This is a genomic window from Thermoanaerobaculia bacterium, from assembly GCA_035593605.1.
Classification (GTDB): Bacteria; Acidobacteriota; Thermoanaerobaculia; order UBA2201; family DAOSWS01; genus DAOSWS01.
In genome coordinates, this window is sequence record DAOSWS010000020.1 from 1 (window position 1) to 57,671 (window position 57,671).

The 57,671-nt window shown below is 53.4% G+C and carries 49 protein-coding genes (1 of these 49 running past the window's edge); 37 read left to right on the forward strand and 12 right to left on the reverse strand.

Annotated features, from left to right (window positions below):
- A partial coding sequence (uvrC, locus tag PLD04_10580; protein ID HXK68780.1) for an excinuclease ABC subunit UvrC occupies window positions 1-1,767 on the reverse strand: 1,767 nt, incomplete at its 3' end.
- Complete coding sequence (gene uvrB / locus PLD04_10585) at window positions 1,764-3,752, reverse strand: excinuclease ABC subunit UvrB (protein ID HXK68781.1); 1,989 nt, start codon at window positions 3,750-3,752, stop codon at window positions 1,764-1,766. The genes uvrC and uvrB, both read right to left, overlap by 4 nt.
- Window positions 3,753-3,928: 176 nt before the next feature.
- Between uvrB and PLD04_10590 the strand changes: the two genes are divergently transcribed.
- The 3 genes from PLD04_10590 to corA all read left to right on the forward strand — a co-directional run bounded on the left by PLD04_10590 (window position 3,929) and on the right by corA (window position 9,577).
- The gene (locus tag PLD04_10590; GenBank protein HXK68782.1) at window positions 3,929-7,489 is read left to right on the forward strand and encodes a proprotein convertase P-domain-containing protein; all 3,561 of its coding nucleotides are present in this window, start codon (window positions 3,929-3,931) and stop codon (window positions 7,487-7,489) included.
- Window positions 7,490-7,635: 146 nt separating this feature from the next.
- Window positions 7,636-8,526, forward strand: coding sequence for a GGDEF domain-containing protein (locus PLD04_10595; protein HXK68783.1), 891 nt, complete (start codon window positions 7,636-7,638; stop codon window positions 8,524-8,526).
- Complete coding sequence (gene corA, locus PLD04_10600; protein HXK68784.1) at window positions 8,510-9,577, forward strand: magnesium/cobalt transporter CorA; 1,068 nt, start codon at window positions 8,510-8,512, stop codon at window positions 9,575-9,577. The genes PLD04_10595 and corA overlap by 17 nt, the downstream gene beginning before the upstream one ends.
- A gap of 8 nt (window positions 9,578-9,585) precedes the next feature.
- On the opposite strand, the gene PLD04_10605 is transcribed toward corA, so the two are convergent.
- Window positions 9,586-10,629 (reverse strand): mechanosensitive ion channel family protein, encoded by a 1,044-nt coding sequence (locus tag PLD04_10605; protein ID HXK68785.1) that lies wholly within the window; start codon window positions 10,627-10,629, stop codon window positions 9,586-9,588.
- Window positions 10,630-10,733: 104 nt separating this feature from the next.
- On the opposite strand from PLD04_10605, the gene megL reads away from it, so the two are divergent.
- The 4 genes from megL to purD all read left to right on the forward strand — a co-directional run bounded on the left by megL (window position 10,734) and on the right by purD (window position 16,454).
- Window positions 10,734-11,927: a methionine gamma-lyase gene (gene megL / locus PLD04_10610; GenBank protein HXK68786.1), complete on the forward strand. Its 1,194-nt coding sequence runs from the start codon at window positions 10,734-10,736 to the stop codon at window positions 11,925-11,927.
- A 38-nt stretch (window positions 11,928-11,965) separates the two neighbouring features.
- Window positions 11,966-13,000, forward strand: a complete 1,035-nt coding sequence (locus PLD04_10615) for an AIR synthase family protein (protein ID HXK68787.1) — start codon at window positions 11,966-11,968, stop codon at window positions 12,998-13,000.
- 323 nt (window positions 13,001-13,323) lie between these two features.
- Entirely contained in the window at window positions 13,324-14,637 is a 1,314-nt protein-coding gene (gene ablA / locus PLD04_10620; protein ID HXK68788.1) for a lysine 2,3-aminomutase, read from the forward strand.
- Window positions 14,634-16,454, forward strand: a complete 1,821-nt coding sequence (gene purD, locus PLD04_10625) for a phosphoribosylamine--glycine ligase (GenBank protein ID HXK68789.1) — start codon at window positions 14,634-14,636, stop codon at window positions 16,452-16,454. The genes ablA and purD overlap by 4 nt, the downstream gene beginning before the upstream one ends.
- A gap of 118 nt (window positions 16,455-16,572) precedes the next feature.
- On the opposite strand, the gene PLD04_10630 is transcribed toward purD, so the two are convergent.
- The 7 genes from PLD04_10630 to PLD04_10660 all read right to left on the reverse strand — a co-directional run bounded on the left by PLD04_10630 (window position 16,573) and on the right by PLD04_10660 (window position 25,538).
- A complete protein-coding gene (locus PLD04_10630) occupies window positions 16,573-18,444 on the reverse strand; it encodes a hypothetical protein (GenBank protein HXK68790.1) in 1,872 nt (623 codons plus the stop codon).
- Complete coding sequence (locus PLD04_10635) at window positions 18,434-19,186, reverse strand: ABC transporter ATP-binding protein (protein ID HXK68791.1); 753 nt, start codon at window positions 19,184-19,186, stop codon at window positions 18,434-18,436. Before PLD04_10635 ends, PLD04_10630 begins: the two co-directional genes overlap by 11 nt.
- Window positions 19,179-19,553, reverse strand: a complete 375-nt coding sequence (locus PLD04_10640; GenBank protein HXK68792.1) for a GntR family transcriptional regulator — start codon at window positions 19,551-19,553, stop codon at window positions 19,179-19,181. Before PLD04_10640 ends, PLD04_10635 begins: the two co-directional genes overlap by 8 nt.
- A 110-nt stretch (window positions 19,554-19,663) precedes the next feature.
- The gene (locus PLD04_10645; GenBank protein HXK68793.1) at window positions 19,664-20,164 is read right to left on the reverse strand and encodes a ferritin; all 501 of its coding nucleotides are present in this window, start codon (window positions 20,162-20,164) and stop codon (window positions 19,664-19,666) included.
- A gap of 69 nt (window positions 20,165-20,233) precedes the next feature.
- Window positions 20,234-20,746 (reverse strand): thiol peroxidase, encoded by a 513-nt coding sequence (gene tpx / locus PLD04_10650; protein HXK68794.1) that lies wholly within the window; start codon window positions 20,744-20,746, stop codon window positions 20,234-20,236.
- A 92-nt stretch (window positions 20,747-20,838) separates the two neighbouring features.
- A complete protein-coding gene (locus PLD04_10655; protein ID HXK68795.1) occupies window positions 20,839-23,802 on the reverse strand; it encodes a hypothetical protein in 2,964 nt (987 codons plus the stop codon).
- An 83-nt stretch (window positions 23,803-23,885) separates the two neighbouring features.
- Window positions 23,886-25,538 carry a choice-of-anchor Q domain-containing protein gene (locus PLD04_10660; protein HXK68796.1) on the reverse strand — a complete coding sequence of 551 codons (1,653 nt, stop codon included), beginning with the start codon at window positions 25,536-25,538 and terminating at the stop codon, window positions 23,886-23,888.
- Window positions 25,539-25,622: 84 nt separating this feature from the next.
- On the opposite strand from PLD04_10660, the gene PLD04_10665 reads away from it, so the two are divergent.
- The 27 genes from PLD04_10665 to PLD04_10795 all read left to right on the forward strand — a co-directional run bounded on the left by PLD04_10665 (window position 25,623) and on the right by PLD04_10795 (window position 50,419).
- On the forward strand, window positions 25,623-26,360 hold the full coding sequence (locus PLD04_10665) for a type II CAAX endopeptidase family protein (protein ID HXK68797.1): 738 nt from the start codon (window positions 25,623-25,625) through the stop codon (window positions 26,358-26,360).
- 193 nt (window positions 26,361-26,553) lie between these two features.
- Window positions 26,554-27,267, forward strand: coding sequence for an SCO family protein (locus PLD04_10670; GenBank protein ID HXK68798.1), 714 nt, complete (start codon window positions 26,554-26,556; stop codon window positions 27,265-27,267).
- The gene (locus tag PLD04_10675) at window positions 27,260-28,879 is read left to right on the forward strand and encodes a cbb3-type cytochrome c oxidase subunit I (protein ID HXK68799.1); all 1,620 of its coding nucleotides are present in this window, start codon (window positions 27,260-27,262) and stop codon (window positions 28,877-28,879) included. The genes PLD04_10670 and PLD04_10675 overlap by 8 nt, the downstream gene beginning before the upstream one ends.
- Window positions 28,876-29,637: a cytochrome c oxidase subunit 3 gene (locus PLD04_10680; protein HXK68800.1), complete on the forward strand. Its 762-nt coding sequence runs from the start codon at window positions 28,876-28,878 to the stop codon at window positions 29,635-29,637. The genes PLD04_10675 and PLD04_10680 overlap by 4 nt, the downstream gene beginning before the upstream one ends.
- 14 nt (window positions 29,638-29,651) lie before the next feature.
- The gene (locus tag PLD04_10685) at window positions 29,652-29,948 is read left to right on the forward strand and encodes a cytochrome C oxidase subunit IV family protein (GenBank protein HXK68801.1); all 297 of its coding nucleotides are present in this window, start codon (window positions 29,652-29,654) and stop codon (window positions 29,946-29,948) included.
- On the forward strand, window positions 29,945-30,856 hold the full coding sequence (gene coxB / locus PLD04_10690; GenBank protein HXK68802.1) for a cytochrome c oxidase subunit II: 912 nt from the start codon (window positions 29,945-29,947) through the stop codon (window positions 30,854-30,856). Before PLD04_10685 ends, coxB begins: the two co-directional genes overlap by 4 nt.
- Complete coding sequence (locus PLD04_10695; GenBank protein ID HXK68803.1) at window positions 30,853-31,809, forward strand: protoheme IX farnesyltransferase; 957 nt, start codon at window positions 30,853-30,855, stop codon at window positions 31,807-31,809. Before coxB ends, PLD04_10695 begins: the two co-directional genes overlap by 4 nt.
- On the forward strand, window positions 31,793-32,257 hold the full coding sequence (locus PLD04_10700; protein ID HXK68804.1) for a peroxiredoxin: 465 nt from the start codon (window positions 31,793-31,795) through the stop codon (window positions 32,255-32,257). The genes PLD04_10695 and PLD04_10700 overlap by 17 nt, the downstream gene beginning before the upstream one ends.
- A 34-nt stretch (window positions 32,258-32,291) precedes the next feature.
- Window positions 32,292-33,557 (forward strand): c-type cytochrome, encoded by a 1,266-nt coding sequence (locus PLD04_10705; GenBank protein ID HXK68805.1) that lies wholly within the window; start codon window positions 32,292-32,294, stop codon window positions 33,555-33,557.
- Window positions 33,554-34,066, forward strand: coding sequence for a cytochrome c3 family protein (locus PLD04_10710; GenBank protein ID HXK68806.1), 513 nt, complete (start codon window positions 33,554-33,556; stop codon window positions 34,064-34,066). The genes PLD04_10705 and PLD04_10710 overlap by 4 nt, the downstream gene beginning before the upstream one ends.
- A gap of 31 nt (window positions 34,067-34,097) precedes the next feature.
- On the forward strand, window positions 34,098-36,845 hold the full coding sequence (locus tag PLD04_10715; protein ID HXK68807.1) for a 4Fe-4S dicluster domain-containing protein: 2,748 nt from the start codon (window positions 34,098-34,100) through the stop codon (window positions 36,843-36,845).
- Entirely contained in the window at window positions 36,835-38,139 is a 1,305-nt protein-coding gene (nrfD, locus tag PLD04_10720; protein HXK68808.1) for a polysulfide reductase NrfD, read from the forward strand. Before PLD04_10715 ends, nrfD begins: the two co-directional genes overlap by 11 nt.
- The gene (locus PLD04_10725; protein ID HXK68809.1) at window positions 38,129-38,566 is read left to right on the forward strand and encodes a DUF3341 domain-containing protein; all 438 of its coding nucleotides are present in this window, start codon (window positions 38,129-38,131) and stop codon (window positions 38,564-38,566) included. The genes nrfD and PLD04_10725 overlap by 11 nt, the downstream gene beginning before the upstream one ends.
- The gene (locus PLD04_10730; protein HXK68810.1) at window positions 38,563-39,561 is read left to right on the forward strand and encodes a hypothetical protein; all 999 of its coding nucleotides are present in this window, start codon (window positions 38,563-38,565) and stop codon (window positions 39,559-39,561) included. Before PLD04_10725 ends, PLD04_10730 begins: the two co-directional genes overlap by 4 nt.
- A gap of 207 nt (window positions 39,562-39,768) precedes the next feature.
- A complete protein-coding gene (locus tag PLD04_10735; GenBank protein HXK68811.1) occupies window positions 39,769-41,046 on the forward strand; it encodes a hypothetical protein in 1,278 nt (425 codons plus the stop codon).
- A 717-nt stretch (window positions 41,047-41,763) separates the two neighbouring features.
- Entirely contained in the window at window positions 41,764-41,898 is a 135-nt protein-coding gene (locus PLD04_10740; GenBank protein HXK68812.1) for a hypothetical protein, read from the forward strand.
- 122 nt (window positions 41,899-42,020) lie between these two features.
- Window positions 42,021-43,349 carry a sigma 54-interacting transcriptional regulator gene (locus PLD04_10745; protein ID HXK68813.1) on the forward strand — a complete coding sequence of 443 codons (1,329 nt, stop codon included), beginning with the start codon at window positions 42,021-42,023 and terminating at the stop codon, window positions 43,347-43,349.
- 116 nt (window positions 43,350-43,465) lie between these two features.
- On the forward strand, window positions 43,466-43,822 hold the full coding sequence (locus PLD04_10750; protein ID HXK68814.1) for a hypothetical protein: 357 nt from the start codon (window positions 43,466-43,468) through the stop codon (window positions 43,820-43,822).
- A gap of 4 nt (window positions 43,823-43,826) precedes the next feature.
- Entirely contained in the window at window positions 43,827-44,147 is a 321-nt protein-coding gene (locus PLD04_10755) for a DUF5320 domain-containing protein (protein ID HXK68815.1), read from the forward strand.
- Window positions 44,148-44,188: 41 nt separating this feature from the next.
- Window positions 44,189-44,392, forward strand: a complete 204-nt coding sequence (locus PLD04_10760; protein ID HXK68816.1) for a hypothetical protein — start codon at window positions 44,189-44,191, stop codon at window positions 44,390-44,392.
- Window positions 44,393-44,456: 64 nt separating this feature from the next.
- Window positions 44,457-44,819 carry a NifB/NifX family molybdenum-iron cluster-binding protein gene (locus tag PLD04_10765; GenBank protein HXK68817.1) on the forward strand — a complete coding sequence of 121 codons (363 nt, stop codon included), beginning with the start codon at window positions 44,457-44,459 and terminating at the stop codon, window positions 44,817-44,819.
- A 70-nt stretch (window positions 44,820-44,889) separates the two neighbouring features.
- Window positions 44,890-45,744, forward strand: a complete 855-nt coding sequence (locus PLD04_10770; protein HXK68818.1) for an ATP-binding protein — start codon at window positions 44,890-44,892, stop codon at window positions 45,742-45,744.
- A 2-nt stretch (window positions 45,745-45,746) separates the two neighbouring features.
- Window positions 45,747-46,724, forward strand: a complete 978-nt coding sequence (locus PLD04_10775) for a radical SAM protein (protein HXK68819.1) — start codon at window positions 45,747-45,749, stop codon at window positions 46,722-46,724.
- Window positions 46,721-47,605: an ATP-binding protein gene (locus tag PLD04_10780; GenBank protein ID HXK68820.1), complete on the forward strand. Its 885-nt coding sequence runs from the start codon at window positions 46,721-46,723 to the stop codon at window positions 47,603-47,605. The genes PLD04_10775 and PLD04_10780 overlap by 4 nt, the downstream gene beginning before the upstream one ends.
- The gene (locus PLD04_10785; protein HXK68821.1) at window positions 47,606-48,424 is read left to right on the forward strand and encodes an iron-sulfur cluster assembly scaffold protein; all 819 of its coding nucleotides are present in this window, start codon (window positions 47,606-47,608) and stop codon (window positions 48,422-48,424) included.
- On the forward strand, window positions 48,414-49,283 hold the full coding sequence (locus PLD04_10790; GenBank protein ID HXK68822.1) for an MBL fold metallo-hydrolase: 870 nt from the start codon (window positions 48,414-48,416) through the stop codon (window positions 49,281-49,283). The genes PLD04_10785 and PLD04_10790 overlap by 11 nt, the downstream gene beginning before the upstream one ends.
- 131 nt (window positions 49,284-49,414) lie before the next feature.
- Window positions 49,415-50,419 (forward strand): hypothetical protein, encoded by a 1,005-nt coding sequence (locus PLD04_10795; GenBank protein HXK68823.1) that lies wholly within the window; start codon window positions 49,415-49,417, stop codon window positions 50,417-50,419.
- Window positions 50,420-50,463: 44 nt separating this feature from the next.
- On the opposite strand, the gene pap is transcribed toward PLD04_10795, so the two are convergent.
- Window positions 50,464-51,948, reverse strand: a complete 1,485-nt coding sequence (gene pap / locus PLD04_10800; protein ID HXK68824.1) for a polyphosphate:AMP phosphotransferase — start codon at window positions 51,946-51,948, stop codon at window positions 50,464-50,466.
- 211 nt (window positions 51,949-52,159) lie between these two features.
- Here pap and PLD04_10805 point away from each other — a divergent pair, with 211 nt between their 5' ends.
- Entirely contained in the window at window positions 52,160-52,360 is a 201-nt protein-coding gene (locus PLD04_10805) for a cold-shock protein (protein HXK68825.1), read from the forward strand.
- A gap of 58 nt (window positions 52,361-52,418) precedes the next feature.
- Here the strand turns inward: PLD04_10805 and PLD04_10810 are convergent, their stop codons facing one another.
- Window positions 52,419-54,557, reverse strand: coding sequence for a prolyl oligopeptidase family serine peptidase (locus PLD04_10810; protein ID HXK68826.1), 2,139 nt, complete (start codon window positions 54,555-54,557; stop codon window positions 52,419-52,421).
- A gap of 162 nt (window positions 54,558-54,719) precedes the next feature.
- Between PLD04_10810 and PLD04_10815 the strand changes: the two genes are divergently transcribed.
- Together PLD04_10815 and PLD04_10820 are read left to right on the forward strand one after the other, a co-directional pair.
- A complete protein-coding gene (locus PLD04_10815) occupies window positions 54,720-56,591 on the forward strand; it encodes a PAS domain S-box protein (GenBank protein HXK68827.1) in 1,872 nt (623 codons plus the stop codon).
- A gap of 57 nt (window positions 56,592-56,648) precedes the next feature.
- Window positions 56,649-57,671: the beginning of a transglycosylase SLT domain-containing protein gene (locus PLD04_10820; GenBank protein HXK68828.1), read on the forward strand. Its footprint extends 1,155 nt past the window's final position; the window shows 1,023 of its 2,178 coding nt (coding positions 1-1,023); the start codon lies at window positions 56,649-56,651; its stop codon lies beyond the right edge, outside the window.

Here is a 57,671-nt window from a genome sequence, read left to right on the forward strand (position 1 = left end):
ATGCAGGGCTTCGTAGAGGGCCAGGCCGCGGGCGGGGCCCAGGAGGGCCTGGAGAGTCTCCACTGGAGCTTCCTTGACCTTTTTCACCGACCCGAGTTCTTTCACGAGACGCTTTGCTGTCTTTTCCCCAATTCCAGGAATCTCGGTCAGGGGGCTAGCGAGGGTGCGTTTCTTTCTCTTCTTTTTATGCCGGGTGATCGCAAAACGATGGACCTCGTCACGAATCCGCTGAAGAAGCTGAAGAGCAGGATCGGACCTGGAGAGTGTCAGCGAGGGTTTCAATCCGGGAAAGACAATCTCTTCTTCACGCTTGGCGAGTCCGACCAGGGGGATGGACAGGTTCAGGGAACGCAGAGCATCGGAAGCGGCACGGACCTGGGTCGGCCCTCCGTCAATAAGAATCAGATCGGGTAAAGACCCGCCCTCATCCGCAACCCGACGGTATCTTCTGGAAACCATCTCCCCCATTCCCGCCACATCGTCTTCCGGGTGAGAGCTTTCCAGGCGGAACGTGCGGTAGTTCTTCTTTACGAACTGTCCCCGGTCGAAGCAGATCATCGCACCATAACGATCACGGCCCCTGTAGTGGGAAATATCGAAGGCTTCGATTATCCGAAGGGCAGGACGCTTTAATAGGGTTTCCAACTCCTCGAGACCGGGAACGGGGGTCACGAATCCCTTAAACCGTCTCTGAAAAGCCAGCCTGGCATTCTCCTTCGCCATGGCCATTCGTTCCTTCCAGATGCCGGGGGGACGGGAAAGGACCCGCACTTTCGCGCGACGGACCAGGGACAGGTTGATTTCAAGGTCCCGGGAAGAAACCGGGGCCGAATCGAGAATCACACGGGATGCAACCCTCGGGTTGTAAACATAGAAACGGGGAACAACCTCGTCGTAGAAGTCCTCCCGCCAGGGTATGCCTTCCCAGAAGTATTCCCGCTTATCCACCAGGAGCCCTTTTCGAAAGACAAGCACCACCAGGGCCACGTTTGCACGATCCCGGTGGTGGGCTATGACGTCTACGTTTTCATCAGAGGCATCGGCAACTCTGCGTCTTTCCCCCATTCGCGTGATTACTTCAAAGAGATCCCGATACGCCGCGGCTTCCTCGAATTGTTGTTTCCGGGCCAAGCGTTCGATCTTCAAACGGATCTCCTTCCGCAGTTCTTTATCCCTTCCTGAGAGGAAGAGTACGGCTTCCCGCACCCGTTCTGCATAGAGAGTGGGGTGAGTCAAACCCGGAACACAGGGCCCGAGACAGGAACCCATATGGTAGTAGAGACAGGGCCGATCCAGGGGGCGATCCAGATCGAGATCGCAGGTTCGGATCTGAAAGTGTCTCGCAACGAACTTGACCAGGGAGCGGGCCGTCGCCGCCGAGGCAAAGGGACCGTAATAGGCGTCCTTAAGGTGGCCGATTCTCCGGGTAAACCGGATCCGGGGAAAGGGTTCTGATGTGGTCAGAACGATGTACGGGTAGGTCTTATCGTCCTTCAGCAGGATATTGTAGGGCGGCTGGAGACGTTTAATCAGTATATTTTCCAGAAAGAGCGCGGACCGTTCATCCTGGGTCACGATGTAATCGATCCGGTCCGACTGCCTGAGGAACGTCCGATGCCTTTCATCCCCGGGAGCCTGAAGGTGGTCAAGGACCCTCCGTTTCAGATTGACAGCCTTTCCGACATAAAGCGCCCTCTCCCCCTCCTTGAAAAGATAGACGCCGGGAGACTCCGGAACGGAAGCGAGCTCCTCTTTCCGAATGGTCACGAAAACACCTGCATGGCCTTCAGTTCCCTCAAACGGTCCCGAAGTTCTGCAGCCTTCTCAAACTCCCAGCGGGCGGCAGCTTCCTTCATCTCCTTTTCCAGCCTCTTGATCGCCTTGAGGAGCGATTCTCCGTCCTGGTATTCCCTGACCTCTCCGGTGGAGGGGGTATCGAAGTAATCCAGGTTGCTCATTCGAACCAGTTCCGAATTCACGTCCTTGATGATCGAAGCCGGCTCAATGTTGTGTTCCCGGTTATAGGCTTCCTGAATGGTCCGCCTGCGTTCGGTCTCCTCCATTGCCCTGCGCATGGAACGTGTGATCGTGTCAGCGTAGAGAATTACCTTTCCGCCCAGGTTCCTGGCCGCTCGACCCGCAATCTGAATCAGGGACGTCTCGCTCCGGAGAAATCCTTCCCGGTCCGCGTCTAAAATGGCTACCGTCGAAACTTCCGGCAGGTCCAGTCCCTCCCGGAGAAGGTTGATGCCGATCAGAATGTCAAACTCTCCCCGCCGAAAATCGGACAGGATGGCGATTCGTTCAAGGGTATCGATGTCGGAATGGAGATAACGGCATTTCAGTCCCATTTCCCGGTAGTGTTCGGTCAGGTCTTCCGCCATTCGCTTGGTCAGGGTCGTTACCATGATCCGTTCATTTCTGCCCACGCACTCCAGGATCACGTCATAGAGATCGTCCACCTGCCCCTTTGTCGGGCGGACCTCCATGATTGGATCGAGGAGACCCGTAGGACGGATGACCTGCTCAACAACCTGACCGCCAGCTCTTTCAAGCTCGTAAGGACCCGGTGTGGCAGACACATATATCGTATCTCCTACCCTTTTTATAAACTCTTCGAAGGTCAGCGGGCGGTTATCCAGGGCCGAGGGGAGGCGGAATCCGAAATCGACAAGGGTCTGCTTTCTGGATCGATCTCCGTTATACATGCCCCGGACCTGAGGGATGGTCTGGTGGGACTCGTCCACGACAAGGAGAAAATCGCTCGGAAGGTAGTCCAGGAGCGTCGGCGGAGGTTCACCGGGATTGCGACCGGTAAGATGGCGGGAGTAGTTTTCAATACCCGGGCAATGTCCCACCTGGGTCAGCATGTCGAGATCGTATCGAGTCCTCTCCTCGAGCCTCTGTTTTTCAACCAGTTTGTCCTGTGCCTCGAGATCCTTGAGCCGAATGGCCAGCTCGTCCCGAATCGACTTCACGGCTTTGTGAATCTGATCCTGGGGCGTGACATAGTGTGTCTTCGGAAAGATGGAGACCTTCTTTTCCCGCTGGATTGCAGTTCCACGCACTGGATCAATGCGTTGTATCGCTTCAATCGTGTCCCCGAAAAATTCGACCCGCAGAGCAGTCTCCTCGTAGGCAGGAAAGATCTCGAGCGTGTCTCCGCGAAGGCGAAAGGCTCCCCGGTAGAGGTCATAGGGTGTCCGCTCGTACTGCATGGAAACCAGGGAGGCCAGAACTTCCCCGAGAGGCTGCTCCCTGCCCTCTTCGAAGAAATAGAGCATACTGTAATAGACTTCCGGAGCCCCGATGCCGTAGATGCACGAAACAGAGGCAACGATAAGGACATCTCGCCTCTCAAAGAGGGATTGGGTGGCTTTCAGGCGGAGTCTGTCGATTTCATCGTTGATGGAGGCATCCTTCTCAATATAGGTGTCACTCTGGGGTACATAGGCCTCAGGCTGGTAGTAGTCGTAGTAGGAGACGAAATACTCCACGGCATTGTCGGGAAAGAAGGTCTTGAATTCCTGGTAGAGCTGGGCCGCCAGGGTCTTATTGTGGGAGAGCACCAGGGTCGGGCGATTGATCGCCTCAATGACCCTCGCCACGGTAAAGGTTTTTCCAGAACCGGTAACACCCAGGAGTACCTGTTCCCGCTGACCGGCGGATAGACCTCTGACCAGGGACTCAATGGCCCGGACCTGATCTCCCTGGGGCTGGAAGGGAGAGACGAGGCGAAATTGATCGGACATATCCCCTATTGTACCAATGAGAATCTGTTTTCATTCCCGATCCTGTATTCCGGTGCGGAAACAGCCGTGAGTGTCATCCACCTTTTTCCGGTCAGGTGAAGACTGGTTGGTTCAATGGAAAGATCATTGTACAATGGTCGGATTGTGCACGGAGTACATTCGATGGAGGAATTGGAATGAGATCTTGTCGCCTCTTCTGGATTTACCTTATTCTTGTTGTCGGCATGCCGATCATCTGCACGGCATCATCTGCGCCCCTCGTCATCGGGGAACATATTCGGGATACCATCCTTGAAACACCTCACCCCTATCCTGGATCGGAAAGCGGAAAGACCGTACCGGTCTGGGAAGACACCTATACCCATCCGGGGGCTGCGTACCTGGTGTTCGAATTCAGGACCTTTGATCTGGCTCCGGGGGATTACCTTGAAATATCCGATGGTAACGGTAAGATCTTCCAGATCCTCGAAGGAAAAGGCTTTCTTGATCAGGGAGGTGATTTCATCTCCAAGATGGTTCAGGGCAAACAGGCTGTTCTGACGCTCTATTCGAGCAACAAGGAACAAGAACATTATGGCTACAGGGTGGAACGGATCACGCGGGGATATAACGACCAGGAGCTTGACCGCATGTACGGCATGCAAAGCATTTGCGGAATCGATGACAAGAAGGATGCCATCTGCTATGAATCATCGGAACCGGATGTGTATGAAAAGGCCCGGGCAGTGGCGCGGATCGTCATGGATGGCAGTTCCCTGTGCACGGCATGGCTCGTTTCCTGTGAAGACCATATCATCACAAACAACCACTGCACGTGGGATGACTCCGATTTTGACACCCAGGGCGAGCTCAATCGTATGGAATTTCAATTCATGTACCAGGATCCCACCTGCGGCGGGTCGGGAGCGACGTGGGAATATTCCTTTATGGGCGGGACCTGGCTCGAAAATAACCATAATCTGGACTACACATTGATCCAGGCACCCGTCTCTGAAGATCCGGCCGCCACCTATGGCTGGCTCCATATCGACTATCGCCTGGCAGATATCGGAGAGCTGATGTACATCGTCGGCCATCCCAGCGGACGGCCGAAGGAAATCAGCCTCGAATCCACGGCTTCCCAGGATGATCCGGACGATCGTTGCCATGTAACCTCGCAGACGGAGCCCGTATGCGTAGGCGGGAGCGTTCCTGAAATTGGGTACTATTGTGATACAGAGGGTGGAAATTCCGGGTCGCCCGTTCTCTCCTATGGGAGCAACAAGATCATAGCCCTGCACCACTGTGGGACCTGCGCCAACCGTGGTGTGCGGATTCAGAATATCTGGGATACGAATCAGGCCGGTTCCCACCCTCTCCCCTCCTGTTCCATTAATGATGAAATTGGGAAAGTCGAATTGGATGCCGAATCGTATACCTGTAACGATACCATTGGGATCTCTGTCTATGACGGTTCCCTTGTGGGGGCGGGCACTCAGAATGTCACGATCTGGTCGGACACGGAATCGACGCCTGAAACCGTTTCCCTGATGGAAACCCCCGCCGACTCCGGCAATTTCTCGGGAACGATCCCCTCAGTTTCCCTCGTCCCGGTCAACGGGAATGGCGAACTATCTGTTTCGGATGGCGATACCGTTACCGTACAATACATTGACGCCAGTGATGGTCAGGGTGGCACCAATATCCCACGAGTTGACACGGCCGCCATCGATTGCCTGTCACCCATAATTTCCAACGTCCACTCCGACAATGTGACGGGAAACAGTGCCGACATCCTCTGGGACACGAATGAAAATGCCGATTCCGTCGTCCATTACGGTCTGACGCCTCCAACCTGGGCCACGGAAACCGATGCCGATTTTGTAACATCTCACACCCTTTTCCTGACCGGTCTTACGGAATGCTCTACATACTATTACCGGGTGGAATCCAGTGATTCAGCAGGAAACACGGCCTATGACGATAATGGAGGCAGCTACTTTACCTTCCAAACGGGCAAGAATGTCAATCCCACCATCCCTTCTACCGACGTGCCCAAGGCGATCAGCGACAATGTGACGGTGACTTCCAGGATCGACGTACCGGACACGAAGGAAATCCTTGATATCAATGTTTTGATCAATATCACCCACACCTACGACGGAGACCTGGATATTTTCCTCATTGCACCGGACAGTACGCGAGTCGAGCTTTCGACCGACAATGGGGTTGGTGGAGATAATTACATCGATACGATCTTCGACCAGGAAGCGGCGAATAGTATCACGACGGGTGCGGCACCCTTCACGGGCTCCTTCCGACCGGAGGGCGACCTGTCAAGGCTGTACACCATGATGGCGAACGGAACGTGGACGCTGGAAGTATCCGACGATGGAACCGGGGACTCCGGCACCCTTACGGGTTGGAGCCTGATCTTCACCTTCCCTGGATCGGCATGCGGACCCCATGCGGCGTACAGCACGCACGCTCTGGTGACGGACAGCTGTACAGGAACGGGTGGCTCGGTCGATGGGATCTGGGATGCTGGAGAACAGGTACAATTCAGCCTGACGGTGGAAAACAATGGCACCGTGGATCTGACGAACGTAACCGCCACGGTCACCTCGAACACGACGGGCATGACGATGATAGATGGGTCTGCATCGTTTGGAGCCATCGCCCGGGGTGCAACGGGACTCTCCCAGGGAGACCATGTGACGGTCCAGCTGCCGTCAGGAGCCCCCTGTGCGGACGTAGTGGACTTTTCCATCGAGATCACGTCGGATCTTGGGACTACGTGGACGGACACGTTCAGCCAGACGATCGGCGAGATTCTTTTCGGAGGTGGATCTCTCCTGAATGAAGACTTCGAGGGAAGCTGGGGCCCTGCAGGGGACAATCCTCCGGCGGGATGGACGATCGAAGATCACGGAAGTATTCCGGGGACGTGGAATAACAATGACTGGTACAACTACGCCAAGGGCGGGAGCTACGGTGCCGTGGTCCGGGTCTACTATTCTCCAGTAGAGGATCAGGACGAATGGCTCATTTCACCTGCCTTCGACATTCCCGCAGCGGCCACAAGCGTGGATCTCGAGTACGACCATTATTTCTATGTTTTCTCGGCTCCTGGAGAAGATGGGTACGTGGACTTCATTTCGGACCAGACGACCACCTGGACTGAGCTGGCCCACTATTCCGCCACAACGGGAACCTCGTCTGTTTATGCCCACGCATTAATCGACCTCATGGATTACGCGGGAGAGACAAACTGCCAGGTCCGGTTCCGTTACGTATCCAACAACGGCTGGTACTGGGAAGTGGATAACGTGGCGGTCAACTATACGGCTCCCGAAGGATGCAACATGAACGCATGCACGCCGGGGTCCACGGGACCGACGCCAATTCCGGACGGAAGCGGCGGGTCGACGGCTGTGATGGTATCCAAGACCGACCCCACGGGTTCGCAGCTGACGGTTTCCTGGGATGACATGTGCTCTCCGGCAGAGGCGGACCTGGTCATGGGACCGCTAAGTTCGATTGCTTCGTACACGGTTTCGGGATGGCAGTGTACGCTGGATAACCCCCATACCTGGGAAATTGGATCCACAACGAATGTGTGGTTCGTACTTGTGGGAACTGACGGTGCGGGAACGGAGAGTACGTGGGGAACAGCCACAGGCGGCCCCCGCAACGGCACAACCATATCAGGCGTCTGCAGTAACAGCGCCAGGGAGAATTCAGGGACCTGCCCATAAAATGTAACCGGATCCGGGTAGAATCGAAAGACTGGACAGACTTGATATCGGATTTCCGTACCTGAAGAATTCCGGGTGTATAATTATAGGGTGATTTTTCACCGAAACAGACAACCGGTTCTGCATTCAGAATCGAGAAGCGCTTCATGAATCTACTCCGCAACGACCTCCTGGATCGGGCGATTTCCCCTGTCGCTACGGGACTGCTATCACTACTACTCATCGGGATCATCGGTATCGTGGATTACGTCACCGGAGCCGAGCTCAGCTTTTCCATCTTTTACCTCATCCCCATCATGGTCGCTACCTGGTTCGGGGGCGCTTACGCCGGAATGATCATCGGCATTATCGGGTCGATTGTCTGGGGAACGGCCGACGTGGCATCGGGACATCAGTACAGCAACCCTCTTTTTGTATACTGGAACGCCGCAATCCGTCTTGGTTTCTTTCTTCTTATCGCCTTTCTGCTGGACAAGGTTCACAACCTTCTTATATCGGAGCGGGACCTCTCCCGCCAGGATCCCCTGACCGGCCTCTCCAACAGCAGGGAATTTTTTGAGATCGGTGAACGCGAACGTCAGCGATCGATGCGTAACTCATCCCCGATAAGCCTCATCTACCTCGACTGCGACCGGTTCAAGGAGGTGAATGATACCCGGGGGCACAGCGAGGGAGACCGCCTTCTGTACCTGCTGGCAGGAACGTTAAGTCTCTCCATTCGTGCGACGGACATTCTGGCCCGCATGGGGGGAGATGAATTCGTTATTTTACTGCCGGATTCCCGGGCCGAGATCGCGTCGGAAGTTGTGCAGAGAATCCGGGATAACGTGCGTGAGACCATGACCCGTCATGGCTGGGCCGTTACCCTGAGCATGGGGGTGGCGACGTTCCCATACCCCTGCTGTGCCCTGGATGAAATGCTGAATATGACCGATGCACTGCTCTACCGCTCGAAGCAGGAAGGCAGAGATCGTGCAACCTATGCTACGTTTGAGAAAGAAGATGGAAAGGAGTCCGATCGTGGGCAGACTGGCTAATGGACGCCGTACCCAGAAGATAGGGCTCGCCCCGGGTTCCCTGATCTTTCTGGGAGATCAGAAAAGTGATTCTGTAACGATTTCCGTTTTTGATTATTCTGCAGAAAAAATCAGTGAATATACTCCGACCGCAGTTCCCGATCTTAAAAGCCTTGTGGAACCGGGGACCACTTCCTGGATGAATGTGACCGGACTGCACGATGTGGAAACGATCCGAAACATCGGAGAGATCTTTCACCTCCATCCCCTGACCCAGGAAGATATTCTGAATACCGGCCAGAGGCCCAAGGTCGAAATCTTCGATAATTACATTTTTGTCGTTCTGCGCATGATCTCTTTCGATCCAGGGCGAAATGAGCTTGTATCCGAACAGGTCAGCATTATCCTGGGAAAGACCTTTGTGCTCACCTTCCAGGAACGTGATGGAGATGTTTTTAACTTCGTTCGATCCAGGATCCGGGCCGGGAAAACCCGGATTCGTTCCCTGGGGAATGATTATCTGGCATACGCCCTCATGGACGCCGTCGTCGACCATTATTTCGTCGTCCTGGAGCAGATCGGGGAAGTCATCGAGTCTCTGGAAGAGGACCTGATAGCCACGGTTACCGAAACGACTCTGCAGTCAATTCACCGTCTGAAGCGGGAAGCCATTCTCCTCCGCCGGTCAATCTGGCCCCTTCGGGAAGCAATTGGCCTTCTCGAACGGGAAGAGACGAATCTGATTTCCCTGGAGACCCATCTCTACCTGCGTGATCTCTACGATCACACGATCCAGGTCATGGAAACGGTGGAAACCTATCGAGACATCATCGCAGGCATGCTGGATCTTTATCTCTCCGGAATGAGCAACCGGATGAATGAGGTCATGAAGGTTCTGACGATCTTCGCCACGATCTTCATTCCTCTCACCTTTGTAGCAGGCGTTTACGGGATGAACTTCAAATTCATGCCGGAGCTGGAATGGGTACACGGCTATGCCGCAGTGTGGTGTGTCATGATCATGATCGCGGGCGGACTGATCTTCTACTTCAAACGTAAACGCTGGTTTTAAGGAAAACCTTATTCCGCGGAATCCTCTTTCTCCTGCTTGAGATAAACCGTGCGAATCGGAAAAGGAATGTTGATGTTTTCCTTTTCGTAACGGCGATGGAGACGCTTGATGAATTCATGACGGAGAATATACTGTGACTGAACGTCCTTTGTTCTGAGAATGACGTTGAAGAGAATGGCAGAATCTCCAAAGGAACTGTAGCGGACCCGTGGCTCAAAATCCGGAACCCCCCCTTCCACGGTTTGAAGAACATCCCGGGCCACATCCAGGGTAATCTCCTCCACTCTCGAAAGATCCGATGCGTAGCTTACTCCGACTCCCACGGGAACGGAAAAATCGTTTTCCGGAAGCTGAAAATTGGTGACGATCGCGGAGGCCATCGTGGAATTGGGGATAATAACGATATTATTCTGAATCGTTTGAATCGTCGTATTTCTCCATCCCACATCCATGATGAAACCCTCCTCGCCGGACCCGATTCGGATGAAGTCCCCGGGTTTGACCTGTCTCGTGGCCAGGATATGGAGACCGGCAAAGAGGTTGGCAAGGGTGTCCTGAAGCGCCAGGGCTACGGCCAGACCTCCCACACCCAGGGTGGTGAGGATGGGAGTAATGGAGATCCCCAGAAACTGCAGAATGATCAGGACTCCCATCGTACCGATCACAAGGTTGATGACGACCCGGATGAGAGTCGTCGAAGCAGGCATGTAACGGTCCAGATACTCGGTCATCATCGAACTGGCGATTCTCATCGCAACGATAATGGCGGAAACAAGGATAAGAACGGTCAGGACATCAGAGAGAAAGACACTGGTATGAAGAGGAAGCTGAAGACTCTTGAGGCCGACATGGGCACCCAGCAGTGTGGACCAGAGAAAAATCATCCATCGGAGAGATGCGACCAGGATGTCGTCGAGCCTGCTTTCCGACCTTCGAGCCAGGCGCTTCAAACGCGCCAGGACTACCTTCTCGGCGATAAAGCCCACGGCAGCGCCTCCCAGAACCCAGAAGGTCGGTTCCAGATATTTCAATGTAAAAAATGCATTCACCATGCCGTCAACCTATCACGCATTGCAAGGGCTTGCAAGCAGAACGAGAAGGGGTGCTATAATCGAAAGATTACAATAACGATAATCAGGAATACAGGGGGGAAACCATGTCACATTGTCTGAAAAACTGCCGTCTTCATACCAAAATCATTCACTGCGGGAGCCATCCGGATCCCCACACGGGATCGCTGAGTGTTCCTATTTACCAGACATCCACCTTTGTCTTTGAGAGTGCAGAGCAGGGCGGGCGTCGATTTGCGGGCGAAGAAGAGGGTTACATTTACACCCGCATGGGTAATCCCAATCACGTCGTGATCGAAGAGAAGCTGGCCATCATGGAGGGCGGGGAAGCTTCGGTCTGCTTTTCATCCGGCATGGGAGCCATTTCCGCCACCCTGCTGACGATGCTGAAGCAGGGAGACCATATTGTTGCTTCGAGAACCCTGTACGGCTGCACCTTTTCTCTCATGAGCCACGGCCTTCCCCGCTTCGGTATCAACACCACTTTTGTGAACGCCTCCAAACCCGAAGAAGTCAGAAAAGCCATTCGTCCGGAGACAAAGATCTTCTTTTTTGAATCACCAGCGAACCCGACTCTGGATGTTTATGACATCAAATCCCTTTCCGATCTGGCTCACGAATACGACCTGCAGGTCGTCTTCGACAATACCTTCTGCACGCCGTACCTCCAGCAGCCTCTGAAACTGGGAGCTGACGTCGTGGTTCATTCCGCAACAAAATACCTGAACGGCCATGGGGACGTGATTGCAGGGTTCGCTGTAGGAAGTAAAGAGCTCATGGCACGGGTCCGGGGCGAAGGCCTGAAGGACTACACGGGCGCGGTTCTCGGTCCTTTTGAATCGTACCTGATCATGCGGGGAATGAAGACCCTCCCCATCCGGATGGACCGTCACTGCGCCAACGCTCAGGTAATCGCCGAATATCTCCAGAGACATCCGAAAGTGGAGCGCATCGCATTCCCCGGCCTCCCCACCGACCCCGGGTACGATATTGCAAAGAAGCAGATGCTCAAACCCGGAGCCCTCATCACCTTTGATGTTAAGGGGGGATTTGAGGCAGCAAAACGGGTAATCAACAACGTCGAAATTTGCGCACTTGCCGTAAGCCTGGGAGATATTGAATCCCTGATTCAGCACCCGGCCTCCATGACTCACTCGGCGTATAACAAGGAGGAGCTGGCCGAAGCGGGGATTCGCGAGGGAATGGTTAGACTTTCTGTCGGACTGGAGGATCCGGAAGATATCTGCGCGGACCTTGACAAGGCCTTTTCGAAGATTTAACCTGACAAACTGAACCTGAAAATTCAAAGGAGCAAGCAATGGAGAATCTTCCCCCTCTGGGCAAGATACCGCCCGAGTTCTTTCATCGTGTCATCTATCCCCGCCTGGGTGCGAGGGATGCTGCCGTCCTGGTTAAACCCCAGCATGGCGTCGATTTCGGAGTCATCGATCTTGGCGAACAGGTCATGGTCCTCTCCACCGATCCCTTCTACATCGCGAAGGAGCTGGGGATTGAACGGGCCGCATGGTTTGCCGTCCATATTATTGCAAGCGATGTCGCCGTAAGCGGTATCCGCCCCCGTTTTCTCTCTGTCGATTTAAACCTTCCCCCGGAAATGACCGAACCCGAATTGGTTGCCATGTGGGAGACAGTTCACAGCGAATGCGAAAAGCTGGGAATCGCCGTCGTCACGGGTCACACCGCCCGGTATGCGGGCTGTAATTACCCCATGGTGGGAGGCGCCACGATCATCGGAGTCGATCGGAAGGAAAAACTGATCATTCCAATGCCGAAGGTCGGCGACGCGGTCATTGTCTCCAAGGGACCCGCGGTAGAAACGACCGGTCTCATGGCCGCCTACTTTCCAAAATACATTGAAGAAGCTCACGGAAAAGATATCCTTGAGCAGGCGCAAAAGGTCTATTACCAGATGAGTACCGTTCAGGACGCCCTGGTTGCAGCCGAGGCGGGCGGGGTAACCGCCATGCACGATGCAACGGAGTGCGGAGTATTCGGCGGACTCGTCGAAATGGCGGAGCGTGGACAGGTTGGGATGAAAATTGACCTGGACGCCATGATCCTGCAGGACGTGATCGCGAAGACCTGCGATGTCTTTTCGATCGATCCCTATATTGCCATCAGCGAAGGCACGCTTCTGGCCACAGCAAAGATGAATCAGGCCGATGGCGTGGTGAAAGCCCTGCAGGCGGAGGGCATCCCCGCCAGTATCGCGGGAGAGGTTGTACCTCAATCAGAGGGTATGACCTACCGAAAGGGAGGAGAAACGTTCCCCCTGGTCCACCCGAAGATCGACCCGTTCTGGGGAACCTTCGAGGAGTACCTTTCGAAGTAATAGTAAGGTCGGCCTGCCGACCGCTTCTTCAGAAGAATTCCGCATCCTCGTTTCAATCACTTCAAAACGAATAAAAGGAAGGTCAGCCTTCCCGTGCCCTCCCCTGTTCTTACAATTCGAGATTACACCAAAAGGAAGGGACACCGGGGAAATATTCCATTTTTATAATATATTTTATTTACACCTTATTATAATACATGATATTGTTTTTCCTTTCATATTTTTGCATATATGATTTCATGTGTTATAATATATTTCATGTCTACAGGAAACATGATATACAATAAATGCTGTACTCAACATTATCCTATAAGGTTATATAAATGAAAGTATATGATAATTACCAAAAAAAACTAGCTAATAAAATAGAACCCTACGTTCTGATTGACAAATGGAAAGATTGGAAATGGCAGATTAAACATTCCGTACGAGACCTGGACGTTTTCGAATCTCTTACCGGCATTCGCCACGATCCGGAAGAACTGGAACATATTCAGGAAACCCTTGCAAAGTTCCCGCTTTCCGTCACCCCCTATTACCTCTCCCTCATTGATACCGATAATTATCGAAATGACCCGATTTATCGTCAGTCATTTCCTGATGTAGCGGAACTGACCGTCATGCCCTACGACATGTCTGACCCTCTTCGCGAGGAATCTGACAGCCCCGTTCCCGGCATCACCCATCGTTATCCCGACCGCGTTCTCTTCATGATCAGCAATATCTGCTCCATGTATTGCCGACATTGCACACGGAAACGTAAAGTCGGAGACCGAGATTTTATCCCCTCCAGGGAGGAAATTATGGAGGGGATTCGATACATTGAGGAAACTCCGGCGATTCGGGATGTCCTCCTGTCGGGCGGTGATCCTCTGATGCTATCTAATGACGCTCTCGATTGGATCCTCACGATGTTACGCGCAATCCCTCACGTAGAGATCATCCGTATCGGAACACGAATGCCCGTCGTTCTCCCCTACCGGATTACCGACGCTCTTGTCACGATGTTGAAGCGCCACCAGCCCTTATGGATCAATACCCATTTCAACCATCCGAGGGAAATCACCGCCTCTTCGAAGGAAGCCCTGGCACGACTGGCGGACGCCGGGTTTCCACTCGGAAATCAGACTGTTCTCCTCGCGGGCATAAATGACTGCCATCGAATTATCAAGAGCCTGAACCATAAGCTCCTTCAGAACCGTGTCCGTCCCTACTATCTCTACCAGTGTGATCTTTCGGAAGGCCTCTCTCACCTGAGAACCCCCGTCGGGAAGGGCATAGAAATTCTTGAAAACCTGATCGGCCACACGTCCGGCCTCGCCGTTCCCACCTATGTGATCGATGCTCCCGGCGGCGGCGGAAAGATCCCACTTACCCCCAACTATATGATCTCCCTCTCCACCAACAAGGTTGTATTGCGCAACTATCTCGGTGTCATTACGACTTATAAGGAACCCGACTCCTACTCTGCCGTCTTCTGTGATCGACGGTGCGACCGGTGCGAACTCCTCCTGAATCTCGAAGAAGCACCGGAGGAGCGATCCATTGGAATTGCCAATCTCCTCTCCGATCACGATTCTACCATTGCCCTGGCTCCCGAAGAGGAGATCCGGGCAGATCAGAAGGAGGATGCATGAGTTCACCGTCCGTTCTCGTTGTCGGCAGCTGGGCCAAGGAAGAAATTACCCTGAGACACCTGAAGGAAGTCTCTTCTCTGACCACCCATGCTTTCCTTGACACGCCCAATCCCGGGATCCAGACCGTAGTGAATTCTCACGCCATGGGTGAGCTCGACGACGTTTCAACCATTACGTCCTTTGCCCGGGAATGCGGAGCCGACCTGGTCCTTCCCACAACCGCTGCCCCTCTGGCTGCGGGACTGGTGGACAACCTGGAAGAAGCCGGCATTTCGGTCTTTGGACCTCCCAGACAGGCCGCCCGGCTGGAATTCGATAAAGCATTCACGCGGGACTTTCTTAAACGATACGACATCGGGTATCAGCCCGCATATGCATGCTTCAACGACCGGGCCTCCGCGGAGACGTATGCGGAAACATTGAACTGGGACGTTGCAGTCAAGCCGATCGGCCTGACCGACGGGCTGGGGGTTCGCGTAGCCGGGGACCAGCTGAGGGGGCCTGACGAAATCAGAACCTATATCAAAGAGGTCCTCGCGGGTTGCGGAGATGATTGCCCCGCTGTAATCATCGAAGAACGGCTCGTCGGAGTGGAATTCACGCTCCAGTGTCTCGTCAACGGATCCACCGTCATTCCCACACCCCTGGTTCAGGATTTCAAGAAGCTCCTGCCGGGGGACCTGGGGCCGAACACGGCCAGTATGGGATCCTATTCCGGTCCCGGACATCTTCTGCCCTACATTACCCAAAATGACTACGACACGGCCCTCGGTCTGATCCGCCGGACCGTGGCGGAGTTCCTGAAAGAAACCGGTGTTCCCTGCCGTGGTTTCCTCTATGGACAGTTTATGCTTACTGGAAATGGGCCCGTATTGATCGAGTACAATTTCCGCCCGGGGGATCCTGAATGGATGGACATCATGACTCGACTGGAAGATCCCCTCTTTGACACGATTCTATCCCTGATGAACGGTGAGACGCCTTCTCCTTCCTTTTCTTCAAGCGCAACCGTCTGCAAGTATCTTGTCCCTCCGGGTTATCCCGAATCGTATGACCTGCCCCTCCAGGTCGATGTGGATCTTTCCACGCTGGAGAATCTGGGTGTTCAGGTTTACCACAGCGCCGGACTCGATCCGGAGACGGGCCTCCTTCACGTAGGATCAGAACGGGGCATTGCTGTAATTGCGGAAGGTTCCACCATTCCGGAAGCCAACGAACGTGTGGAATCCGCTATTGAAACGATTGAGGGGACCTTTGTTCACCGATCCGACATTGGAACCACTGAGCTTATTATGCGTAAGCGAAAAAATGCCGTATCGGCAAGGCTTTCAGGTCTCTCCGTGCGACCCGCCCGGGAAACTGACGTCGATCACTTCCGGGCGCTCAGCGCCGCATGCCCTCCTCTGGAGAACTATCCCTATCACGTCTACGCCATTTTGCTCAGAATTTCCCCCTCAACCTCTTTTCTCCTTGAATATAGCGGGGAACCGGCCGGGTTTGTCCTGGGCCTTCCCTTCTCGGACGAATCGGAGGCCTATTTTCTATGGCAAATCGGGATCCTCCCGGACCATCAGGGTGCTGGATTCGGAAAGATCTTTCTGACAAAGATCGAAGAGATTCTGGCCGTTCGCGGATTTCGTCGTATCGAGCTTACGATCGATCCACAAAATGTGGCCTCGAGGAGGCTCTTTGAATCCAGCGGGTATGTAAACGTGAGCGAAGCTGCGGGGAGACCGGCCGTGGTCAACCAGCAGACCGCGGTGAAGGATCTTTACGGTCCCGGGCGCCATTTCATGCGGTTTGGCAAAACCATATAAGCATGAAAACTATAAGAAAAAACGGCCGGGATGTCTCATCCCGGCCGCTTATTTTGTTCACATTCCTTAGGTTTCAGCCTATCCGTTAACCTGAATTATTAAAGAATTTCCTTTACGTTTAGATTTCATTCTTCTTGTGTTCCAGGATCGTTGTGATCTCACCTGTTGAGCGGTTGAACCTCAGGATTTGAATCACCTGATTTCCGTACACTTCTATCAGGACATCTCTATCGTTCGACGGGAATACGTAACTCCATCGGACATCGTCAAGTGTCTTGAGTGGATCGCTGATGTTCCCGCCAAGAAGATCGACCTTCCTCATGAGGAAACGCTTACCCTTCCCCACCGTCGCCGCCGTGTACAGGGTTTCTCCGTCCTCTCCGGGAATGACCCAGGCGGATCGCTCCGGGAAATCAAGCTTAAGGATCTCCGAACCGTTGTCCCAGGACTGCAATGTAAGCGTTCCATCTTTGATGGTCACGACTCCCCTGTTTGTCGGTCTCATCCGGTATTCTCTGTTAAATGCTACGCACTGAGTACTGTCGTCTACCGATCGTTCCCTGAGAAAGATCATCCTGTCTTCCACCTGGAACCAGTCACGACTTGGCATGAGGCCGAACTGCCACTTTCGTTTCGACTGGTAATGCTGACGGGCCTGGGTTCCGGACTCACAGGCGGAAATCCACTCCCCGCTTTTCCGTTTCCAGATCCTGTACCCATCTTCACCATATACGGAAAGGAAATACAGGGAGTCACCCAGTACGGTCATCTGTACATCATCGGTAATGACGTCCGATTTTGGGAGATCGATGGTTTCGATCGAATTTCGGTCGACATCGTGAACCTCAATGGATTTCCTGCTGAGAAGGGCCAGTCGATGGGCGGCTCCGGGTAACCATAGAATCTGCTCCACGGGAACCCGGCCGTCCAGGCGGTCCAGGGAGTACCGCACCTTCCCCTCCATGTCCCATACCGTGAGCACCATGCCCCATTCAGTTGCGCCTTCCCACTGGTAATACTGGCCCGCCATCAATGTTCCATCGGGAGAGACCTGGACTGCGTTGAGACTGATAAACCGTCCCAGCTGCGTGACTTTACCGGTTTTCAGGTCAAGAAGAGCTGGTAGAGGCCACGCGGTCCAGTTGACATCCATCTTTTTCGCCAGGCTTTTTAGCCAGGAGGGTCCAACCCTCATCCCCTCTACAAGAATCGTGGATTCATTTCCGGGCTGGATCCAGACGTTTTGAAGGTCATCCAGGGAACGCAGACTCGTGTAGTGCAGGAGAACAGCGTTGTCGAGAAGAGCGGTGCAGAACACCGAAGCCACAATGAGGCCGCCACCCAGAAGGGCGTTAAATACAGGTCGAGTGGGTCGGACCCTGGCAAAGAGGAGATACCAGGAAGCTTTCAGGAAGAGAATCAGGACCAGGCACAGGATTGCTGCCCACAACAGGGAAAAGTAGATGATGCTCATGGCCACGCGAAGCCACAGGCCCGTGACAAAGAGCAGAAAGAGAGAGACCGCGACCGAAAGAATCAGGAAGATGACTCCATGGACCGCCCGCTTCGTGGCAATACCTGCAATCACGCCAAGGACGAAGAGGATTGCGGTGACGAGCCAGAATGCTACGATCTCTGAGAAAACAATATCGGGTACCGACGTCATCGAGAAGATCATCAACGACAACAGGGCCGATGCCAGAATCAGGAAGAACCCGGTCAGGGACTTTCGGGCCAGGACCCTGAACTTTCCGACGGGAAAGGTCCACACCATCGTCCATGATTCGAGCTGGAAGAGGGTCATTCCGCAGGCAAGGGCGGTAAAAGGAAGGATCAGCCCGAAAGTCAGCATGAAGAGACCTTCCGAGATGTCGCCGGGCCCGAAGCCCCGATAGGAAAGGTTAAACAGCTTCACGATCACGGAAACAGCGGCAATCGCGAGAGGGACAAGAATCACCCACAGGTTATATCGGAAATCTTTACGAATCATGGCGTGCCTCCTCAAGGGTTAACAGAACCAGGTCTTCGAGAGCAAGGGCCCGGGTCTCGCTGCCGGAAGATGTAGAAAGTCCCTTCAGATCCTCGACGAATCCGCTCTTGAGGATCCTTCCGTTGTCCATGATTGCGGCATGAGTCAGAATTCCTTCCACCTCAGAGGGAAGATGAGTGGCGAATAGGATCGTGACTTCCCTCTCTGCCAGGTCTTCGACGATACTGCTGTAAAGATATTTGCGGGAAGGAATGTCCAGGCCCAGGGTTGGGTCGTCCAGCAGGAGGATCTCACTCCGCCGCCCGAGAGCTGTCAGGAGGGACACCATACCTCTCTGACCCTTGGAGAGACGTTCTACGGCCGTTCCCAGGGGAACCTTAAAGGTGTCCAGACGCTCTTTCACGTATGGAAGGTCCCAACCCGGATAGTTCCTCGCATAGAAGGCAAGGTGGTCTTTTACCTTCATCCAGGGATAGAGATAGGAAGACTCGGGAGCGAAGCCCATCCTCTTCTGAAGCTGTGCGCGGTCTTTCCAGGGATCCAGCCCGAGGATACGGATCGTTCCGGCACAGGCGGGGATCAGACCGTTGAGGAGCTTTACGAGCGTGCTCTTCCCGGCACCATTGGGCCCAAGGAGACCCGTGACCGTTCCCCGGTTCAGTACAAGATCAATTCCATTCAGGGCACGTTTTCCGGGGTAGTCGAAAACGGCACCTTCGACAGTGATAACAGGTTCAGTCATGGGATTCCTCCTTGATCATGCCGGCGAGCTTCTCTCTTGATACACCCAGGGCCTGCGCCTTAACGACGAGGGATCGGATCTCCCGTTTCAGGAGGCCGTAACGCTGTTCCTCGCGGGCCCGGGCTTCACCGGCGGAGACAAAGCAACCGCTTCCCTGACGGCTCTCGACAAAATGTTCACCTTCAAGGTCGCGGTACACCCGGGCTACGGTATTGGGGTTGACGTTGAGCTCCATGGCAAGAGCACGAATGGAGGGCAGCTGGGCTCCATCCTCCATCGCGCCCGAAACGATCAGGAACCGAAAATGGTCCTTGATCTGCTCATGAAGCGGAAGCGGGGATCGGGGGTCTAGGGTTATGTGTATCATTGTACTACTACACTAGTACACTTTTTCCGGTTTGTCAAGCCCCTTTGTCTCAAAAAAAACGCCCCTGAAATCAGGGGCGCTAATGATTAAACTATTTATTTACTTACTATTTATTTGCCGGCCTGGCCGCGGAAACCCATCTCACGGTTCAGCATGAAGAGACCCTGTTGTGAGTCGCCGATCATCTTGAGCTTCTGGACAATCTCGTCCGCGGAATTTTCTTCCTCGACCTGCTCGGTGATAAACCACTGTAAAAAGATATGGGTTGCGTGGTCTTTATCCTTCAAAGCCATGTTCGCGAGCTCGTTAATATGACCCGTGATGAATTGTTCGTGTTTGAATGCCTCCTGGAAGGCGTCCAGCGGGGATTTCCATTTCGGCTTCGGCTCCTCGATCGCCTTCAGGGTCACACGTCCGCGGCGTTCGTGGATGAAAGAATAAAATTTCATCGCGTGCATATATTCTTCCTGGCTCTGTACCTGCATCCATGAGGCAAAACCTGGCAGGTTACTGTCCTCGAAGTACGCCGCCATGGAGAGATAGAGATAAGAGGAAAAAAGTTCACGGTTGATCTGTTCGTTGAGCGCCTGTTCCATCTTCTTGCTAAGCATTACTACCTCCTTATTTTGTTGACTTTTATCTTGGATTCACCGGGTTTATTGTACCACGGAGAGTCATTTCTATAGATTTTTTAGCGCAGCGAGAACATCCTCGTAATTGGGTTCGCTTGTGACTTCTGGAACAACCTGACAATAGCGCAGGATTCCATCGGCATCGACAATGAAAATGGCACGGGCAAGGAGACGAAGGGCACCAATCAACACGCCGTAAGCCTGGCCAAAGGAAGCTGTCCTATAGTCAGAAAGGGTGCGGACCTGTTCGACGCCGGCTGCGCCGCACCAGCGCGCCTGGGCAAAGGGAAGATCCATGGACAGGGTCACGATCTTGACATTGTCGTCGAGATTGGCGGCTTCCTTGTTAAACCGCCTTACCTCCATGTCACAGACGGGGGTATCCAGGGATGGAACGGAAACAAGAACCAGAGTCTTGCCCTTCAGGGATCCAAGCGTCACAGGAGAGAGGTCGTTGGCTGAAGCTTCAAAATCAGGCGCGGGCTTCCCGATCTCCGGAAGGGTGCCTTCCAGCGGAAGAGGGTTACCTTTCATCGTCACTGTTCTCGTATTCTGAGCCATGGGTTACTCCTTTAGTTCAATTGTTGGGGTCCACTGTGTAACACGAAACGATCGGTGAATATTTCCTGAAGCTTAAAATCCATTTTCCGGGTTCATGGAAGCGTGCCCAGAATTCTCGGCTGATGAGGCCGCTTGCTGACCGGGCTCAAAAGAGTACGATTTTGAGGCGGTGGCCCCATAGATTCCACTACGGCTTCTTCAAATACCGCGTCTCCGGTAACTTGATCCACAACAGAGAGCCAGGCCCAGATCGAACCTCCTCTATCCGGGTCGGAAATGGAAATCCTGATGGTTGCCGATCCCAGATCGTTCTGGCTAAACAGGGTTAGAATGTGATCAACCTGGACGGAACTTTCTCCTTCGATCGTCCATTGATGTGAAAGCAAGGTTGTTCCGTCGGGTGATATTCCCTGAAGCGTGATATCCACGGGATCTTGTCCCGGGTTGATCAATCCAAGATTGCTCCTCGATTTTTCCGTCTCCTCCCCCATGATCAGGTACCCCGCGTTTTCACCCGAGATCGCAAGATCGGGGCGGAGAGAGACCAGTCCCTGTCCGTAGGTGCCAATTTCCTTCTCTGTATAGGTTCTTCCCGTGACCAGGACTTCCGGCCCGGTTTCCAGCACATAGGTTCCCGAGCCCTCTGCAATGTGCGAGATCTCATTCAGAGCATCGTTCACATGAATCATCGCACCGGGCTGGATAATAAGAGGCAGGTCTTCATACCCGGACTCTCCCTGCCGAGGCAAAAATTTCAGAATCGCCTCCTGTTCGTAGGAGGAAGTTGAAAGAATCCAGAGTTCGGTTCTCCACAGGGTCCCGGCTTCTCCCGGAGCCCGGGAAACACCGGGAAGTCCCCGTGTGGCCCCCAGTGCGCGCTGGACCGGCCGATAGACAGGATCTCCCGTTTTCTGATCCACAATCGAAATGTAAGAAAAAACAGCACCGGAAAGAATTTCAACCTCCGCTCGGGCCTCTTCGATGGGAGGAGTCCCGAACTGTTCCAGCACATGATCGATCTGAACAAAGGAATGCCCGGAAAGAGTCCATGATCGTGAAGATCCAATGGGATTTCCCGTTGTATCGTACATGGTGATCCTGACCGTCGAATCGGAGGATAACGGGTTCACAAACCCCAGGTTGGTTCTATGCGTATCCGATTCCGCCAACCCGATCAGGTATCCCCGTTCTCCCTCAAGAAGAGCATCTTCCTCCCTCTGTCCCGGGATTGCCTGTCCATAGGTACCTTCCTCGAGGAGGTTATAGGTCCGTGAGGATACCAGGATGGGCTGATTCGATGAAACACGGATGGCGCCGGCACTTTCAAGCAGCTGAAACCGGTCCTCAATCACATTGTCTATCTTCATCACAGCCCCGGGCTGAATGGAAATGGGAATGGGAGTCGGCTGAATGCCCTCCTGGGGCCAGTACTCCATCATGGCGTCCGCCGGAGTGCTCCCCTGGTTTCGAATCACAAGATCGGTGACCCACCTGGTTCCTGCAGCCCCGCTGATCCGCGCAGCGGCGGGAACGATCCAGTTCCAGGTCGTTCGCGTCTTTCCATCCGCAATGATGAAATCGTAATCCCCGGTACCATGGTTTCCATATGCGCCGATTCGAATCCAGATCGTATCACCCGCCGTCAGATCGATTCTGACCGATGCATTCTTTCCTTCACCGCCGTCATCATCACGGGTGAGGATCTGGTAAAGACCGTCTTCCACCTGGAGAACCGTGTCGGTAGTTCCCTCCGTGTAGATGTCGTACGTCCCGGATTCGGGTACCTGAAAGACGTAATAGTCAATATCCCCGGTACAATCGACGGCTGCATGCCATATTCCCGTTTGCCGGATCGGCAGTGCAAAGGGGTGGTCGTCATTGGCCGGATCGATTCCACAGTTACGCCGGCCGGTGCAACCCGAGAGAAACAGTCCATATTCGCCCGTGGATGGATACCCTTCGCCTCCGACTCGAACACCATAGGTCGTACCTCCTTCGAGCTGGATCTGGATACGGGCATTCCCCTGCTGGCCCCCGTTCTGATCGGATTGAAGGATCGTTCCACTGGAATCCAGGATTTCAAGACGCGTATCCGTGGAACCGGTCGTTTCGAAGGTGTACTCTCCCAGGATGGAGGGTTGAAACGTATAAACATCGACATCTCCATCACACTCCAATGCCGCCTCAGAGGTTCCGCATCCGGGCAGAGGACGGGCATCAGGCATCGTGTCCCCTTCCCAGTCTCCCACACACCCGGAAAAGAGGTCGTCCATGTAGTATTTCTTGACCCCCTTACCCAGCTCCTCCTTCAGGTTCATATGGAGCGGGCGCGTAAAATCTCCCCGATAGAAGAGCGTGATATCGAGGGTTTCGGGATCGTAGAAGACCGACCAGACCGTGTAGCCCCCCCATGCCGTTCCGTGAACCATTTCGACCAGCATCATTAATTCTTCTTCCGAATAGTCCTGCGAAGCAGAAAGAACATAGTCGATCAGGTTGTATCGGCCACACGGATAGCCCCCCAGCCAGGGCCGGGTATAGCAGAAATTCGTGATCATCTGGTAGTACCCCTGCCGGGGGGATACCACATCCCCTTCATGGACCGCCGAATTGCCCCAGCGATCGGTCCAGAGCATCTGTCCCTGCTCAAAGTAGTTCGGCCTGGAGGAGAGGTCGTAGGTATCCAGGAACGCAAGGACTTCCGGTACAGTGGCACAGGTTGTGAAGAGCTTTTCCCAGAAGTCCAGCTGCATCGTCAACTTTGCCGGGTCGGAGGGAATGTCGTGGAAGGGGGTGGCGGTCATCCCCAGGACCAGACCCTGGTCATTCATCCCTCCCTGGGGCCAGATGTGCTCCTCCGCTCCAAAGAGGACCACACCGTATTTTCCTTCTGTCGGCTGAATAAACTGGATCCAGCCGTAGGAGCTGGGAATCCAGTCCAGGTTCCTTCCCACAAAGGTCTTTCCGTCACTCCTCGTGTAGTTGAAGACGGAGCAGGGAAAGAGAAATCCGGCGGAAAGAAAAAAAAGCCCTAGCAGCGGCAGGAACCGTTTCATAATGTTGCCCTCCAATTGTGACGGACAGTCGGGTATGTCCACATCTATTATACAGGCCGGTGGAAATGAGGTTTCTTTCAGGCTTACGGGCCTCCAAAGGGACGGCTGTGGCGGCGGGAGGCGGTCCCGTATTCATAGGCTCCCATGTCGATCCCGGCACCGATCGGGCGCATATTGCCTTCCACGTCATCGTCGGGAGCGCCATTGAAGGTCCCGGCATCGATGGCAGGACTCTCGGGAAGAAGATGACCGTCGTACCGGTCGATATCTCCATCTGAGACCAGAGGATCGAGACAGAGATCATGCACTCCCATCGGGCACCACTCCGTCTCGTCCTTGACATTGAAGATCAGGTTGAAGTCGATCCTGCCTTCCGTGAAGCCGTCCGGGTCCCAGAGAAGGCCCGTTTGCTCTCCGGTCGGGTACGGGGTAAATTCGTCATATCCGGCAAAGATGTTGTTGATGACGGTAACCGTTTCGCTTCCGTCACAGTTTTCAAGTGCCTCATCACACTGCACTTCCAGCAGGACGTCACCCTGGCCTGCGATGGTATTGTTGACCACGGAGCTGGCATCGCCTGCCTGGAGACTCAGGGCCAGGGTATTCCCCCCCGCCCGGCACCATGTGAGAATTTCCTGGGAATAAGGCTTCCCGAAAAGATATCCGCAATTCCCCACGAGGACATTGTTTTCCACCAGGGACGCTCCCCCGATCTTGACCTGGTTCCCCAGATTTCCCACGGCCACAGTCCGGCGGACCTCGACGAAGGAGTTTTCCTCCCCTTCCCGGCCGACGTAGAGAAGATCCAGGCCATCGGAGGTGTTATAACCAAAGTAAGAGTCCTCAAAGATCCAGTGACCTCCCGTAGCTCCCGTTCCCACACCGTCTCCGTACCCCCCGGTTTCCTGCTCCCAGCAATGGTCATGTCCTTCTCCCGGGTAGGTCTCCGCGCATCCGTTCCACTCCACGGTGAAGTCCCGAAAGATCAGGGTCCCGCTGTTGGAATCGGAATCCCCATCCCAGAGATCACCGTCCCACCCGGCGAAGCCGTTCCCGGCAATCCTTACACGTTCGACGGTCCAGTCCCGGATCCTGCCGGCATGGATCCCCGTCGCGGCCAAACCGTGGATGTTCAGGTCCTTCAGAATGACATTGGAAGAATCGGAAGCATAGATGCCTTCAGGCGCCCAGTCTCCAAAGGGGTAGGCATCCCTCTCACAGGATACAGCTGGATCGGTGTGGAACTCTACACATCCGGAATGGTCGGTGATCTCGAGGCAGGAAAGGACCGCGTTGGAGGTCGATTCGAGGGAGAGGATGCTCCAGGGACGCTGGGTTCCCCACAATTCCGGAGGATTGGAGCATGATCCGGAGATGATCGTGGGATGGATGGGATCGGAACCGGAGGGGAGCGGCGGCAGACGGCATTCAAAGGCGCCGTCGGCATCGCACCAGCCGGTGTTAGGCGCTCCGTACCCCATCTCAAAGCTCCCGGAACCAATCAGGAGCGTATCTCCGGCCTGGAGGATCCAATCTCCTCCGCTGTCCAGGGCCCAGAAGGGGTGGGACCAGGCACAATCTCCGCTCGAACCCGTGCCCGGATAGGGTGCGTTGACGAGACCGGAGCACTCGGTTCCCGTTCCACCGTCGGTTCGTACGTAATAGGTCGTGCCTTCTGCCCAGGAAGCTGTAAAAATAATTCCACAAAGAGTGATAGTAAGGAGTTTTGTCCGCATCATTCCCTCCCTGTATAATTCACAAGCGTCATCCACTCATTTCCCGTATCATTACTATAATCCTTAAAATGAATTCCTGCATGAATGAACATTTCATTTTTCAGAACGTACGAACGGGAGATGAGCTCTTTTCAGCGGCTGGCAACCGGGATCCTGATCTTTCTTCTGGTCTATTCCCTGTCCCTCTTTGTCTTTCCTCACGTACTATCCCTTCCCCTTCCTTCCGGTGTGGTCCCTCAAATCTCCTTTTTATTCTTGTCTTTACTCCTGGTTGGAACGGTCGGAAAGGGCCGCTTCAGGGAATTCGGGTTTCAGGGCACGTCATTGCGGACGATGGGCAGGGCCCTGGGTATCGCCTTTGCCGTATCGGCACCCCTTACCTTCCTCAACCTGGTGATTATGTCGATCCTCATGGGACCTTCTGCCGGACCCGAAGGGGGACCCTCACCATCGGGAATCCTGGAACTGATTCTCACGGTCTGGATCCTGGCCAGTACCTGTGAAGAGATCTTTTACAGGGGGTTTCTTCAGAGTTTCCTGAATCCTCTCCGAAACTACGGAATCACGATTGCAGCATGGCGGATCCAGGCCCCCATCCTGTGCAGTGCAGCGCTCTTTGCACTGGGCCACCTGTGCCTCCTTGGATCCATGCCCGGACCTTTCGTCGGATTGATCGTCTTTTCATGCTTTGTCAATGGAATCCTTGCCGGACACTTCCGTGACCGGAGCGGAAGCCTTCTTCCCGCCATTGGAGTCCACATGATGTTCAACGTAACGGGAATGGCGATTCCATCGATTCTCATGCTTCTGATGTCCCCATAAATTTGACCCGGAAAGAAAATTCTTCGTTTTACTGTTTCTCTTTGAGGCCAGGAGATCCTTAGGACACCGATCCTCATGCTATAATGGGTGAACATTTTTCGGAGGTTCGATCTTGGTGTATCCACGATTTAAAGGTATTGTATTCACTTGTTTACTGATCCCTTTTATTTTGCTTGCCGAAAAGCCAAATGAAATGCCGGAAGTTGGAATTGTCGAAAAGCTGGGCGACACCATCCCCCTCGATGCAACCTTTTTCGACGAATCCGGTAACGAGGTCAAGCTCAAGGAAATTATCGACAAACCGACCATCCTTTCCCTGGTTTTTTACAACTGCCCGGGGATCTGCGGCCCTCTCCTGAACGGGGAGTCCGACGTCTTTGACAAGGTCACCCTGGAACCTGGAAAGGATTTCCAGCTGGTGACGATCAGCTTCGACCCCAAGGACACGCCCGACCTGGCGGAGAAGAAAAAGGCAAATTACCTGAAGACCTTTACCCGCCCCTTTCCGCCGGAGGGCTGGCGGTTTCTAACCGGTACGGAAGAGAATATTCACAGGGTCACCGATGCCGTCGGGTTCTACTATAAAAAGGATGGGGATAACTATCTCCATGCCGCCGCGCTGATTGCCCTCTCCCCGGACGGAAAAATTGTCCGCTATATTTACGGAATTTCTTTTCTTCCCTTCGACATGAAGATGGCCATAACGGAGGCATCCGAAGGCAGGGTCGGTCCCACGATCAGCCGTGTTCTTCTCTTCTGTTTTTCCTACGATCCCAAGGGAAAGACTTACGTGTTCAACGTTCTTAAAGTAACCGGAAGCCTCACAATGGTCTTTGGAGCCATGTTTGTCATATGGCTTATTGTAACGACCCGGCGTCACCGGAAGAAGGAGCAGCTCAATGGCTGAATCGGCTACCCTCGCGGCACAGCCCGCTAATTATCTCAACTGGAAAAAGGGGATTGCATCCTGGATCTTTTCCACCGACCACAAACGGATCGGGATGCTCTATCTCATGGCAATCGTTTCCTTTTTCTTTGTGGGTGTGACCCTCGGTTTCTTCATGCGGATCGAACAGATGACCATGGGAAAGACGCTGATGTCCGCCCAGACCTATAACGCTCTCTTCACCCTCCACGGGGTGATCATGATTTTTCTCTTTATCATTCCAGGTATTCCCGCAATTCTGGGAAACTTTTTCCTTCCGATCCTGATCGGTGCCAGGGATGTGGCTTTCCCGCGGCTGAACCTCCTTTCGTGGTGGGTTTACATGGCGGGAGCGGTTCTGGCGGTCACGGCTCTCTTCACAGGGGGAGGCCCGCCCGATACGGGATGGACCTTCTATGCACCCTACAGCATCCGTACGGGAACCAACGTCACGCTGGCTGTCTTTGCCGCCTTCGTGCTCGGGTTTTCCTCCATTCTGACCGGACTGAATTTTATTACGACCATCCACAGGCTTCGTGCGCCCGGGATGACCTGGTTCCGCATGCCCCTCTTCGTCTGGGCCCACTACGCAACGGCCTGGATCCAGCTCCTGGCAACGCCGATCCTTGGCATCACCCTTCTGCTTGTCATCATGGAGCGAATCTTCAACCTCGGCCTCTTTGACCCGTCCCGGGGTGGCGATCCCGTTCTCTATCAGCACCTGTTCTGGATCTATTCCCACCCCGCAGTCTATATCATGATCCTGCCTGCCATGGGAGTCATCACGGAAATCCTTCCGACGGCCGCCAAGAAGCCGGCGTTTGGATACAAGGCCATCGCCTTTTCCAGCCTCACCATCGCCTTTGTCGGCTACCTGGTATGGGCCCATCACATGTTTGTCAGCGGAATTTCCGACACAGCTGCCTGGATCTTCTCCCTTCTGACCTTCCTCGTCGCCATTCCATCCGCTATCAAGGTTTTCAACTGGACGGCAACGCTCTACAAGGGATCGATCACCTTCTCTCCTCCCCTCCTCTATGCCCTGACCTTCATCTTTCTCTTTTCCATCGGGGGGCTGACCGGCCTGGTCCAGGGAGCGCTCCTGACTGATGTCCATGTTCATGACACCTACTTCGTCGTGGGGCACTTTCACTACGTCATGTTCGGCGGTACCGCCTTCGGTCTTCTCGCGGGCCTGTTGTACTGGTTCCCGAAGATGACGGGACGGATGTACTCCTTCAAGCGTTCGTATGTGGCATGGTTTTTTCTCTTTCTCGGTTTTAACACCCTTTACTTTACGATGCTGGTCCTGGGGTGGGAAGGCATGCCCCGACGCTACTACGACCACGTTCCCGAATTTCACAGCGGCCATGTCATTGCAACGGTCGGGTCCTGGATTCTCATTCTCGGCCTCGTTCTCTATGCCTGGAACCTCTTTCGATCCCTGAAACGTGGAGAGCCGGCTCCAGCCAATCCGTGGGGCGGCGTGACCCTGGAATGGACGATTCCCTCCCCGCCGCCCCACGAGAACTTTGAAGAAATTCCCACAATCACCGGCGGCCCTTATGAATTCCCCACCGGAGAACCGGCATGAGCAGCGCAGCTACCGCCATGCCCCATGTCCATCGAGATCCGAAGGGGGCCAAGATCGGCATGTGGCTCTTTCTCTTCACGGAACTTCTCCTCTTCGGCGGGCTTTTTCTCCTGTACGCCGTCTACCGCTACCGATATCCAGCCGATTTCCACTATGCCGCAACTCACCTGGACACCTTCCTGGGTACGGTCAACACGCTTATTTTACTCACCTCAAGCCTCACGATGGCCCTTTCCATTGCAACGTTTCAGCAGAGGAAACGAAAATTATCCGCCTGGTTTCTTGTCATTACCATTGTGTTCGGGTTCATCTTTCTGATTAATAAATATATTGAATGGTCTACCAAGATCCACCACCATATCTATCCCAACTCTCCTGAACTTGTTCAACATACGCCGGGAGAGAACATTTTTTACAGTCTCTATTACGCAATGACAGGACTCCATGGCCTCCATGTCATTATCGGAATCATTCTTCTGACGGTCATGTGTGTTCTCGTCGCCCGGAAACCCAGAAGACACGTTCGGGTCCCCCGGGGAGAAGGCGCTGCCCTTGCCCTTCTGGACAACTCTGGATCTCCCATCCTGGAAGAATCTCTGGGATCCGGAGTTACAGAAGTCGGGTTCACACTCTTCGACGAAACCGATGAGGAAACACGGGAAAGCATGTTGATCAAGCTTGAAAATGCCGGCCTTTACTGGCACTTGATCGATATTATTTGGATCTTTCTCTTCCCGCTGTTTTATCTCATCACATGAAAACTGGAGGCGGAATGGAAAAGCAAGAGACCCTCTCCTATGGAACCTACATCATGGTATGGCTGGCCCTGCTGGTCTTTACAGGACTGACAGTCACCGCAGCAGGTCTTCATCTGGGTTCGGTGAGCATTGCGACCGCCATCGCAATCGCAGCACTGAAAAGCACCATTGTTCTCTTTTTCTTTATGCACCTGAAATATGACGACCCGGTTTTCAAGGTCATGCTCATGGTGGCGATCCTGACCCTGACCGTGATCATGGTTCTCACCTTTGTCGATGTCCTCTTCCTGCCGGGAGGTCCAGCTCAATGAACGATCCCACTGCCCTCACCACGGAAGCCGTAAACCATACCTTTCTGTTTATTACGGGGATTTCCGTCTTCTTCCTTCTACTGATCACGTTCCTTCTTATCTTTTTCACATGGAAGTATTCCAGCAAACGAAATCCCGTCGCATCGCAGATCCATGGGAACATAATTCTTGAAATCATCTGGATCGTAGTTCCCACCTTAATCGTGCTCTCCATGTTCTATTACGGATACGTCGGTTTCAAAATGATGAGAAACGCTCCCGAGGACTCCATGATTGTCCATGTAACGGGCCGGATGTGGGACTGGTCCTTTGAATATGAAAACGGACGGCGCACCGATGTCCTCTATGTCCCTGTCAATCGACCCACGAAACTGATCCTCCGTTCGGTCGATGTCATCCATGATCTCTACATACCCGCATTTCGGATCAAGCAGGATGCCGTTCCCGGAAGGGAGACCTACCTCTGGTTCAAGCCCGAAACTATGGGGCCCGCCGATGTATTCTGTGCTGAATTCTGCGGAGCCAGCCACGCTTACATGATCACAAAGGTGGAAGTGATGTCGGAATCAGCCTTCGATGCCTGGTACGCCGGTGAGGAAGATTCGGATGACAAAGAAGATTCACCGGGAATGGTTCTTCTCCGTCAGGAAGGCTGCCTTACATGCCATCGGCTGGACCGTACCGAGGACCTGGCCCCATCTTTCAAAGGCCTCTATGGATCAAAACAGATTGTCCTCGCCGGAGGAACCGAAAATGAAGTCACTGTGGATGACGCCTACCTGAAACGTGCGATCCTTCACCCCTCGGATGAAATCGTCAAAGGCTGGGATGACATCATGCCTCAACCGGAAAAGCTCTCCGATGAGGATGTTACTGCCATTATTGAGACACTGAAAACTCTTCCATGAGTGTCTATTTGGAACTGACGCGGATTCGGATCACGGCCCTGACCTCCCTGTCGGCGGTCACCGGTTACATTCTTTCACGGGGAACGATAGATCCTGGAATCCTGGTTCCTGTTCTGGGAGTTGTTTTCCTGGCATCCGGGGCCACCGCACTGAACCAGGTTCAGGAATATTCGAAGGACCGCGTTATGGAACGGACCCGGAACAGGCCGATCCCGACAGGTAGAATTACAACCGGCAGCGCGCTTTTGATTTCCATCGCATTGATCATCTCCGGGTTCATAATTCTCCTTCTGGGACATAGCCTGCCTCCTGCTCTGCTCGGCATACTGGCCATCCTTCTCTATAATGGGGTCTACACGCCGCTGAAAGCCCTTTCGGCCTATGCGGCCGTGCCCGGCGCTCTTGTCGGGGCCATCTCTCCCGCGATTGGATGGACCTGCGGCAACGGTTCTTTTCTGCATCCGGTTAATGTGGCCCTGATGTCGATCTTCTTTCTATGGCAGGTCCCCCACTTCTGGATGCTCCTTCGACTTCACGAACAGGACTACAGGAATGCGGGATTTCCCGTTCCCACAGCTCGAATTTCCCGGGATGCCTTCATGAAGATGATTGCCAGCTGGACCTTCGCGTTGATATCCTCGATCCTTTTTCTCCCGGTCTTCCACCTGGCTAACCATCCGGCGCTTTACGCGGTTCTGATTGTCTCCTCCATCTTCATGGCACTGCAGACCCTGCGCATGGTGCGGGAAAAAGACCGGCCCGGACAAACCTTCGCCGCCATCAACATCCTGATCCTGGTCACCATGATGGTCCTGATTACCGGCCGTTTTCTGCACCGACCATCTCTCGCACTCACCTGCAGTGTCAGGACGGCCTCCCATTCTCATTTCCAACCCGATATGCAAGGATTGAAAACGCAAACCAAGGAGGTTTTTCATGAAGATCGGCGATAAGGCTCCCGCCTTTACTCTACCGGCTTCCACGGGGCGTAATGTAAGTCTGAAAGAATTGAAGGGATCCTGGGTTGTCCTCTATTTTTACCCGAAGGATTCTACTTCAGGATGCACCCTTGAGGCCCAGGAATTTACCGGATTAAAAAAGGATTTTGACGCATTGAACGCCGTGGTTCTCGGGGTATCCCCCGATTCCGTCAGGAGCCATTGCTCCTTCCAGGAGAAGTACAACCTTGACGTCCTCCTGTTGAGCGATACGGAGCATTCCACACTGCAAGCTTACGGGGCCTGGCAGCTGAAAAAGATGTATGGCCGGGAATATTATGGCGTTGTTCGCAGTACCGTCCTCATCGATCCAAAGGGAACAATTACCGCCATCTGGCCGAAGGTCAAAGCCAGGGGACATGCGGCCGAGGTCCTGGAAGATCTGCGTTCGAGGACGAAGTAGATGAATTTCACCACGAGAAAGGGGGTCCCCTTCCATGGGCTCGCTTGAATCCATTATCCTGCCTCCCCTTCTTCCCCACCTGCCCCTTCTGCCCTACCTGATCTTATTTATGCTTTCTCTCTATCTGCTCTATACGGGGATCACCCTGGTCACATCGATTGCCTCCATGATCGTGGGTGCCGCCGGTACAGGGGGTGACCGGGAACTGGCTGACGTGGGGCTGAAAAACCCTGTTGCATGGCTTGTTCTGGGAGTTCTTCCCCTCCTGTGCCTGATCTTCCTCGTGGGACAGCACCTTTACGGAGCTCCCGTGGCCGCAGCCACGATGCTTAGTCGGGTGGCTCTCCTTGCCCTCCCCGCCTTTCTGGGACTGGCCCTTTACCGAAAAACACGCCAACCGGTTTACGGGGGACCAGCGATCCTCCTCTTACTGGCTTCCACCTTCTTCCTCTTTTCGACGCTGGGGCTGATCTACACGCCGGAGCGATGGCCGCTGATCCACGGCCCCCTCCCGGGCATCTTTGCCGTTTCGGTTCTGGTGGACTTTATGACCTACCTTTCGCTCTCTGTCGTCGCGGGGGGCGCAGCCATACTCTTTTTCTGCTTTACCTGGCCGGACCGCCGTCTGCCAGAAGACCATCCGGCCCGTACCCGGATCGCCGCAATCGGTAAAATACTTACCCTTGGTGGGACCCTGGTCAGCCTGCCTCTCCTGATATGGAGCCTGGCCGTTTACCCTCTGCCTTCGGTTACTCCCGTCCTTCTGAAACTCTTTATCGCCGTCGTTTTCGTCCTGGCTCTCATCGCCCGGGGAACCCTGGCTATGCTGTTTGATGGCACGGAACGCCTTTCCACATTCGTCTTTGTGTTGTCCATCTGCCTCCTCGGCTTCTTTGCAGCGTCAATGACGACCCTGCAGGCCGGGGCCAACCGTGAACAGGAAGTTCTCCTGGCTCAGAGTGTGGAGAAATCCCAGCAGGAACTCCAGGCGTCCAGGGAAGCCCTCTACGCTTCCGCGGTTCCCGCCGATGCCAATATGGGAGAAAAGATCTTTAACGAACGTTGTTCGGCCTGTCACAAATTTGACGTCCAGGTCGTGGGACCGGCGTACAACACGGTCCTTCCCAAATATGTCAATGATCCTGACGGCCTTATGGCTTTTATTCGTAACCCTGTAAAGATCAACCCCGACCTTCCTCCGATGCCGAACCAGGGATTGAACGAAACAGAAATCAAGGCTGTAGCCACCTACCTCATTACGCACTTTGAAGCCGAAACGGAGAAGGGAGGCACACCGTGAGCCGACGACTGCTGACCTTCGCCGTTCTCCTCTATTTTATGGTGGGACTGGGAGCTGTTGTGGCTCTCTATACTTTCCGTGCTCCCGAGGCCCTTGCCCCGGAACAACCCATCGCCTTCAGCCATGTGATACACGCGGGGAAACTCGGCCTGGCCTGCACCCACTGCCATGTCAACGTGGAACGTTCATCTCAGGCAACCGTTCCCACGCTTTCCATCTGCATGGAATGTCACAAATCGGCCGCCACGGACCGCCCGGAAGTCCAGAAACTGACCCGTGCATGGGAGGAAGGGAGGCCCGTGGAATGGATCAAGGTTCACGATCTTCCCTGGCACGTACGATTCACCCATAAACGTCACATCCGGGCCGGCGTGGATTGCGCGGTGTGCCATGGAGAACTCAAGGCCATGCCGAGGGTTCGCAGGGTCCGATCCCTGGAAATGGGATGGTGTATCCAGTGTCACAGGGCCAATAACGCACCCACGGACTGCCTGGTGTGCCACAAATGAGAGAGTCTGGAATGGTGTCAGGAGCGAATCGATGAAACGACGTGACTTTCTGAAATTAATTGGAATTGGATCAGGCACGGTAATTTCGGCCTGCAAGTGGAACAGTCCTGAGAAAAAGCTGATTTCCTACCTGGTTCCTCCTGAGGAGGGCATCATCCCGGGAGAACCTTACTACGTCCGATCCACATGCACTGAATGTCCCGCCGCCTGCGGAATGGTGGTCAAGCTCCGGGAAGGCAATCCCGTAAAGCTCGAGGGAAACCCGGACCACCCCCTGAACCGGGGGGCTCTTTGCATCCGGGGTCAGGCTTCCCTCACACGTCTCTACCACCCGGATCGAGTGAAACAGCCCCTCCTGAAAAGCAAGGACGGTTCTTTCGCACCCGTTTCGTGGGATACGGCCCTTTCCCAAATCAGAGATGCCCTGAAGGAATCGAAAGCCGCCGGAAAAGAAAGCGTCTATATGGCAGGGCGAACGACGGGCTCCCTTGCCACTCTCATTGACGAATTCTGCGCCTCTTCCTCGGTTACACGTGAGAAAGAATTTGAATTCTACAACCACGGTGCCCTTCGAAAGGCCTACAACCTTCTCTTTGGAACATCTTCCCTTCCCTCCTTCAATTTTGATGGGGCTGACCTCTGCCTGTCCATCGGCGCCGACCTTGCCGGAGCCTTTTTGAATCCGGTCCATGCGACCCGGATCCTTGCAGACGCCCGAGAAAAAGGAATGACCTGGATCCACATCGAGCCCCATCTCACCCTTTCCGGTGTCAGTTCGGACCGCCGGTTTGTAATCCACCCGGAAGGTGAAGCCCATCTTCTTGCCTACCTGCTGCGTCAACTTCCCGCACGCCGCCCGATTCCCGCCCGCCTGATGGAGAGCCTTCCCAATCCAGGTCGGGAGAGCGTTCTGGAAGCCACGGGACTCACTTCCGCCCGGATGGAAGATCTGATCCAATCGATTACTTCATCGACGCGGCCGGTGGTCCTGTGCGGGGATGTGTCTCTTTCCGGGTCAGCGGGCCTTATGACCGCCCTCCTTGCCGTTCTTCTTCAGTGGTCTCTGGGCAACATTCCGGATTCTCTGGACTTTACCCATGATGAGGTCATGGATTCCGTGGGGACTCTGAAAGATGTTCAATCCCTGATCACTCGGTTGAATGATGGAAGAATCGGAACGACCTTCCTTTCCAGGCTGCATGCCCTGCACACGGTGGAAAACCTTGAAAGTTCCTTTTCAAAATCGGACTTTTCTATCGTAATGACCGATCTCTTCCAGCCCTGGATGAAGGGGTGTTCCCTTGTCCTTCCCCTTTCCCATGGTCTCGAATCATGGGGAGACGCTTCCTCCAGACGGGGCATCCGTTCGGTCGTTCAGCCCGCCATCAAGCCTCTCTACGGGACCAGGACCGAAGGAGACATCCTGCTGGCGCTCATGGGGGATGGACGAACCTACCAACAGTACCTCATCGACCACTGGACCGGATTCGGTTCCGAATGGATCGACCGCGGTGTCCGGGAGGAGTCGGTACCTTCCAAAAAGCCATCCCTCCAGGCCTCGTCAGCGGCAGAGGCCGTCTTCAAGAAAGAGATCCTGCCAAAATCGGAGGGAGGAGCGGCCCTCTATGTGACCTCCGGGATTCGCACGTTCGATGGAAGAAGCCGCGATCTGACCCTTCTCCAGGAAATTCCCGATCCCCTGTCCTCTGTCTCCTATGGCGACTACCTTTCGGGATCTCCGGAGGACCTGAAGGAGCTGGGCGTGAAGGACGGGGATGAAGTCGAAATTGGATGGAGGTCACTTTCCATTCAGCTCCCCGTGCGGCAGCAGGCGGGGCTTCCCGGGGGTAGATGGATGATTTCCCTGGATGCCATGCGCAATGCTCACCTGCCTGTCGTGGATACCACGGGGGAATGCCTGACCTGTCTCCGGGGTATTTCGACGAAAAGAACGGGCCGAACGGTGACATTCCCCATCCTTTCCGGCTCCACGGATGCGAAGGGACGGGGTATCGTCCCCCACGAAGACGGAGCGGAGCATCATCATCACGGAGATGCCACCCTTTACCCGGACCATGAACACGATACGTACCGCTGGTCACTGGCTATCGATCTGGATCTCTGTACGGGTTGTTCGGCCTGTGTGGCTGCCTGTTATCTTGAAAACAACGTGGCCATTACCGGATACGAGGAACACCTGAAGGGGCGCGAAATGTCCTGGATTCGAATCTCCCCTTATGAAAGGGAAGACGGGGGGCTGGAACTGATGCCGGTCATGTGCCAGCAATGCGATAAGGCGCCCTGCGAGCCGGTATGCCCGGTATTTGCAACCTTTCACAACCCCGAGGGTCTTAACGCCCAGGTCTACAATCGATGTGTGGGCACACGGTACTGCGCCAATAACTGTCCCTACAAGGTCCGGCGCTTTAACTGGTTCGATCATACCTGGGAATCTCCTCTGGATCAGATGTTGAATCCCGATGTATCCAAACGTCCCAAGGGAGTCATGGAAAAGTGCACCTTCTGCATCCAGCGCATCCGATATGCAAAAGATCGTGCAAAAGACGAAGGCAGAGAAGTACGGGATGGGGAAATCATTCCGGCCTGTGCACAAACCTGCCCCGCCCGGGCCATTACCTTCGGAAGCATGATGGATGAGGGATCCCGTGTTAAAGCCCTTGCCGAGGATTCCCGCGCATCACGGATCCTGGAGCAACTTGGGACGGAACCGGCGGTATATTATCTGAAGAAGGAGGAGGGAGGCCGCCATGAATCGTAAGGCCTATTACGACCAGGTAGAAACCGATGTCATGGCGGCCGTCAGCCGACCCTCACGGTTCTACTTTCTGGCCCTTCTGGTTTCCGCCTCGATGTTCGCCCTGGGAATGGCCTGCTGGGGATATCAACTCCTGACCGGGCTGGGCGTGGCCGGAATCCGCAACCCGGTGGGTTGGGGCGTGTATATCACCGACTTCGTCTTCTGGGTCGGTATTGCCCATTCCGGCACCCTGATTTCCGCGGTCCTCTTCATCTTCCGCGCCAGGTTCCGGAGTTCATTCAACCGATCAGCTGAGGCCATGACCCTGATTGCCGTCATGACCGCCGGTCTCTTTCCCCTGATCCACCTGGGACGAGCCTGGCGCTTTTACTACCTCCTCCCCTATCCAAACCAGCGTCTTCTCTGGGTGAATTTCCGCTCTCCCCTGATCTGGGACGTCTTTGCCGTCTCCACCTATTTCACGGTCAGCCTCATCTTTTTCTACGTCGGACTGATTCCCGACCTGGCAGCGGCACGGCGCCACCTCAAGGGCATCTTCAAATGGGTCTATCGAGTCCTTTCCCTGGGCTGGCAGGGTACCCAAAAACAGTGGAAGCACTATAACCAGCTCTATCTCTTTCTCGCCGCCTTTGCGACACCCCTGGTCATATCGGTCCACTCGGTCGTCTCCTGGGACTTTGCCATGAGTATCGTTCCCGGATGGCACACCACGATCTTTGCACCCTACTTTGTAGCCGGAGCGATCTACTCCGGCACAGCCATGGTCTTTACCCTTGTAATCCCCATGCGAAAAATCCTCGGCCTGGAGAAGTACATCACCGTGGATCATTTCGAAAAGCTGGCCAAGGTCATGCTTTTCACCTCCCTCATCGTCACCTATGCCTATGTGATCGAGATCGTTCTTGCTTTTTACAGCGGGAACATCTTCGAAACCACGCACTTTTCCTACCGTATGGCCGGCGATTACTGGCCGTTGTGGGCCATGATGATCCTGTGCAACTCGATTCTCCCCATGACAGTTTTTGTAAAAAGCCTGCGCAGGAACCTGATCTACCTCTTCATCCTTTCTCTCTTTGTCAACGTGGGAATGTGGCTTGAACGATTTGTCATTATCGTCACGGCCCTCTCCAAGGATTACGATCCTTACAGCTGGGGAACGTACCGGCCGAGCCTGGTGGAAGCGGGCATTACAGTCGGGAGTTTCGGGTTGTTTTTTACCCTCTTCCTTGTCTTCGTTAAAGTACTTCCCGTACTTTCCATCACCGAAGTAAAGGAGCAAGCCCATGAATCATGAATGGACCTTTGACGATCAGGAAGCCTTTGTCGAAAAGCTTAATGAGCTTGTTCAGGACGGCTGTACGGAAGACGATCTCGAGATCATCACCCCCTTCCCCGTTCACGGTTTGGAAGAAACCTTGAAGGAGCGTCCAAGCTTTCTGAAGTTTTTCTCCCTCGCAGGGTCCCTGGCCGGACTCTTAGCCGGGTTCGCCTTTACAATCTATACCGTGCTTTCCTGGCCCCTGATCACGGGAGGGAAACCCCTCATTTCCATCACTGCTTTTGTCGTGATCGCATTTGAACTGACGATTCTGATCGGTGCCATTACAACCTTTATCGGCTTTCTGATTCTGGGACGATTTCCATCCCTTCCGGGAATTCTTCAACCCAGGGAATCCGGAAATAGATTTATCATCATCGACCGAAGGAGGGCAAGCGCATGAATCGCCATCTCCTAATCGCTGCGGTCACCGGTATTATTGCAGTCATATCCGAAACGCTCTTTCATGACACCACGGGCTCAGCCCTTCTCATCGCCCTTCTTTTCTGGACGGCCATCGGCCAGGGAATTATGGCCCTGGCTGCGGCTGCTTACCTTTCTCAGGGATCCTGGATTGCTCCGATTCGTGACCGGCTTCTTGACCTCTGGCCCTACCTCCTTATGCCCCCGATCGCCCTTGTAGGGCATCTTTTTCATCTCTCCGACTACCCCTGGTATCACCATCCGACCGCCTATCTTCAGCCCGGGTCCGCCATGGGTAGAAACGGTCTTCTTCTAACCCTGACCCTTCTGGCAGCCTTCATCTTCGTACAGGCGGTAAAGGGCGAAAAAAAGCGTGCTCCATTATGGGCCTGCATCTATCTCTTTCTCTTCGTCATTTCCCAGTCCTTTATGGCGGTTGATTTTGTTATGTCCCTTGAATATCCCTGGATCTCCACGCTTTTCCCTCCATTCTTCTTTGTCGAGGCTGTCTTCCTCGGAGTTGGAATGTGCGCGATTCTGGCATCCGTTCTTTACCTCCGCTATGGCGAGCCATACCGCAGTGTCATGCGTGATTTTTCCACGCTTACCCTGGGCTTTTCCCTCTTCTGGGGCGGTCTCTTTTACGCCCAGTTCCTGACGATCTGGTATGGAAACCTTCCGGAAGAAGTTTCCTTCATTGCGAAGCGTATGCATGATCCGGCGTTTTATAAAATCGGTGCCCTTGCCGTCATCATGATGTGGGCGATTCCCTTTACCTCCTTCATTACGAAGAAGGCCAAGGTCACTCCCCTGCTGATCCGGATTCTCGTGGCCTCGGTTTTCGCGGGATACCTGCTGGAAAAGATCTTCTACATCCAGCCCGTGATCAAGGCCAATCCCATTTTCCTGCTGGGTTACGGAATCCTCTTTGCCGTACCCTTCATCCTCCTCGCCAAGGACGGGGTCAGGTCTTGAATTACGACATTTTTACCTGACGATCATTCAGCATAGTCCTTATAAAGCCACCATCCATTTCTGAGACCTGATCTTAGCATCAGTTCAACCGAATTCTTCTCTGAAACGTAGACAGGAGTGATTAAGGTCGCTTGAAGGGACACAATGATATCATCTAATAACTCACATTTTTTCATTTCATTTTTCTTTCTATTTATAATTATTTCTTTGAATATTGCGGCCGCGGTTTACGAGACAACAAAGATTGAAGCAAAACTACCTGAGGTACTGGGCTTGCTGGAATCACAGAGTAGGCTTATGTTTCCCTCTGCTGGAAAAAACAAGCTCATCCAGGACTTCATTGTGATTTTCAATTACGATTGGGAATATGCTGAATTCTACATTGAAAGCAAAAGAGAGTATATTATTGACCGAGCAATTCAACTCTTGAATAGAGCTGTGGATATGGGGGCAGTTGTAGATGCAGATTTGGACTATATTTTGAAAAAGATCAAGTACCCGAATTCTCGGATCAAGGAGATTCTTTTAAAAAATAAACACGCTGTGAGGATTGTTAAAAGGAAGGAAATTATAGAAAAAAGAATTCAAGAAATATCAAATCAGGCGAATCATGGTATTTCCTGCTATGAAACGATTTTGCGAGAATCTATTTATAAAAATGATTTAAGCAATATTTGTAAGTACCGGGACCAAATGGACAAATGGGTAACTTTGGGAGGTTCAAAGACCGACTTCAGACTTGGTCATTATAGTGAATACGAGAGTCGAGACTTTGTTAATGTGCTTTGTTCCGAAAACTCTACCAGGGGTCTCATTGCGTTTTTTCCACTCCCTGAAAGTTGGTTGCAATTTACAAAGTATACGGATGAACACCCTTTCATTTTTGAAATGTTGCTAGAATATACTCGAAAAACAGATGATGAAACGCTTGTGATGTATTTGAGACAACTTGAGGTTCGATTCAAGGAAATAACCCCCAATCCAGACTACACACATCCTGACCAAAGAAAAATCCAAATCCTCCTCCATTCCCTTAATGTACCAGGGTATAAGGATATGAGATTTCACTTTAAAGGTCCTCGAAAGTATTTTTCAAATGATGAAATGCGTCTATTCCAGGAATCTTGCTGCGATGCATATCCCCAGAGCTTAGCAAATAAGTTCGATTATGGAATCATGGTTTTCTATTACCGAGACAGGCAAATTGGACTTCGTATCATGCTTGATGTTGCCTTGAAAGCTGATAAATGGAAAGGTGAGGAGCCAGGAGTCCTGGCCATGGAAGACATGATCGGGCGGATTATGGGCGTTTATCGTTCCCTCGGTGACCATGAAATGGTGAATACATTGGATAAATTGCGAAAAGAAAAAAACATGACAGAGCTGCACAACCTGCTGAAAACCCAACCGAGTACTCAAAGGCTGAGAACAGTGCAACCAAATCAATCAGGGAAACTAGGTTCACGCTTATCTGTTGCTGATTAGAGATTGTTTCTTATGAATACCAATTTTGGCATAACCCTAGTTTCGTTATAACAATAAGCAATAATAGAATACTTATTCCACATATTATAAAATAAGATGTTCTGGAGATTACCGCATTTAGAGATCTTTGATATATTTTTTCCTCATTTGTACTATTTCGATAGTTTATATGTCTTTTAATGATAATTTTAAAACCATAATACAAATCCCATACCAATAGAATGATTTGTATTTGCCATACAAGGATATATATCGGAGACACATCATAGCGTGAAACTTCATACCCAGTAATAGTAACCGTTTCTAACAGAATTAACACCAAGACATCAATGGAAAATACAACAGCGTATGTTTTTCCTCCTTTCAGCATGAACAAACACGGAATCATACTGATACTTAGCTGCAGAAAAGTATACTCGAATCCCTCATCCAAGTATCGGAACGGAAATGCCCAGAACAGAAAAACGCAAACTAAGAACAGAATAATGAATAATAATCGGTCAATTTGCTCATCGAAATAATTCACTATCCCCTCCTTATAATATATCCTATCTAATGAAATCATAGCATGGCGTTGGGAGAAAGAGTAGAGATATTGTGGTTTTTGAATAACTTAGAGTGAATCATACTTTCGTAATTCCGATACCGTGTTCCTATTAACGAAATTTTAATGCGATCTTGGCAGGAAATTTACAATCCCGACGTATGGTTAGGTTGATGAATCAACCCATTTTCATTATTGCCTTTTCAGCTCTCATGCTCCCAGCTACACTGCTCTCCATTCGCTTCGTCATTCAGATAGCAGCTATGGTGAATTTCTTCCTCCATCTGCGCCACCTCCAGGAACCCTGAACCGGTTACATACAAAGCCACGATCAGTCACTTCCCGGTGACTATAAGGTTATTCCTGTCAGTTGAGGTACAATTCCGCATCCATTCTCGATCCAAACGTTGCAATATGCTACAATCTATTTGTGAATTCCCCATACGAGCGCTGCCAAATCTACGAACGGATCCTTGATCATATCAACGAAGGTGTCTTTGTGGTTGATCGGGACATGCGGATCACCTATTTCAATGCGGCCGCGGAGCGGATTACCGGCTTTTCTGCCGCCGAGGCGATCGGGGAATACTGCTATGACATCCTCCGCTCCACCTACTGTCCTACAGCCTGCGCTCTCAAGGAATCCCTGGAGTCCGGCCTTCATGTGGGTGAAAGGGAACTGACCATCTATTCGAGGGATCAGAGGGAAATTCCGGTCTCCGTGAGTACATCCCCCCTCCGGGACGAGGATGGAAACCTGATCGCAGGCGTCGAGACTTTCCGCGACCTTTCCCTGATTCACTTTTTGAGGGAAGAAATCCAGGAGTCCCACACCCATCACGATATCATCACGAAAAATCCCACTCTTCTGGACATGATCGGCCATCTCCCCGATATCGCCCAGAGCGATCTTCCCGTACTCATTGAAGGAGAAAGTGGAACCGGGAAGGAACTCTTCGCCCAGGCTATTCATCGCTTAAGCATCCGTCAGGACAAACGTCTCGTGCGGCTGAATTGCGCGGCCATTCCCGATAACCTCATTGAATCGGAGTTGTTTGGATACAGAAAAGGTGCCTTCACGGGTGCCTACCAGAATAAACCGGGGAAATTCAATCTCGCGGATGCGGGCACTCTCTTTATGGATGAAATCGGTGAACTTTCCCCCCATGTTCAGGCCAAGCTTCTTCGTGTCCTTGAAGATGGTTGTGTGGAAGCAATTGGGGCCCTGGAACCGGAGCAGGTCAACTTCCGCCTGATTTCCGCGACTCACCGATCCCTATCCTCCATGGTGGAATCCAATCTTTTCCGCCAGGACCTCTATTACCGGATCGGCGTCATCCGCATTCCCCTTCCCCCTCTTCGTGAACGGCGGGAAGACATTCCCCTTCTTATTGACCACTTCATCCAGATTCTTAACGCACAACTGGGTAAATCCGTGGAGCGCCTTTCCCCGGATGCCTGCAAGCTCCTCATGGATTACGATTTTCCGGGTAATATCCGGCAGCTTCGAAATATTCTTGAGCACGCTTTCGTACTCTGCCATGGGAAAACGATCCGCTCCAACCACTTCCCCTCTGAAATTCGTGCCTCAGGCCGGAAGACCTCGATTCCTGGAGGGAGCAATCTCCGCGAGATCGAAAGAGAGACGCTCCGCATGGCCATGAAACGTTCCGGCGGGAATATCACTCGGGCCGCCGAAGACCTGGGGATTCATCGTACGACCCTCTGGAGGAAGCTGAATAAATACGGCATAAAGTGATGCATCCTGCAACACCCTTGCATTCCCGCAATACACAATAAATCCATATTTATCTCTATTTATTAAGGTTGTGTTTTTATCAAACCTGGCATATCTTTTGCTATACCCCTGTTGCCATGATCATCGCATTTCCTGTTCTCGACGAAAGAATCGCTCCCGTGGCCGACGTCGCCCCCGGGTGGATTCTTTACCGGGAAGGAGAGGAAGGGTTGGAATATGTTGACTGTTCTTCCTACTATCCCCCATCCTATCCTGACGTTCTTCGAGAACGAGGCGTGGGTATCGTGATCTGCAATGCGATCAGCCCGCTCCTGACCCGCTTGCTGGTCTTGCAGAACATCCAGGTTGTTCCCGGTGTTCGCGGGACCCCGGGAGAAGTTGCAAAGTCTCTTCCTGATTTACTGACCATGCAGCCTTTCCCTTCGGGACGGAGAAGAATGCGGTGCAGGCGTGGACATCAACGCAGGAGGTAAGACAATGCCAGGAGGAGATCGAACCGGACCGTATGGAATGGGACCCAGAACGGGCAGAGGCGCCGGATACTGCGGCGGCTTCCCCTATCCAGGAAGCATGAATCCCTTTGTTCCCCGCCGGGGAATGGGTCGAGGCATGGGCCGGGGAAGGGGTTTTGGCCGTGGAGCTCGAGGATTCTATGATGCCGCCCCCCCTCTTCCCCCCACCCTGCTGCCTGAGCAGGAGCAGGATCTTCTGGAACGACAGATCAAGTTCCACGAAGAAGCCATCCGTGCTCTGAAACAGCAGCTCGGTGAAACGCAAAAGACTGACCGGGAAGTGTAGAAATGCCTGGAGGAATGGGTAAGGGAGGAAGTGGAGGCCGGATGAAAGGAGCCCAGGGGCGCCAGGGGGGAAAAGGAGGAGGACAGGGAGGTCAGGGAGGAAAAGGGGGTGGCATGGGACTGGGACCGGGTGGTGACTGCATCTGCCCGGCCTGCGGGTACCGCGAGACCCACCGAAGAGGAACACCCTGTTACCAGGTCGTGTGCCCCATGTGTGGGAAGAATATGACCCGGGCCCGTTCGTAAATCTGGTTCTGGCTGAAGAAAAATGCCATCTGGAGTTCGAAAGAACCTTCCGAAAGGAGAAACGATGAAGATTGCTTTACCAACCACGGAAAAAGACCTGGATTCACCGCTGGACAGCCGATTTGGTCGAACTTCCTATTTTCTCATTTACGATACGGAGGGCGAAATTTTTCGGATCGTGGATAACCAGCAGATTCTGAATTCACCCCAGGGAGCCGGGATCCAGGCGGCGGAAAACCTCGCCCGGGAGAAGATTGACTGCCTGATCACCGTACACTGCGGGCCCAAGGCCTACCGTGTACTGTCGGCTGCCGGGATCAAGGTATTTCATACCGATGAATCTTCTGTCCGGATGGCCCTTGAAGCCTGGAAGAACGGGAAATTAACAGAAGCCGACTCAGCCAATGTTGAAGGTCACTGGGTGTAGTGAGACCGTGCAGGAAATTTGTTCACCCATTTCAGCCCTGCTGCAGCGGGATGTTAACGGAGCAGACACCATGATGATTGCCGTCGCCTCAGGGAAGGGCGGGACCGGAAAGACAACCGTGGCTACGAACCTGGCCAGAGTGAGTGAGACAGAAATTTATCTTCTGGATTGTGACGTGGAAGAACCCAACGATCACCTCTTCCTCAAAGGAGAGCTGAAGAGGGAAGTAAAGGTCAACATGCCGGTTCCCACTGTGGACACCAGCCTGTGCAACGGGTGCGGGGAATGCAGCCGTCTCTGTGCATTTCACGCCATCGTGTCGATCGGCACCCACCCCCTTGTCTTTCCGGAGCTCTGTCACGGCTGCGGTGGGTGCGTAAAAATCTGTCCAACGGGGGCGATTTCAGAATCACCCAGGGAAATAGGAACGGTATCGACCTATCAAGCGGACCACGTCGTTCTGATTGAAGGTCGTCTTACCGTGGGTGTTTCCCTTGCACCTCCAGTGATTCGGGCTGTTCGCGACCGGATTCCCCCGGGAAAAACAGTCATCCTGGATGCGCCTCCGGGAACATCCTGTCCCGTGGTCGCTTCCGTTCGGGATGCGGACATCCTTCTACTCGTGACGGAACCTACGCCCTTTGGCCTGAATGACCTGAAGCTCGCCATTGCCATGGCCCGGGAACTCAGCGTTCCCCATGGCGTGCTGATCAATCGCGTGGGTGTCGGTGACTCACGCGTTCATGACTACTGTCAGGGGGAAGGAATCTCAATCCTGGCCGAAATACCCGATGATCGGAGAATCGCCGAAACCTATTCCACCGGGGCCATGGTTATCGATACGCTTCCTGAATACCGGGCCATTTTTCAAACCCTGCTGAATGATCTTCTGACAGGCAGTTTCGGAATCCGTAAGGCGACATAACCGTGAACGAACTTCCGAAGTGTTCGTTTTATGGGCCGGTGGCCTCCCGCAGGCTTGGCCGCTCCCTCGGAGTGGATATCGTTCCTTACAAGGTATGCACCTTTGACTGCATCTACTGTCAGCTCGGCCGAACCACAATCAAAACCATCCAGCGCACCGTGCTCACCTCCGTCACAGAGTTGAAAACCGACCTGGAGAGACAACTTTCATCGTCCGAACCTCCCGACACCATCACCCTTGCCGGATCCGGAGAGCCGACGCTCCATTCAGGACTCGGCCGCATCATTCGGGAAATTAAGGGGATCACAAATATTCCCCTTGCGGTTCTGACCAACGGGTCTCTTCTGTGGATGCCGGAAGTACGGGAATCGCTGATGGAATCCGATCTTGTCCTTCCCTCTCTCGACGCAGGGAATATGCATACTTTCAAAAAGGTGAATCGACCCCATACGGACCTCGTCTTTGATCGCATGGTGGAAGGCATTTCGACATTTACTCAAGATTTTCCCGGCGAAGTATGGCTGGAAATCCTTCTTGTGGCCGGAATAAACGATGATCGATCTGACGTGAGACGGATCGCGGACCATGTTGCATGGATAAAGCCGGCCCGGGTTCAGCTGAATACGGCCCACCGTCCCCCTTCCGAATCCTTTGTGCGTCCTGTACCTCGAAAGGAACTCCTGGATCTGCTGGATCTATTCAAAACACCAGCGGAAATTATCGCTGAATTTATGCCGGCACACCCCTGTTCGCACACCCCCCATTCCGAAACCTCCGACAAAGAGATTCTTAACCTGTTGATGCGAAGGCCCTGTACGATCGCCGACGTTGCTCAGGGAATCGCCATTCCCATTCTGGAAGCCATCAAACACCTTGAGCGACTGCACAAGACAGGAGCTGTCACTGTTGTGGAAAGTGAACACCAATTTTATTACAGAGTTTCCGATTCCCGGGCTCCCTTCACGAAGGGTGACTCATGAGGGAAATCGTAATTCTGAGCGGAAAGGGCGGCACGGGTAAGACCAGCATTACCGCCTCATTTGCAGTTCTGGCAGGCCATTCCGTCATTGCCGATTGTGACGTCGATGCCGCCGATCTCCATCTTGTCCTGTCTCCGGACGTCCGAAAACGCCAGTCGTTCACCGGTGGACATGAAGCGAAGATCCGCCAGGACGATTGCTCTGCCTGTGGTACATGTTTCGAATATTGCCGATATGGAGCCATCGTGCGAACCGCCCCTGACCGTGACCTGTTCACATATCTTGTAGACCCGATCGCATGCGAGGGATGCGGTGTATGCGTCGAATTCTGCCCGGAAGGCGCTATCGAATTTCCTGAAGTGGTCTGTGGGGAATGGATGATATCGGAAACCCGCTGTGGTCCTATGGTTCATGCCAGGCTCGGGATCGCAGCGGAGAACTCAGGAAAACTCGTTTCTCTGGTTCGGAAGGAAGCCAGGCGGATTGCGGGCGAACGTGAAATCGATTTGATACTTATCGACGGACCGCCCGGGATCGGCTGCCCGGTTATTGCTTCCATGACAGGATCCTCAAGAGTTCTCGTCGTGACGGAACCCACCGTGTCCGGAGAACACGATCTGATGCGGGTTCTCTCGCTGAGCCGGCACTTTTCCCTTCCCGTTTCCGTCTGTGTGAACAAGTGGGACCTGAATCCGGCCATGACGGAAAGGATCGAGAAAGGAGCCCGCCAGGCCGGGGCCTCATTGTCTGGAAGGATCCGGTACGACCGGTCAGTTACCCAGGCACAGCTGGAGGAGCGCGCAGTTGTCGAACAGGCCGCACCGTGCGCAGAGGATATCCGAAAGGTCTTTGACCATCTGATCACGCAGGAGGAATCCTGAATGGACAGCCACAGACATGGAAATAGTCTCCCCCGGCATGCCATCGATCATGCACACAGTCCAAGAAATCGGGGCCCTATGGATTCTTTTCAGGGACATGCAAGGATGAAAGGTCCCTGTGGAGACACCATGGAATTCTGGATCCAAATTGAGAACGAATCCGTGAAAAAAGCCTCTTTCGAAACGGATGGATGCGATTCAGCCCTGGCCTGTGGAAGCATTACCAGCATCCTTGCGGAAGGTAGATCAATTCTTGCCATTCTGAGGCTTGAACCGGAGGAGGTATCTCTGGCCCTCGGTGGATTGCCGCAGGAGTACCAGCATTGCGCGCTCCTTGCAGTTAAAGTATTAAAAGAAGCCTGCCTTTCCTGGCTGAACCGTTATATGAACAAGGATCAAATCGAGGAAGATGGGATCCTGCAGGGGATCGGTATTTCCCCTGAACCTGTAAATAGGGATACAATTCATAAGGAGGTAGTTATGAAGATCGCCATACCACTCGCCGACGGGAAGTTGTCCATGCACTTCGGCCATTGCCAGACATTTGCACTCATTGATGTGGACCTCAAAGAGCGAAAAATAGTAGACAGGACTGATGTAGATGCCCCTCCCCATCAACCCGGCCTCTTACCGCAATGGCTTGCAGAACGGGGGGCTTCACTCATTATCGCGGGTGGAATGGGGCAGAGGGCTCAGGGACTCTTTTCTTCTTACAATATCGGGGTTTTCATAGGAGCACCCCAGGAAACCCCGGAAGCCCTGGTCACGGAATACCTGGAAGGAAACCTCCGGGGAGGACAAAATATCTGTGATCACTGAAGCAAACCAATCCGACTCTTTAAGGTCTGACCAAACGATTCGGATCACGATCCTCGTCGATGATCACGCAGGCCATGGCCTGATGCAGGAACATGGATTTTCCCTGTGGATTGAAACTCCGGAGAAGCGCATTCTCTTTGATACGGGGCAGGGTGAAGCCCTCCTCCCCAACAGCCGCATTATGGGAGTGGACCTCTCCACCTGCGATGATGTCGTTCTCAGCCACGGCCACTACGACCATACAGGGGGGTTACCTGATCTTTTTCAGAAAAATCAGAGGGTGAAAGTTTATTGTCATCCAGGAGCCCTCCTCCCCCGCCATGAAGCTGGCGGGAAAAATGTTCGGTCTGTCGGTATTCCTTCGGATTCCCTTTACAGTCTCGAATCGATTCCAGACACCCGGATTCACTGGGCCACCGGGCCCTGCCGCCTCTCCGATGGGATCGGGTTGACCGGCCCGATCCCACGGTCAACCGGGTACGAAGATACCGGAGGGGCATTCATTCTTCACCCGGATCTGCGTGACCCGGATCCGATGGATGATGATCTGGCCCTCTGGATTGAGACCGAAACCGGCTTGATCGTATGTGTGGGCTGCAGCCATGCCGGCGTTATCAACACCCTTCAGTACATTCTTGATCTCAACCCCGGTTCGAAGATCCGTGCGGTCCTCGGAGGGTTTCATATGCTTCACGCATCTTCCGATCGAATGGAAAGAACGGAATTCGAGCTTCACAACATCAACCCGGACCTGGTCATACCCTGCCACTGCACCGGAGATGCTGCAACGAAGGGTCTGGCCAAAACCATGGGAAACCGGCTTATAGCCGGAGAGGCCGGCCAGGTTTTCCACTTCTGACCAGGGTCATACCACATTCCCGTATCCTGAAATAAATCGGTTCCAAATCCCTGTACGACAGCAAATTTTGTCATCCTTTTTGGTTTTCCTGTCGTCCTGAGTAACGTCGATTCTTTATTTCAGGAGTCACTATGTTCCTCGCTCATATTCGCTGCTATCTTCATTCCCTGCTGTTATCCTTCCTTTTCTTTTCCGGTTTCACGATTCCCTGCCATGCCCAGGACATCGTCCTGGAGGAGGAAACCGGGCAAAACGCTCTTAATGAACTTCGTTTAGCTCTCAAGCTCTCGGACGAGCAGACACATCGCTGCAGTGAGCTTCTCAAGGTTGTGGAGGCCCAGGCCCGCCTGGATCGACAGAACTACCGTGGCGATTTTGATTCTCTCGTGATGGCCTATGACAAGAGAATGGCGTTCATGGATCAAAACCTGATCTCCATTCTGACCGAACCCCAGCGGCCACTCTATGAGGCGTGGATTCAGAACCGAACAGACCAGCACGAACTTCTTGCCCTGCGGGAAGGTCTGGACCTGGCCGCATCTCAAAAAGAAGCGATAGCGGAAATCCAGGACCGATTTCGCCAGCGGGCCGAGAAAGAAAGGGGCGAGCAAAGGACGCGTGCACTGGATCTTATTCAGGCCGCCGAAAGACGGGAGGAAGAGAGGGTCACGGCTATCGAGACCCTTTTAAACAAACAGCAGAAGAACGCCTTTAAAAAATACCTGGATGGCAGGATTGAAGACCCCATCGAGAATGAGATGTTCCGTCTTCGGGAAGGTCTTCTGCTGACAGCGGAGCAGGAGCGTGTTGTGAGGAAAATTCTCGCGCACTACGGAACGTACGAGCCAGGAGAGCAAAGACGGCCTCGAGGTTCCGGAGAAGGCAGACCGCCGGAAGGAATGGGAAGAAGACACTCTAAATCGGGTGAGACAGACATGGATGGGCCGCCGCCTCATCGGGGTGCTTCCCCCGGGGATGAAGAAATCCGGAAACTATTGGACGAACAGCAGAAGGTCCTCTTCGATCAGCTTCTCCAGGAACGTATGGAGAACATGCGGAATCGGAGACCCAAAGGCCCCGGTATGGGGGAAGAACGACAGGGAAGACCCGGACGACCGCCCGGCGGAGGATTCTGATCCTCCTTACCTGCTAAAATTGTTGCAATTCAAGACCTGACCCCTTATTTTAGCCTCTTCTCCAGGGCGTCGATGTAGGTTTCGATGACTTTGACACGGGCGAAGCGCTTGCTGTTCGCTTCCACCAGGGTCCATGGGGCCGCGGTGGTACTGGTCCGCTGAACCATGTCCTGGATGGCCCGTTCGTACTCCGGCCATTTTTCCCGGTTTCTCCAGTCTTCTTCCGTGATCTTGAACCGTTTCCACGGTGTGGCCTTCCGTTCCTGGAATCTCCGGAGCTGTTCCTCCGGAGTGATGTGGAGAAAGTACTTTACGACCACATAGCCGAATTCGGTGAGCTGAGCCTCAAAATCGTTGATTTCATCGTACGCCCGGGACCACTCCCCCTCCGTGGCAAAGCCTTCGACTCTCTCCACCATGACCCTTCCATACCAGCTTCGGTCAAAGATCGTGATCCTTCCCGCTCCGGGCATATGCCTCCAGAACCGCCAGAGATAGTGCTGGGAACGTTCTTCGTCCGTCGGTGCGGCGATGGGGACAATCCGGTAATCCCTGGAATCGAGGGCCGCCGTAATCCGACGGATGGCTCCCCCCTTTCCGCCCGCGTCCCACCCTTCAAAAACCAGGATACTGGAAACACCTTTACTTTTTGCCTTCCTTGAAAGGGCGTTCAGCTTTGCCTGCGCCCGGGATAGTCGTTTCTTATAGGCCTTGTCCGCCAGGTCCTGTTCCATGTCCAGGGTCGTAAGGATCGTAGGGCCTTCTTCCGGAGTCACGATTCGGGAGGCAGAAGCCGCCGAAGACTTTTTGCGCCTCTGTACCCGTCTTAACTGTCTTTCCAGAGCCTTCAGGAGGGTTCGGGCCACCGTGACATGCATGTAGCGCCGGTCGGTTGCCTCCACAATGGTCCAGGGAGCCGCTCCCGTGCTTGTTGCACTGATCGCCTGTTCGTCCACCTTGAGGAAGGTGTCGTACAGCTTAAGGTGTTTCTTGTCCTGCGAAGTCACTCTCCAGGCTGTATTCGGTTCTTTTGCCAGGGCCTTGAGCCTTTTCTTTTGTTCCTTTTTTCCAAGATGGAGCCAGAACTTCAGCAGAAGCATGCCGTCATCCACCAGCTTTTTCTCGAAGATCCGGATCCTCTGCAGTGATGCGAGGAAATCGCCCTTCCCCATGGTTCCATAGGCTCTCTTAAGAATGGGAGCGGAATACCAGGATCCAAAAAAGATTCCGATTCGCCCCTTGGGGGGCAGAGATCTCCAGAATCGCCAGTACGGAGGCCGCTGAGATTCTTCGTCGGTAGGTTCACCAAACCCATAGGTCAACAGAAAACGCGGATCCATCCATTCGTGCAGCGTGTTGACCACATCCCCCTTACCGGCTGCATCCACACCATTGATCAGCAGAAGTACCGGGAAACCGGCTGTTTTTAATTTTTCCTGCGCATGCAGCAGCTTAATTCGAAGTTCCGCCGCTTCCTTTTCATATTCCGTTTTTGGAATGCTTGAACCAATTTCCGCCGTTTCGAACATAGAATCTCTCCTTTCCATCCCTCGGGTGCCTTCCCGGCAATCATACCATAAGGTTTATCCAAGCGATCCATGATTGACGAAGACAATTTGTCTATGGCATACTACGGTTGAAGGTTAAGAAGGTTTGGATGTACCGGCTGTAAAGTTTTACCCTTTGCCGTACGTTTTACAAACCTCCTTAAGTTTCTAAATTATTCAGGAGGTAGCAGCAGTGACCAAAGGGACCGTGAAGTGGTTCAATGACTCCAAAGGCTATGGCTTTATCACGAGTGAGGATGGCGAGGACGTATTCGTCCACTATTCTGACATCCAGGAAGACGGTTATCGCAAGCTGGCCGAAGGACAGGCCGTGGAGTTTGAGATTACCCAGGGTCCGAAAGGTCCCAAAGCCACGAGGGTGGCCAAGATCTAAGGACAACAATCAGGGCCCCGGAGCTCCGGGGCCCACTAGTTTATTTCGTTGTTACTCTTCACCTTTTATCGGGTGAAGTTTTTGTTTCCTGGGGAAATTTCATTCCCGATCCCGCCATTAAGAACGAGATATTGTCAGACCACTGAGAGGCCAGTTTCGATAAGGTTGTTCCTCCCCCATGCCCTGAAGCCTTTTCCTGGAGAAGGTAAAAGGGACCACCTTCAGGATCGGTCGATTGCAGCATCGCCACCATCTTCCGTGCATGGAGAGGGTTGGTCCGCGCGTCGTTTTCGCTTCCCGTGATCAGCATGGGAGGGTATTTTACTCCCTTTTTCACATTGTGATAGGGAGAATATCGGTAGAGATACCCGCACTGTTTGGGATCTTCACAGCTTCCATATTCGACAGCCCAGATATTGGCAAGACCGAAAGTGTGATAGCGGACCATGTCCAGAAGGGGAACCTGACAGAGAACCGCAGCGAACAGGTCAGGCCGTTGGACCGCAGCAGCTCCCACGAGAAGTCCACCGTTGCTTCCGCCCATGATCGTCAGGTGGCGAGAATCCGTGTAATGGTGATTAATCAGCCACTCCGCCGAGGCGATAAAATCATCAAAGACATTCTGTTTCCGGTCAAGCATCCCCGATTCATGCCACTCCCGACCATATTCGCCTCCTCCGCGGAGACAGGGAACGGCCAGGATTCCTCCCGCTTCGAGCCAGACTCCGTAGATCGTCGAAAAGGACGGCGTCTGGGGAATATTGAACCCTCCGTAGCCGGTGAGCAGCGTTGGATAACGGGCCTTTTTTTTCATCGATTTCGGACGGACTACAAACATGGGGAGCCGGGTACCATCTTTTGATGTGACCCATACCTGCTCGGTGATGTAAGCGCTTAGATCCATCTTTACAGGCGAGCGGTGGACGAGGGTCAGGTGATCTTTCTTGAGATCGTAGGTATAGGTCGTGTCGGGCTGGTTGTAGGATTCGTAGGCAACCCAGACTGGAGGTTTCGACATATACCCCCACACTCCCGCCGACCCGATTCCAGGAAGAGAAAGCTCCTTGACGGGCGAGCCGTCGAGTTTGAAAATCTTAATTCGCGTGGAGGCATCGTGCATATAGGTCGCGTAGAGGTATCCCCCAATAAGCTGGCACGATTCAAGGGTGTCGGCACTTTCCGGTATGATCTCCTTCCAGTTTTTCCGAAAGGGAGAGTTCGCGGAAACAGCCATGACGCGCCCCTTTGGTGCATCCCAATCCGTCCGGATAAAGAAGGTACCGTCATGTTCATCGACGGCATAGCTTGCATCAAAGCCCACCGCGAGGGGAATCGGCGGCTCTTTGGAATCCAGCTTTCGGAAGAAGACCTCGTTTTTGTCAAACTCCCAGCGGTAGAGAATAAGATAGGTCCCGTCCTCTGTGATCTGAGCGCCATGGTAGTATTCCTTGACCGAGTCATGGTAAAAGACCCGCTTATCCTTATCCGGCGTGTCTCCGAGCTTATGAAAGTAGACCGAATGCCAGTAAAATTCCTCTCCATCCGGCACTTCTCCCTTCTCCGGATGTGCGGTATAGAAAAAACCTGAACCGTCAGGTAACCACGCATTCACATTCTGCCTGAGACCGTGAAGCCTGTCCGGAAGGATTTTCTTTGATGGAACTTCCATCACCTGGACCACAGGACGCTCATCTCCGCCCTGAGCTTTTCCGAAGGCAAGGAGGGATCCATCCAGGGATGGAGTGACGGAATCCACTGTTTCCTCATCCTTCCACTGGTTGGGGTCGATCAGGATAAGGGTTTCCCCATCGGAATCGGCCCTTGTGCAGTAGATTCGTTTCTCCGCGTCATGCTTTTTGAGCCAGAAGAACTGGCGGGATGAAGCCAGGACCTCCATGGGGGGAGTCTCATCATCGTATCGCCATAACAATTCCAACCTCTCCTGGAGAGCTTTCCTCTGCGGCAGGTTATCAAGGTAGGCACGTGTCAGCTTTTCCTGCTCGGCAACCCAGTTTTTCACTTCATCGGAAGATCCACTTTCAAGCCAGCGAAAGGGATCACGTATGGTCAAACCGTGCATAACTTCGCTCCGGTCTTCCTTTCGGGTGGGAGGATAATCCCGAAGGTTTTCAGGAATGGAAAGAAGGGTGACCAAACCCAGAGCGGTGCACAGGGACAGGAAGTCGGACGGTATCATCGATTTTCTTCTCCTTCCGCGGTAGAATCTCCTTTGGATTGTACCAGAGGCGAAGAGTGATCGTGGACGGAATCTTGACAACTTATGCCAAAATCGATAAGGTGATCACACGATGAAGGCAGGCTTCCAGGTTTCCCACATCATGATCATGGATCATATGTCATGAGAACGCTGCTCCTCTCATCGGACCTGAATCGTCTGGGCTCTCTCCAGGAAGCTCTTCTTCAAAGGGATCATGATCTTTCCGTTGCCCGGGAAATCCATGCCGCCCTCGCCGTCCTGGATGAGCATCCCTTTTCCCTTGTCATTATTGATGCTTCCCAGAATCTACAGGATGCAGCTAATCAATGTGAGCGGATCCGGTCTCATGCCGTCGGAAGAACCAGCGTCATTCTGGCAGTCGTTTCCGACAGCCATCCGGAAATACTCAATACCTTATTAGATGCCGGGATGGACTTCTACATCTGCCTGGAATGGGAGAAGGAAGTCCTCGTTCCCCATCTTTTTATTGTGGAGCGACTCGTTAACCACATCTTCAAGAGAGTCCGGGCGGAAGAAGCCTTCTGGTCGGCGGAACAGCACTTCCGCACCCTGGCGGAAGAATCCCCCAACATGATCTTCATCAACTCCGGGGGCAAGGTCGTCTACGCCAACCAGGCCTGCGAACGGATCATGGAGTATTCCCGCGAGGAGTTTTATGCGCCGGATTTCGATTTCCGTGTACTGATCGCCCCGGAGTACCAGGAGCAGCTCCGCACCAACTACCTTCAACACCTGAAGGGATCCGCCGATCTCATCACGTCGGAGTATGAGCTCATCACCCGGACCGGGAAAAGGATCTATGCCATCCATAATACAAAACTGATCGAATACCAGGGAAAAACAGCCGTCCTTGGAATTGTTACTGACATTTCCTCCTACCGGCTCCTGATGGCCGAGCTGAAGGCCTCGGAACAGCGCTTCCGATACATGGCGGAAAACGCTCCGGTGGGGGTCTTTCAGACCACCCTGGACGGAATGGTTAAGTATGTCAACCGTCACCTCGCGGAAGAAATGGGATATATGGGCCCGGAGCACATGCAGGGAAGCGATGTTAGACGGCACTATAAAAACCCAAAAGAACGTATCGCAATGCTGGACATGCTTGCAAGGGATGGCATGGTCCACGGACTGGAGCTGGAGCTGGTCACCCTGTCGGGAAAAGAGATTACCGCTCTTCTCCATGCGGTGGTCGAGGAGGAAACCCTCACAGGAATCTTGATCAACATCACCCCCAGAAAGTATGCCCTGCGGGCACTGGAAGAACGGGAGGCCCTTCTTCACTCCATCGTCGAAAGTATCCCCTTTGACGTGTTCGCGCTGGACATGGAAGACCGCTATACCCTTCAGAATTCCACCTGCAAAGCCCACTGGGGGGACGTCATCGGGAAACATCCCAGAGAGATCGCTCCGGACAAAGAAATCCTTGGTCGATGGCTTTCCAACAATCAACGGGCCAGTTCCGGTAAGATCGTGGACGAAGTCGTTCACTATCCCGTTGGCGATTCAGTCCAGCACCTGAGAAACATCATCTCACCCATCTGGGATAAGGGATCCATCACCGGTATCGTGGGTGTCAATATCGACGTCACCGATGCCACCCTGGCCCATGCCGAGCTGGAAAGGAAAGAATCACTTTACAGGGCGATCGTGGATTCATTCCCGGACCCTATCATTCTCTGCAATCCTTCCGGCCTGTTGATCACGATCAACCTTCCCGCTTCCCGGGCCCTGGGGTATCCCTACCCCATGAATGCGGCAAAGGAAGCCATTCAATGTACTGATATCTTTCTCTGCGACGATCCGTCGGGAATAGAGAATACCATCGAGGAGGTCTTTCGCTCCAGGAAACTAAAAACGATGGAATGCAGGCTGCGCAAGAGAGATGGATCCGATATTCTTTCCAATGTGGAGTCTCTCCCCCTCTATACCCGGGAAGGGGATCCCCTGGCCATTCTGAACATATTTCGGTTTCAGAAATCCAATTCAGCCTGAGCCAGCATTCGTTCCCTTTTCTTTCCAACTTGACATACCATGATAGAGTGGTGGGATATGCCGGAACGACAGCCTCTCTTGCCTAACCGGACCTGGATCCTCCTTATCCTTCTTCTCCCTCCTATTCTCTCTGCAGGAATAGCAGAGAATTCTTCTTCCCTTTCCTATTGTTATTCACGACTCGCCACCGGGAATACGGCCGAAGGAACAGCCTGTCTGAAACGTTTAGCATCTCCCATGGACACAAAGAATCTCTATCCAAGGCTGGCCCTTGCCGCTCAGCAGTTCCGCGCCGGAAAATCCGGGGAAGCACAATCCACTCTTGCGGTGCTTCCCGAATTACCATCCTCCAACGATCCGGCCCTTTCCTTTGCCTACCTCCTCCGGGGCCGTTCCCTCCTTGAATCAAAGGACACTGCAGGAGCCAGGAAGGCCTTCGCCCGATCGTTCGAACTTGGACTGCCCTCTTCTCTCCATTCTCTTGTCATGGCGGAGCAAATTGACGTGCTCCGGGAAGATAAAGCCTGGGAGAGTGTCGCCACGCTCGCCGACGCATATCTCCAATCCTGGCCGGATAGCAGCCAGCGATACCGAATCCAATGGATCAAGGTACAGTCACAATCCGAGCTGGGTGCGCCTGATACCGCAGCGACAGAAGCCTGTACCCTGTGGCAGGCGGATCCCGGCGGTCCCTGGGGGCGAAAGGCTGCCAGCTGGCTGCTTTCCCGCAAAAGAGAAGAATCCTGCATCAAGGACACTCTCCTGGCTCTGCCCCGCGCGCTGGAGCGCTCCGGGCTGATCCGGGAAGCACAACGAGCCATGGATACCATTCACACGGGAAAGCTCTCCCCCACTCTGCGCGAAGAATATGATCTTCTTCAGGCCCGGTTGCTTCTTGAACGGGGTGAGCATTACCGGGCGGGAGTCCAGGCACGCCGTCTGATGAAGCGATTACAGCCGGGAACCCTGATGGATGAGGCTGCCTGGATTCGCTTCCAGGGGGGCAGATACCGCAACCAGTACGAGCTCCTTGAAGAGCTGGGGCAGTGGTTTGATCGTTCCGGGACTGACCGGGACCGC

Excerpts from the sequence above, each read along its gene's own strand:
- uvrB (HXK68781.1), bottom strand. The coding sequence starts at position 3,752 with ATGTCCGATCAATTTCGCCTCGTCTCTCCCTTCCAGCCCCAGGGAGAT.
- PLD04_10590 (HXK68782.1), top strand. The coding sequence starts at position 3,929 with ATGAGATCTTGTCGCCTCTTCTGGATTTACCTTATTCTTGTTGTCGGC.
- PLD04_10595 (HXK68783.1), top strand. The coding sequence starts at position 7,636 with ATGAATCTACTCCGCAACGACCTCCTGGATCGGGCGATTTCCCCTGTC.
- PLD04_10605 (HXK68785.1), bottom strand. The coding sequence starts at position 10,629 with ATGGTGAATGCATTTTTTACATTGAAATATCTGGAACCGACCTTCTGG.
- megL (HXK68786.1), top strand. The coding sequence starts at position 10,734 with ATGTCACATTGTCTGAAAAACTGCCGTCTTCATACCAAAATCATTCAC.
- PLD04_10615 (HXK68787.1), top strand. The coding sequence starts at position 11,966 with ATGGAGAATCTTCCCCCTCTGGGCAAGATACCGCCCGAGTTCTTTCAT.
- ablA (HXK68788.1), top strand. The coding sequence starts at position 13,324 with ATGAAAGTATATGATAATTACCAAAAAAAACTAGCTAATAAAATAGAA.
- purD (HXK68789.1), top strand. The coding sequence starts at position 14,634 with ATGAGTTCACCGTCCGTTCTCGTTGTCGGCAGCTGGGCCAAGGAAGAA.
- PLD04_10630 (HXK68790.1), bottom strand. The coding sequence starts at position 18,444 with ATGATTCGTAAAGATTTCCGATATAACCTGTGGGTGATTCTTGTCCCT.
- PLD04_10635 (HXK68791.1), bottom strand. The coding sequence starts at position 19,186 with ATGACTGAACCTGTTATCACTGTCGAAGGTGCCGTTTTCGACTACCCC.
- PLD04_10640 (HXK68792.1), bottom strand. The coding sequence starts at position 19,553 with ATGATACACATAACCCTAGACCCCCGATCCCCGCTTCCGCTTCATGAG.
- PLD04_10645 (HXK68793.1), bottom strand. The coding sequence starts at position 20,164 with ATGCTTAGCAAGAAGATGGAACAGGCGCTCAACGAACAGATCAACCGT.
- tpx (HXK68794.1), bottom strand. The coding sequence starts at position 20,746 with ATGGCTCAGAATACGAGAACAGTGACGATGAAAGGTAACCCTCTTCCG.
- PLD04_10655 (HXK68795.1), bottom strand. The coding sequence starts at position 23,802 with ATGAAACGGTTCCTGCCGCTGCTAGGGCTTTTTTTTCTTTCCGCCGGA.
- PLD04_10660 (HXK68796.1), bottom strand. The coding sequence starts at position 25,538 with ATGCGGACAAAACTCCTTACTATCACTCTTTGTGGAATTATTTTTACA.
- PLD04_10665 (HXK68797.1), top strand. The coding sequence starts at position 25,623 with ATGAACATTTCATTTTTCAGAACGTACGAACGGGAGATGAGCTCTTTT.
- PLD04_10670 (HXK68798.1), top strand. The coding sequence starts at position 26,554 with ATGCCGGAAGTTGGAATTGTCGAAAAGCTGGGCGACACCATCCCCCTC.
- PLD04_10675 (HXK68799.1), top strand. The coding sequence starts at position 27,260 with ATGGCTGAATCGGCTACCCTCGCGGCACAGCCCGCTAATTATCTCAAC.
- PLD04_10680 (HXK68800.1), top strand. The coding sequence starts at position 28,876 with ATGAGCAGCGCAGCTACCGCCATGCCCCATGTCCATCGAGATCCGAAG.
- PLD04_10685 (HXK68801.1), top strand. The coding sequence starts at position 29,652 with ATGGAAAAGCAAGAGACCCTCTCCTATGGAACCTACATCATGGTATGG.
- coxB (HXK68802.1), top strand. The coding sequence starts at position 29,945 with ATGAACGATCCCACTGCCCTCACCACGGAAGCCGTAAACCATACCTTT.
- PLD04_10695 (HXK68803.1), top strand. The coding sequence starts at position 30,853 with ATGAGTGTCTATTTGGAACTGACGCGGATTCGGATCACGGCCCTGACC.
- PLD04_10700 (HXK68804.1), top strand. The coding sequence starts at position 31,793 with ATGAAGATCGGCGATAAGGCTCCCGCCTTTACTCTACCGGCTTCCACG.
- PLD04_10705 (HXK68805.1), top strand. The coding sequence starts at position 32,292 with ATGGGCTCGCTTGAATCCATTATCCTGCCTCCCCTTCTTCCCCACCTG.
- PLD04_10715 (HXK68807.1), top strand. The coding sequence starts at position 34,098 with ATGAAACGACGTGACTTTCTGAAATTAATTGGAATTGGATCAGGCACG.
- nrfD (HXK68808.1), top strand. The coding sequence starts at position 36,835 with ATGAATCGTAAGGCCTATTACGACCAGGTAGAAACCGATGTCATGGCG.
- PLD04_10725 (HXK68809.1), top strand. The coding sequence starts at position 38,129 with ATGAATCATGAATGGACCTTTGACGATCAGGAAGCCTTTGTCGAAAAG.
- PLD04_10730 (HXK68810.1), top strand. The coding sequence starts at position 38,563 with ATGAATCGCCATCTCCTAATCGCTGCGGTCACCGGTATTATTGCAGTC.
- PLD04_10740 (HXK68812.1), top strand. The coding sequence starts at position 41,764 with ATGAATCAACCCATTTTCATTATTGCCTTTTCAGCTCTCATGCTCCCA.
- PLD04_10750 (HXK68814.1), top strand. The coding sequence starts at position 43,466 with ATGATCATCGCATTTCCTGTTCTCGACGAAAGAATCGCTCCCGTGGCC.
- PLD04_10755 (HXK68815.1), top strand. The coding sequence starts at position 43,827 with ATGCCAGGAGGAGATCGAACCGGACCGTATGGAATGGGACCCAGAACG.
- PLD04_10760 (HXK68816.1), top strand. The coding sequence starts at position 44,189 with ATGAAAGGAGCCCAGGGGCGCCAGGGGGGAAAAGGAGGAGGACAGGGA.
- PLD04_10765 (HXK68817.1), top strand. The coding sequence starts at position 44,457 with ATGAAGATTGCTTTACCAACCACGGAAAAAGACCTGGATTCACCGCTG.
- PLD04_10770 (HXK68818.1), top strand. The coding sequence starts at position 44,890 with ATGATGATTGCCGTCGCCTCAGGGAAGGGCGGGACCGGAAAGACAACC.
- PLD04_10780 (HXK68820.1), top strand. The coding sequence starts at position 46,721 with ATGAGGGAAATCGTAATTCTGAGCGGAAAGGGCGGCACGGGTAAGACC.
- PLD04_10785 (HXK68821.1), top strand. The coding sequence starts at position 47,606 with ATGGACAGCCACAGACATGGAAATAGTCTCCCCCGGCATGCCATCGAT.
- PLD04_10795 (HXK68823.1), top strand. The coding sequence starts at position 49,415 with ATGTTCCTCGCTCATATTCGCTGCTATCTTCATTCCCTGCTGTTATCC.
- pap (HXK68824.1), bottom strand. The coding sequence starts at position 51,948 with ATGTTCGAAACGGCGGAAATTGGTTCAAGCATTCCAAAAACGGAATAT.
- PLD04_10810 (HXK68826.1), bottom strand. The coding sequence starts at position 54,557 with ATGATACCGTCCGACTTCCTGTCCCTGTGCACCGCTCTGGGTTTGGTC.
- PLD04_10815 (HXK68827.1), top strand. The coding sequence starts at position 54,720 with ATGAGAACGCTGCTCCTCTCATCGGACCTGAATCGTCTGGGCTCTCTC.